The sequence below is a fragment of the Mucilaginibacter ximonensis genome, from assembly GCF_042686265.1.
Lineage (GTDB): Bacteria > Bacteroidota > Bacteroidia > Sphingobacteriales > Sphingobacteriaceae > Mucilaginibacter > Mucilaginibacter ximonensis.
This window is the reverse complement of record NZ_JBHUPD010000002.1, coordinates 57,672-115,342: the sequence shown is the minus strand read 5'-3', so window position 1 is coordinate 115,342 and position 57,671 is coordinate 57,672. Positions and strand designations below refer to the sequence as shown.

Sequence of the window (57,671 nt, the reverse complement as noted above, 5' to 3'; positions counted from 1 at the left end):
TGTTTTATCGGTACTGGTACCCGGCTGCATATGGTTTGAAAAACTTCGTTAAGCAGGTAAAATATAAAAAAGCTTAAGCAAAGCATTAATATGCCGCAGAAACTATATGCTGATAAGCCCAGTACGTTATTTACGTCAAAATTGATGTCTGAGTGTATTACCAGGCCATGAAATACGCGCATCAGGATAATTGACACACTGATAAGTACTGCGATACAGGATATAACTAATACATACCCGCCTGCTTTGCCGGGCTGGTATTTAAGAAGTTTGAAGCGTTGCCGGTAAATGTGAGCTACCAGCCAGCTAATCAGGAAAAGGTTGATACAAAGATCGCCTAATGATGGAAACAGTTTGCTGGTGCTGTAAACATGAGGATTAAAAATATCAAGCCGGTAAGTAAAGTTTGGCCAACCGTATTCAAGATTGAGGTACCGTATGCCGGCAATAAACACTGCGAGGAAAATGAACGACAGAAACAGTTGGCCTTTGTTAACAAGGTATGAGCAAATGTTTTGAACCAGTACGCAAATTACCAGCAGGGTTATTAACCAAAGCACCAGCTCGAAATAAAAGAAACGATAGTTAAGCTCGTTAGACTTTACCTTAACCCAAAACAGATTAACCTTTGTTATACTTTGAACGGGAAAGGCGTCTTTATCTGTAAAATCGGCAATATCTATATTGTTATCTTTTAGTAAATCGGGTGCAAATGTGTTTTTAAGGTATTGATTCTGTACCGCGTAATTGGTTTTTACGGGGATCAAGAATATTACCGAGAAATCCCCGTCGCTTTTTTTTACAGCCTCATAATAGCCGTTATCCCAACGGTGAAATGAATAACCTTCTTTGGCATAATCAGGCCCTGGAGGTATCATGCTGATATCGCTCCAATATTGTACACGGTTATTTTTATAGGTTATTACCAGTATGTTATGGTCATCTGTAAACTCCTGTATGCATTTTAAGCCGTCCTCGTAATTATTGGCTATGGCTTTAAAACGGTTAAGGCCATCAGGAGCGCTAAGGGCTTTATTAATAAACTCTTCTTTTTGATGCAGCCCGTTTTCGAGCATCCTGGCTGTTTGTGCCAGGTTAACGGCAGGCGTATACGTCGAGCGTACAATTATCGACGTCAATAATAAACTGGCACCAAGCAGTGCCAACATTAACCTGATTTTTCCAGCGTAACTCAAAAGCGGTATAAGGTGTTAAGACATTTGTAAACTTACAAATAAAAAAAAGCCGCTTTAGTTTGCGGCTTTAAAAAAAATTATTGCTTAACGTGCATTTTTATTAAGCTAAAGAAGCACTTGATGTTGGCATTGCGCGGTCAACTTTTTTAACCAGGCCCTGCAAAACATTCCCCGGGCCCACTTCTGTAAATGAAGTAGCGCCATCTTCGATCATGCGTACAACGGTTTGTGTCCATTTAACAGCGCCGGTTAACTGGGCTATAAGGTTCTTTTTGATGTGCTCAGGGTCAGTATATGGCCTGGCATCTATATTTTGATAGATAGGGCAAGACGGGGTGTTAATTGTAGTGTTCACGATTGCGTGCTCCAGCTCAACCCGGGCGGCTTCCATTAGCGGCGAATGGAAGGCACCGCCTACATTTAATTTCAAGGCACGTTTTGCGCCGGCCGCAGTCATCAGTTCGCAAGCTTTGTCAATGCCTGAAATGGTGCCTGAAATTACCAGTTGCCCGGGGCAGTTGTAATTTGCCGGAACTACCACGTCGCTGATGCGGTGACAAATATCTTCAACTGTAAAATCATCCAGACCCAAAATAGCAGCCATGGTTGATGGTTGTATTTCGCAGGCTTTTTGCATGGCATTGGCACGGGCCGCCACTAAACGTAAGCCATCCTCAAACGATAAAGCGCCTGCAGCAGTCAGCGCTGAAAACTCTCCAAGCGAGTGACCTGCAGCCATTTCCGGCGCAAAGTCAGGTAAAATTTTGGCTAAAATAACCGAGTGTAAAAATATAGCCGGCTGCGTTACTTTGGTTTGTTTAAGGTCCTCATCAGTACCGTTAAACATAATGTCAGTAATGCGGAAGCCCAATATTGCATTAGCTTGCTCAAATAGTTCACGCGCCTGCTCAGATTGCTCGTAAAGGTCTTTGCCCATACCTACAAACTGCGCGCCCTGTCCTGGAAAAATATATGCTTTCATTGGTTAGTTAATAGTTTATTAAGTTGATTGAGTGAGTGGTTGTTCATGTAAAATTAGAAATAAGTTTTTTTTTGATAGTTGATTAATAAATGGTGATAAACCATTCACTTAATCAACCACTCACCCAATCAACTCAATTTCTGTGATATCAAATTCAAAAACTCTGCCCTTGTTTTCTCCTGGAAAAAACCGCCTGAGAATGCCGAGGTGGTAGTAACTGAATTTTGTTTTTGCACGCCGCGCATACACATGCACAGATGCCGGCACTCCAGAACTACGCCTACCCCTACAGGTTGTAAGGCATCCTGTATACAGTCGCGTATTTCGTTGGTTAAACGTTCTTGTACCTGTAAGCGGCGCGAGTAAGCATCAACCACACGTGGTATTTTGCTCAGCCCCACCACATAGCCGTTGGGGATGTAAGCAATATGCGCTTTGCCAAAGAATGGCAGCATATGATGTTCGCACATGGAGTAAACCTCAATGTCTTTTACAATTACCATCTGGCTATACTCTTCTTTAAAAAGCGCCGAGTTTAATATCTCTTTGGGGTTTGCATCATAGCCCTGCGTTAAATATAACATGGCTTTAGCCACTCGCTCAGGGGTTTTTAACAAACCCTCGCGACCGGGGTGTTCGCCCAGCAGGCTCAGAACCTCTTTGTAATGGCCAGAAAGGCTCTCGATCAATTCAGGGTTATAACGGTCAATTTTTTCGTAACCGTAAATGTCGTCATCCCTGTCGGGAATGTTGTTGTCGTTGATCATGTTGTGGGTTTATTCGCCAAAATACTCGGCCGAGTTATTCTCGGTCTCATATAATTTCACAGAATGTAAAAACACACCCTCGTAGGCTTCAATAGGTGCTTTAAGCTGGTTAAATATCTCGATACAAAGCAACTCGGTCGATGCCATTTTGCCTTTCATAAAATCAACATCCAGGTTAATGTTTTTATGGTCGAGCTTTTCAATAACATATTCATGTATGATAGTTTTAAGCTCTTTTAAATCTATCAGGTAACCTGTTTGGTGGGTAACCTGGCCTTTAACCGTTACAAATAAATTGTAATTGTGCCCGTGCCAGTTGGGGTTGGCGCATTTGCCAAACATCTCAAAGTTTTTCTCTGCAGTCCATTCATCACGGTACATGCGGTGTGCTGCATTAAAATGTTCTTTGCGCGTTATATGTATCATCATAATAATTACGGCGGCAAATATACAAAAGTTTTAAACAGGCAATTTTATTTCGGGCGCCGGCGTTTGTGTTTAGTATAACAAATGACGCCGCCATGAGGTTTGGCCATAACCCGTTGCCTATTAAAATTTAATTATATTAGCATAAAACTAAGCCGCCTATGCGCATACTTATTGTTGTAGCTACCCAGCCCGAGGTTGAACCTTTAATGCAGGCCCTGGGCATGCAAAAATCAGACGAGGCAGATAATCTTTTTGTGCCCAGACATACTTCAGTGGCCAACTGTTCGGTTTTAGTTACCGGCGCGGGCATGGTGCCTACGGCTTTTGCTTTAGGAAGGCATTTGCCGCATAACGTTTACAACCTGGTGATAAACCTTGGGATTGCAGGCAGCTTTGACCGTAATATTCAATTAGGGAGTGTTGCCGAGATCACCAAAGATACCTTTGCCGAATTAGGCGCCGAGGATGACACTCGTTTCATCAGTATTGAGCAACTGGGTTTTGGCGCCAGTATTTTTGCGCCAACCAGCAGTTTAGATCATTTTACCAAAAAGCTGACGGCGCCGAAGGTGTCGGCCATTACGGTAAACACCGTTCATGGTAATGATGCCAGCATAGCTAAAATAGTGGAACGTATAAATCCACAACTGGAAAGTATGGAAGGGGCGGCATTCTTTTATGCCTGCCATGCTTTGAAGGTGCCCTGTGTACAAATCAGGGCAGTGTCAAATTATGTCGAAAAACGTAACCGCGACAACTGGCAGATAGGGCTTGCTGTTAAAAATCTGAATACATTTGCGCTGGATTTGATCAGAGAGCTTTAATAAGTTTTACGTGAGACGTTTGACGTCGTACGTGTTTTCTTAGATAGTTCTTACATATAACGTCCAACGTAAAACGTACAACATGAAACTAACACTCGGCTTTTCGCCTTGCCCTAATGATACCTTTATTTTCGACGCGCTAATACATCATAAAATTGATACCGAAGGCCTGGACTTCGAGGTTTTTTATGACGATGTGGAAACGCTTAACCAAAAAGCCTTTCGCGGCGAACTGGATATTACCAAACTAAGCTACCATGCCTTTGCTTATATTGTAGATAAATATGTGTTGCTGGATGCGGGCAGCGCATTGGGTTTTGGCGTTGGACCGATGTTGATTTCGGATTTCGAAATTTCGATATCGGATTTAAAAAATAACAAAATCTTAAATCGTAAATCTGAAATCGTAAATCCACTGATCGGTATCCCCGGAAAATATACAACCGCTAACTTTTTGTTGGGACTGGCATTTCCTGAAGCTACCAACAAAGTAGAGCTGGTATTCTCGGACATAGAAAATGCCGTACTGGAAGGCCGTGTTGATGCCGGACTCATCATCCATGAAAATCGCTTTACCTACCAGGACAAAGGCCTGAAAAAGATCATTGACCTGGGCGATTACTGGGAAAAGGAAACCGGCTGTGCCATTCCGCTGGGTGGCATTGTGGCTAACCGCAATTTACCTGCAGATGTTCAGCACAAAATCAATCGCGTGTTGCGTAAATCTGTCGAATTTGCTTTTGCTAACCCGAAATCGGGTTTGGAATATATCCGCGAGCACGCACAGGAAATGAGCGAGGAGGTGATGTATAAGCATATCGAACTGTACGTGAATAAATATTCAGTTGATCTGGGTGAAGAAGGGCGTAAGGCTATTCAGCTGATGTTTGATACAGCGCTGGAGAAAGGTATTATTCCGGCGATTGGGAAAGATGTTTTCTTAACCTAAATTCTCTTTTATTATTCTGAGCATAGCGAAGAATTTTATCGCTTATACAAGATTCTTCGCTATGCTCAGAATGACAAGTTTATTTAAACAAGAAAGGGTGCAGCAACGCTGCACCCTTTCTTGTTTAAGTGATCAGGCTTAATACAACAAATGATCATACGGATATCTATCCACATGCAACTGCTTGATGTAATCATAAAGCACTGATCTGAACTCGTCGATATTCTCCTTGTTTGTAGCCGATATAAATACAGCCGGGCTGCTGTTTTTAGCCATCCAGCTGTGTTTAAAGTCTTCCAGTGTTACCGGTTTAACCTCTTCGTCAGGCGTCATCTGCATGGGCTTAAATGCATCTATTTTGTTGAAGACGGTGATGGTCTGTTTGTCTGATGCACCCAGGTCTTTCAGCGTTTCATTTACCGCGCGGATATGATCCTCAAAGCTTGGGTGCGAAACGTCTACCACGTGTACAAGTAAGTCGGCTTCGCGCACTTCATCAAGTGTCGATTTAAAACACTCAACCAGGTCATGCGGTAATTTGCGGATAAAACCAACCGTGTCCGACAACAGAAACGGTACATTCTCGATCACTACTTTACGTACAGTCGTATCCAGCGTTGCAAATAATTTGTTCTCCGCAAACACGTCCGACTTCGATATCATGTTCATGATGGTGGATTTGCCAACGTTGGTATAGCCTACCAGCGCTACACGTACCATTTGTTTACGGTTTTTGCGCTGGGTTTCGTTCTGGCGGTCTATCAGTTTCAGGCGCTCTTTAAGCAATGATATCTTGTCCAAAATCAAACGGCGGTCGGTTTCAATCTGGCTCTCACCCGGGCCACGCATACCGATACCACCTTTTTGGCGCTCTAAGTGCGTCCACATACGGGTTAGGCGCGGTAACAGGTATTGCAGCTGCGCCAGCTCAACCTGCGTTTTAGCCTGAGCCGTTTGTGCGCGATTGGCAAAGATGTCCAGGATCAGGTTATTGCGATCAAGGATCTTTACCTGCAGCTCATTCTCGATGTTACGAAGCTGCGATGGTGACAACTCATCGTCAAAAACCACCATGTCTATTTCTTCTGACTTTACATAAGCTTTGATGTCCTCCAAACGGCCCGAGCCCACAAACGTAGCACGATCAGGTTTAGACAATTTTTGGGTGAAGACTTTCTCCGTTTTTGCACCGGCAGTTTCCACCAGGAATTCAAGTTCTTCTAAATATTCTTTTGCGCGTTCATCGCTTTCATTGGCGGTAATAACGCCAACCAGCACGGCACGCTCCTGCTTGATAGCAGTGTCATAAAATTTTTGTCTCATTAATATTGATTTATCAATCAAAATGCCAAGTTACAAAAAGCAATAAGCTGTTGTAACAGGTCTGCCATTTAATTGCAGCAGCTTTAATTAACTCTAAAATGGATGGGGATGACTATGCCGGATTTTTCGGTTTGAATAAGCTATAGTCTATCTGTTAGAATCACATGGTGTGTGGTATTGAAGTATTTGTTGGGGCAAAGATAGAAAAAATAAACTAACTGCAGTAGGCACTGGCATTGTTCGATATATCTAAATTACTTAACTTTATATTATGACATTGTTAGAGCGCAAAATATCCCTTCACAAAAAAATTGATAATCTCAATGATGAAATGCTTTTGGAAAAGCTTGAATCTATGATAGATCATTCAGAAAAGGTGTTTGTTATACCGGAGCATATGAAGGAGGGTATACGAGAGGGTTTAGAGGATATCAAAAACGGAAATGTTATCACGATGGAGGAGTTGGAAAAGAAATATGAAAAATGGCTCAAAGAATAGTCTTTTCCAAGAAAGCCGAAATAGACTTAGAAAGAATTATCGAGTTTAATAACAGGAGAAATCAATCAGATACTTATTCAAAAAAGCTTTTCTCAAGATTAAATCGTCGATTAAAGCTACTGTTAAAGCAACCTTTTAGCGGAATTAGAACTGATTTCGATCAAGATTATTTAGGTGATCCATTCTTACTTGTTTGGGATGCTTATTATATATTTTACACCTACAATGGTATTATATTAGAGGTTGCCCGTATATATCATCAAAAAGAAAACATCCATCGCTAATTATTCTATAAACAAAAAGAGCGACAGGTAATCCCATCGCTCTAATTCCGAAATCGAAAATTCGATATCCGATTAACCTATATCAGCAGCCTTACCGGCTCTTCTAATAATTGTTTTAAGGTTTGCAGGAATGCCGCAGCGCTTGCGCCGTCAACCACGCGGTGATCTGAGCTTAGCGTTACTTTCATTACGTTGCCCGGAACAACCGCGCCATTTTTAACTACCGGAACAGCCTGGATACCGCTAACTGCCAGGATACAAGCGTTTGGCGTGTTAATGATAGCTGTAAACTCGTCAACACCAAACATACCTAAGTTTGATATGGTGAAGGTTGAGCCTTCCATTTCGTTTGGCTGCAGTTTTTTAGCTTTTGATTTCTGTGCAAACTCCTTAACCTCAACCGACAAGTGGCTCAATGATTTGTTATCGGCAAATTTGATCACCGGTACCAGCAACCCTTCGTCAACCGCAACAGCTACACCGATGTGTACGTGCTCATTGGTGCGGATCTTGTCGCCCAGGAAAGATGAATTTATAGCCGGGTGCTGTCTTAAAGCAATCGCCGCAGCTTTAACTACAAAGTCATTAAATGATATTTTAACCGGTGCAACCTCATTGATCTTGTTACGTGCGGCGATAGCCTGATCCATATCGATAGACATAGTTACGTAGAAGTGAGGGGCGGTAAACAAGCTGTCAGACAAACGACGTGAAATAGCCTTACGCATTTGTGTAACCGGGCGTTCCGTAAATTTCTCTTCGCCGGTAAAGCTTGGTAACACAATAGGAGCAGCAGCCGGTTTTGCCGGAGCGCTACCTTGCGCAGGAGCACTTTCAGCAGCCGGAGTGGCAGCTGGTGTAGCTCCTGGTTTAAAGTCCTCTATGTCCTTTTTAACAATGCGGCCACCTTCTGCAGTACCTTTAACTGCATTCAGGTCTATGCCTTTTTCTTTAGCTATTTTACGAGCCAATGGCGATGCTTTTACGCGGCCGTCGCTATGTGAAGTTTCTTTTTCTTCTTCGGCAGCAGGAGCTGTTGCAGCAGCGGCAGGAGCGCTTTCAGCAGCCGGAGCGGCAGCAGGTGCAGCAGCGCCGCCATTGTCTTGCAAGAGCGGGGTAATGTCTGTACCTTCTTTACCTACAATAGCAATAATGCCATTAACAGGTGCAGCTTCGCCTTCTTTTACACCTATATATAATAGTGTGCCGGCTTCGTAACCAACAACTTCCATGGTGGCCTTGTCGGTTTCAACGTCAGCTAACGAGTCGTCAGCCCTTACTTTATCGCCAACTTTGAAGTTCCACTTATTAATTACGCCTTCAGTCATGGTGTCACTTAGCAACGGCATACGGATAACGGTGGCCGGTATGCTTGACAGATCAACTTTAGGAGCAGCAGGTGCGCTTTCAGCGGCCGGAGCAGTAGCAGCGGCCGGTTTTTCTTCGGCAGCAGGAGCGGCGGCAGGCGCAGAGCCGGCGCCATCTAAGGCAGCTTTATAATCTTCGCCCTCTTTGCCTAAAACGGCAATTACAGCGTCAACAGGTGCAGCTTTACCTTCTTCTATACCGATGTACAGTAAAACGCCGTCCTGGTATGATTCAAAATCCATGGTGGCTTTATCGGTTTCGATCTCGGCCAATACATCGCCCGATTTTACCTTGTCACCAACTTTTTTATGCCATTTTGCAATGACACCTTCAGTCATGGTGTCACTCATCTTAGGCATTTTAACTACTTCGGCCATATTATATTAGGATGAATAGGATATTTTAATTTTTGTATTAAGTTTTTAGTCTAAAGTCTCCCGACTAAAAACTAGTCCATAATGTATGGATAATCTTTTTGCACGTAAACATCAGTATATAACTCTGATGCTTCAGGCCATGGCGATTCTTCGGCAAATTTTACTGATTCATCAACCTCGGCTTTTACCTTGGCTTCAATTTCTTCAAACCATTTCTCATCAGCATACTTATTTTGTTCAATAGTAGCTTTTACCGCCTCAATAGGGTCTTTTGCTTTGTAGCTTTCCAACTCTTCTTTGGTACGATATTTTTGAGGGTCAGACATTGAATGGCCCTTGTAGCGGTAAGTGCGCATTTCCAGGAAGGTTGGGCCTTCGCCGGCACGTGCACGTTGTACAGCTTCGTCCATGGCGTTATGTACGGCAACCGGGTCCATACCGTCAACCGGCGATGAGGGAATACCGTAAGGCAAGCCTAATTTATAAATATCGGTTTGTATGGTGGTACGTTGTACCGAGGTGCCCATAGCGTAACCGTTGTTTTCGCAAATAAATATTACGGGCAGTTTCCACAAGGCCGCCATATTAAAGGTTTCATTTAAAGCACCCTGACGTACGGCGCCATCGCCCATGTAGGCAACGTTAACAAAATCAGTGCCCTTATATTTTTCGGCGAAAGCAATACCGGCACCCAGTGGAATCTGTCCACCAACGATGCCATGACCACCGTAAAAATGATGCTCTTTGCTAAACATGTGCATTGAACCGCCTTTGCCTTTTGAGCAGCCTGTAGCCTTGCCATAAAGCTCGGCCATAACCTCCTTGGCGCTTACGCCTTGTGCTAAAGCATGGGCGTGATCGCGGTAAGCGGTTATCAGACTGTCGCCTTTTTTCAATACCGACATCGCGCCGGCTAGTACTGCTTCCTGACCAATATATAAGTGGCAAAAGCCCCTGATTTTTTGCTGCCCGTACAGCTGTCCTGCTTTCTCTTCGAATTTACGCATCAAAAGCATAGACTCGTACCACATTAAGTAGGTGTCTTTATTTATTTCGATTGAACTCATTTGTTATTACAATCTGGATTTGTAGAATGCGCAAATCTAATACTATCTTACAAATAATGGAAACCCCAACGTATTTGTTGCGAAGTTTTATCAAGAAATGTGAGCTTAAGTTGCTTTGAACAAGCTTGTATGCCTGTAAGCTCAGCAAAAGCCCCCATGTAGTTTTAAATAATATTATAAAGTGATGACACTGGCAGTTAATTGTTCAAGGCCCTAATCCATTTAACTCACGATTAAGTTTATTGACAAATGTGGAAAATTAATAAATGTGAATAAAATGTAAATTTTGTTTGCCTTTTACATAAAAATGGATAGTTTTGTATGCAACCTGATCGAAAGTGTGTAACAAAGAGGACGATGTGTCCGTAAAAGAGAACGAAAACTAGCGATTAATGAAGAAAACAGTACTGGCAATAGCCCTATTATTCAGCGTGTTAGCAGCTCAGGCTCAAACAAAAAGTGTTCCAACCCCTGCGCAAGACAAGTCTGACGACCAGGAAAGTTTAGCAAAAGATTATCTTTCACAAATTATGCATGTTGCGGTATCTGCAACATCAAACATGAAACTTTTTGATTTTGTGTACGAGTGGATTGGTACGCCTTACCGTTTCGGTGGTGGTACTAAAAAAGGTATTGACTGCTCGGGTTTCACCAAAACATTATATAGCCAGGTTTTTAATGTAGATATTAAACGTAACTCGCGCGACATTTTTAGCATGGTTAGCCCGGTTAAAAAAGACGAGTTAAAAGAAGGCGATCTGGTTTTCTTTAAAATACACAGCCGCAGCATTTCGCATGTGGGTATTTATTTAGGCAATAACCGTTTTGCGCACGCTTCATCACGTGGTGTGGCCGTGAGCAGCCTTGACGACGATTATTATAGCCGTTACTTTTACAAAGGCGGCCGCGTATTGTCGGCCTTCAGAAAAGAATTGTTGGGCACTGACGCCGGCGCTGAAAGCATGGGTGAAGAAAACCCGGGACAATAATTGACGTCGAAATAAAAAGATATTTAAAAATCCTTTCGTTAATTAGCGAAAGGATTTTTTTTGCGCCTATGAGAAACCTTATCTGTTTAATTGCGCTTGCATTTTTGTTTTTTGCCGATGCCTGTGTACAGCGGCAAGAGGTCAAAATTAATTCAACATACCTTAATGTTGCCAAAGTTAAACATAATGCCGCCAGGCAGGTTAAAGATACCTTATGCATTGCTGCTGTAGGCGATATGATGCTGGGCACCTCGTTCCCTGATTCTACTTTTTTACCCGCGGATAGTGGCCGTAACAGTTTTATGCAGGTAAAGAAATACCTGCGCGATGCCGACTTTGCCTTTGGCAATTTAGAAGGTACCCTGGCCGACAAAGGCAGTCCCGGATTAAACAAACAAAAATTTACCACCCGGCAGTTTTATTTCAGAATGCCGGAAAGCTATGCCTGGATATTTAAAGATGCAGGTTTTAAATTGTTAAGCCTGGCCAACAACCACAGCGGCGATTTTGCAGATAGTGGCCGCAGGAGTACCATGCGCGTTTTAGACAGTGTGGGTATTAACTACGCAGGTTTGGTGGTATGCCCTGTTGCGCAGTTTCAGATCAATGGCGTAAAATATGGGTTTTGCTCGTTCGCACCTAACTCGGGCACAATGGCTTTGTACGACCTGAAAGGCGCGGCGCAAATCATAGCCGACTTGAAACAGCAATGTGATATTGTGATCGTGTCATTTCATGGCGGAGGCGAGGGGCCAGAATTTGAACACGTACCACCCGGGGACGAAATTTATCATGGCGAACCTCGCGGAAACGTACGTGCCTTTGCACATACCGTTATTGATGCCGGGGCCGACGTGGTTTTTGGTAACGGCCCGCACGTTAGCCGAGGCATGGAACTTTATAACCAGCGACTGATTGCCTATAGCCTGGGTAATTTTTGTACGTATAAAAGTGTAAGCATCAGCGGCGTATGTGGCATAGCGCCCTTGCTAAAGGTAAACCTTAACAAAAAAGGTGAGTTCTTGAATGCACGGATCATATCAACCCAACAATCGCGCTTAAATGGTTTGTCGGTTGATACTTTAAATCGCGCAGCAAAAAAAATTAAATGGCTTACTGAAACTGATTTCCCGCAGGGCGGCTTACAGCTTACTGATGACGGTGCAATTACTTCAACAGCTAATGACGCTGAACTGGCACAGCTTTAATGGCCTAATAGTCGTCGGGGTGTTTTTTGTATAGTTGGCCCACGCCTACAAAGGTTATTACTATTGACGATAGCAGCACACCGGCAGCAGCATTTCTATTCATCCCTTCGCCAAACTGGCACAATGCTGCGTAAATTATACCAGCCACGCCCAATAGGGTTAATATGATGCCCACAAGCTTTGATTTGTTATTGGTTTTGGTTTGCGTCATAATTAAATAAAGTTTTTTTAAAATGGTTATGATCGGCAAAAATCGATAAGGATTAACTAAAAGGCAATACCGTTTACAGGGTATTTTTCAACATGTCGCAGGCATATTTACGAAAGCAAACAACCTGTGGTTTTAATATTTTAAGGGAAGGGGTATAATAGGGTATTAACGCCGCGTTTGAATGTGCAGATCTGTGATGTCTTTACCTGATTAATGATCGGCGCGATGCGAAAGCTGATCGCGAAGCAGAGACACGCCGGCAAAAAACAAAATACACGACAGCAGTACCGCGCCTGCAAAAAAACCACGGGTGATATACACCATAAAGAAACCGTATAATGACAAGGTGATGCCGTTAATACCTATTAACGTTAATATCATTCCTAAATTTGATTTTGATCGCATGGCTTATCTGTTTAATTGTGTAACAGATAATTCAAAATGTGCACCAATGCAATACTTTAGCTAAAGTAGCTTCAAAACACCCGGTTTGATTAAAAATGAATGGTTTTTTATGGGATAAAACGCCCCGCATTTCCACAAAAAGCGGGGCGTTGTTGTAACAAAGGGCAGTCGCTTTAGTCTACTATGCAGCTTCGTCTTTGGTATTACGCACCAAACTTATGCCGGTGAAAAAGAAAATGATAGCAATAATGCCAATCACCGTAAGGTTGGTGTAATTACCGCTTCGTTGAATAATGCTAACGCCAGTGTAAATAAGGCCTATAATGCCTAAGATTGTAAGGATGGTACCAAAAGTTCTTTTTACGTTCATAGTTCCGTTTATTTTAAAACAAGCAATAAATAACACTATATTTATTTCCAACTAAATCTTAAAAGTCATGAATGGCCAAATAGTTTCGTTAATTATTATTTTTATTTTGCTGGTAGTTGTTTTTTCGTCGTTTGTTACGGTTAAGCAAGGTACCATTGTGGTGATAACTGTATTTGGTAAATACCGCCGCATATTAACTCCGGGCTTAAATTTCAAACTGCCACTTATTGAGGCCGTTTACTCAAAAATATCTATCCAGAACCGCTCTGTCGAACTGGAGTTTCAGGCGGTAACTTTTGACCAGGCCAATGTTTATTTTAAGGCGATGCTGTTGTTCTCTGTACTTGACCAGCAGGAAGAAACCATTAAAAACGTAGCTTTTAAATTTGTTGACGAACGTAACCTGATGCAAGCCCTGATTCGTACGGTTGAAGGTTCAATCCGTGCCTTTGTGGCTACCAAGCGCCAAAGCGAAGTGTTGATTTTGCGCCGCGATATAGTAGAGCACGTGAAAGAGCAATTAGACCACACGTTGGAAAGCTGGGGCTATCATCTGCAGGATCTGCAATTAAACGATATTACTTTTGACGAGGTAATTATGAAATCAATGAGCCAGGTTGTGGCCTCAAACAACCTGAAAGCTGCAGCCGAGAACGAAGGTCAGGCTTTATTGATCACTAAGACCAAGGCTGCCGAAGCTGAGGGTAACGCCATCAAGATTTCGGCCGAGGCCGAGCGCCAGGCGTCGCAGTTAAGGGGGCAGGGTGTGGCCTTGTTCCGCGAGGAAGTTGCTAAAGGTATGACCGCGGCTGCCAAAGAAATGGACGCGGCTCACATGGACACCTCGGTAATTTTATTTACCATGTGGACTGAATCGATCAAGCACTTTGCCGAAAATTCAAAAGGTAACGTAATCTTCCTTGACGGCTCGACCGATGCTATGCAGAAAACTATGAAAGAAGTAATGGCCATTAACACATTACAAGCGGCAGAAAAGGGTAAAAAATAAATTGCTCGTTAAATTAATAATAGGATAAACCTTTGCATTTTGGCCTAGTCCAAAAGGGCAAATATTTAAACTATTAATTTAATGAGATTGATTTTTGTGGGGATGATCTGCATTTTAGGCCTGACTTTGTGCGTTGTTGATTCTGCCTTTGCGCAATCCGGCTACAGGCAATTAACAGCAAACGATTTTAGAGGCGTCCCGCAGGTTACCGGCGATAATACCGTTGCTCACACCAAATGCACTATTGATTTTAAATACAACCTTGCCGGCGTGCAAGACGGCGCGTACGTGCTCAATTTTGATGTCAGGTTGCTTTTGCGCCCCGATAAATCCTGGATTGACTTTCGGCGCGTGAATTCGCAAGCCATGCTGCGGCGGGTGCTTAACCATGAACAAGGGCATTATAATATATCATGCCTTGAACAACAGGAAATTTTACGCGAATGTAATCGTATGCGTTTTAGTGAGAATTACCGCTACGAAGCCAGCACACTTTTTAACCGTATCCATAATAAATATGCGGTGCTCAATGAAAATTATGATGAAGATACCCGCCACATGCTTGACGATAAACAGCAGCACAGCTGGGATGTGTACTTTCAGCGCCGTTTGATGTATGAACCACCGGTTGCGAAAGCGGGATACTAACCAGATTGCTAAGCTGTCATCCTGAGCAATAGCGAAGGATCTTGTATAAGCGACTAGAGAATCGTATAAGATCCTTCGCTCTCGCTCAGGATGACAGCTTTTTTATATTAAAAGCCTTTTTTACGCACCACTCCCGGTTTGCGCTCTTTCTTTTTACCTTCAGTAACAGCAACGCCCTCGGCGCCGTATTGTCGGGCCATTTTTGCTATGCGGTCCTCCAAACTTTCGGTGGTGAATTTTTCGCGGCCCAGGCTGTCAACCATAATAGGGAAAGCAAACGGAGTAGGGCGCTCCACGGTTTTAAGGATGATATTTTGGGTTTGTATGCGCTGCAACGCAGCGCGAAGCCTGAACTCTTCTAACTGGAATGCCAAAGCCTCGTTATAAGCTTGTCGCACCAGTAAATTATCGGGTTCATACTCGCTGAAAACATCAAACAGCAATGACGACGAGGCCTGCAAATGTTTATTCTTAACCTGCTGACCCGGATAGCCGGTAAATACCAGTCCGCCGATGTGAGCGATATCTCTGAAACGACGGCGCGCCATTTCGTTGGCATTTAAGCTGTGCTGGATATCCTCTATCAGGTTATCGATGCTGAAAAACTCAGTATCTTCTAAAACTTCTTCTATCGGTACGTCATCATCGGTCAATAACTCAAAACCATAATCGTTCATAGCAATGGAAAAGCTTGCCGGCCTGATACGTGAAATACGATAAGCCAGCAGTGAGGCCATGCCCTCATGCACCAGCCGCCCCTCAAAAGGATAAAAAAGTAAGTGATGCCCCTCGCGCGATTTGAATGATTCGATCAAAAACTCGTGGCTCTGAGGCAGGTGCGACAGCGACTTTTGTAAATCAAATAAAGGTCTGAGCTCTTTAACCTCAATGTCTTTCTCGATGCCATGCGCCACTTCGTCAAGCTTATCCCTGAAAACAGCGGCCAGTTGCGATGAAAGCGGCATGCGTCCGCCGTTCCAGCTGGGTATCAGTCCTTTGTTTTTGGTCGATTTTTTAACGTAGGCAGTCATTTCCTTTATCCGTACAAATTCCAGGCTGCGGCCTGCAAACCAAAAGGTATTGCCTGGTTTAAGTTTGGAAATGAACGATTCTTCAACCGTCCCTAAACTGCCGCCGCTAAGCCATTTCACGCGGATGTTCATATCGCTGGTAATGGTGCCTATGCTTAGCCGGTGGCGCATGGCCACCCGCCGGCTAAATACTTTATAAACGCCATTCTCAATCTCCACCTTTAAAAACTCATCATATTGTGCCAGCGTTTTACCGCCGTTGGTAATAAAATCAAGTAACTGGTTAAACTCCCCTCTGCTCATATCGGCAAAAGCGTAGGTGGTTTTCACTTCATCAAAAAGCTCATTGGCCGTAAAACCGTCAGACACGGCCAGCGTAACCATGTATTGAATGAGCACATCCATAGCCAATAACAGCGGGTCGCGACTTTCAAATATTTTGCGTTTAATGGCTTCTTTCAAGGCGGCGCCTTCCAGCAGCTCTAGCGAGTGCGTAGGTACAAAATAAGCTTTTGATACAGCGCCCGGATGGTGCCCGCTGCGCCCGGCGCGTTGCATAAACCGGGCTACACCTTTAGGGCTGCCCACCTGGATCACCGTATCCACCGGGCGAAAGTCGACTCCCAGATCCAAACTCGACGTGCATACTACTACCTTCAAAGCTTCGGCATGCAGGGCTTGTTCCACCCAATTGCGCAGCTCATTATCCAACGAGCCATGGTGCATGGCCATAACCCCGGCATATTCCGGGTAGTTATCTAAGATAGCATGATACCAAATCTCAGACTGCGAGCGGGTATTGGTAAAGATCAAGGTGGTTTTACTCATGGCGACAATCTCCATCACCTGAGGCAGCAGCTTCAACCCAATATGACCCGCCCACGAGTAGTTCTCAATGTTTTCGGGAATTATAGATTGGATATCCAGCTTCTTATCTACATTGGCGCGCACCATCTTGATCTGGTTGGCAGGGAAGTCAACGCCCAGCAACACTTCGGCAGCTTGTTCAAGGTTACCAATGGTAGCGCTGATTCCCCAGATTTTTAGTCTTGAGTCTCCAGTTCTGAGTCCCAAGTCTTTTTTTAATTTCTGGCTTAAGGCTTTAGCCCCCCGACTCTCGACATCAGACTCAGGACTCAAGCCTCCAGACTCAAGACTCAGCCCTTTCAACCTGCTCACCCCCAGTTCTACCTGCACGCCGCGTTTTGTGCCCAATAGTTCATGCCATTCGTCAACCACCAAAACCTGCAGGCTTTGAAATATTTTAGGGTACTCTTTTTGCGCCAGCATCAGGTGCAGGCTTTCGGGAGTAGTAAGCAACACTTCGGGCAGTTTTTTCTTGAGCGATGCTTTTTCGGCGGCGGGGGTGTCGCCGGTGCGGGTGGCAATTTTCCAGGGAATCTCCATGTCGTCGCAAACCTCTTGCATCGCTTTGCGGATGTCGTTGGTGAGCGCGCGCAGCGGCGTTATCCAGAGCATTTGCAGGCCGTTATTCTGGCGCGTTTTGTAGTCGGGATGTTTATTAATGAAATCGGCCAGAAAAGGAAGAAAAAGTGCAAAGGTTTTACCGCTGCCCGTGGGTGCGTTAAGCAAGCCCGAGTAACCGGACAGGTAAACCTCTTCCATTTCGCGCTGAAACGGAAACTGCTCCCAGTTTTTACGCTGGTACCAATCCTGTATAACCTGTTGCCCGGGGCTCATCATCATTTAGCTAACAAAATACTAATTCTTTTGTGATGTAAATAAAAAGTCCCGCCCATACCGGGCAGGACTTTTTATTTCACCGGCCAACGCGGCTTATTTCTTTTCAGGCAATAATATCAGTTTAATCAGGTTATTGCCCAAATACTTATTGGCTGCATCTTTTAATGCAGCTGCATCAATTTTTTCCAGGCCCTGCATTCGCGACAACAATTTATCCGGATCTTCCTGGTTCTGGGCAGCGCTTGTCAGGGCAGCCTGCCAAAAGGCGTTTTGTTTATATTGGGCCTGTAAGTTACGTGCTTCGCGCTCCACAAAAACCTGAGTTTCTTTGGCCGTCGGTCCGCTTTGTTTTAGTTTGTTTATTTCGCCCAGCGTGTAAGCTATAGCTTTGTCGGTATTACCGGCATCGGCCAGGAAAGCAATAGTCACTTTATAACGTCCTTCGGGTATTTTAACATAGCTGGCACGCACGCTTGGCGAGTAAATGCCGTTGCCGTCTTTTAGCGAGTCAACCAAACGCATATTAAGTGTTTCTTCCAGGCCATCCATTGTCAAATTGTTGGCATCATTATAATCATAAGCGCCATCAAATACCAGTTGCACCGTCGATTTATCGCTCACGCCTTTAGTTACCGTCTTGGTGATTTGGCCTGCCGGCGGATGAATGCCCAGATTTTTAAACGTCTCATGGGTATTGCCTGATGGCAGGCTGGCTATATAAGTAGCCACAAACGGAATGATGTCTTTTACGGTAAAGTCGCCGGTAATGGTAAAAGTAAAGTTGCTGGCGTCGGCAAAACGGGCCTTGTAAAAATCAAAAGCTTTGTCAAGGCTGGCAGCGTTTAGTTTTTCGGTAGTTGCAGGCATAACGCGCGGGTTATAGCCGCCTAAAACAGCCTGTACAGTGTCCTGGTAAACAACCCCTGGTGTATTCGCATTTCTGGTAAGCGCCGCTTTGGCCTGCTCTATATAATTCTGCCAAACGGCAGGGTCTTTACGCGGATTGGTAAAATACAAGTAAAGCAACTGCATGGCCGGCCCAAAGTTATCAGCCTGCGCAAACCCGGTTACGCCTTGCGAAATATCACTGATATACGGGGTAAGGCTAAACCCTTTATCGCCAATCATTTTGTTAACCTGGGTTTGATTGAATGTGGCCACCCCGCTTGAGCCTATTATCTGCGCAGCAATATTAGCCGACGTAAAGTCGGCATCCGGAGCTAAGGAGGTGCCCCCCAATGCGTACGCTGATATCAATACCTGATTAGGCTCAAAAGTGGTAGGCTTCAAAATTACTCTTGCTCCGTTTGATAATTTAAGGTTGATGACCGATAGCGTGCTGTCAACCTTAATGTCATTAACTTTCCCCGGGGTAGGTAATGTTGCCATAAAAGGTATGGCGCTGTCATCAACGTACGCGGTTAGGCTGTTGCCCGCGTCGGCTTCCCATTTAAGCAAGGTTTGCTCATTGGGCAGCTTGTCTTTATCAGAATCGTCGGCCTCAACTAAAATTACCCGGTTTTGGCTTGATATTAATTTGCCTGCCAGTGCATTCAGGTCGGCCACTGACACCTTGCCAATATTGTTTACGTAATAATCATACTCATAGTCAATACCCGGTATGCCTTGTTTAACAATAAAGGCGTGCTCATATTCAGAAGCATAACTTGCCGAGGGCGAGTTGTCTTTGGCCGAATAAGAAGCAGATACCTGTTGCAGGACATTTTGCTTAGCACGTTCAACTTCGGTTATAGTAAAACCAAACTTTTTGGCACGTTCAAGCTCGGCCGCAACAGCTTTAAAACCTGTTTCCAGATCAGCTGCCGATTTTGCTAATGCCAGCGTTGAAAATGCATCTTGTTTGCCAATAAACTCAGCGTAGCCCGACTGCCCGTAACGTATAGGTGGCGATGGGATTTTAGTAAGGTCTGTTATACGATTATTCAATAACTGATTGAATAATGATATGCGCATATTCTGCAGCATATCGCCCGGCGTCTTTACAATTAACGACGGATGCTTGGACACAATCTGAACAAACGTATACGGGAAACCTTTTTCGGTAACAAACTTTACAGAAGTGCCCGCTGTAGCAGGAGATGCATATTGCGGCAGCGGCTTTTCAGGTACAGGGTTTCTGAGTGATGCAAAGCTGAATTTGATCATTTCCAAAACCTTTTTCGGGTCAAAATCGCCGACTGCAACTACAGCCTGCATATCGGGGCGGTACCAGTCGTTATAAAACCCTTTTATAGCGGCCAGGTCGATGTTTTTTAATGTGGCCTCAGTTCCAATTGGCGAACGGGCACCGTAGCGGGAATTGTTGAGCAGCAGAGGCAGGGCAGCCTGCTGCAATTTGCTCTGTGGATTTTTACCACCCTCGGCTGCTTGAGCCGCCAGCAAATTTTTTTGTGCAGCCAGCGCGGTCGGATCAAAAGTGATACGTGCGGCCCAATTAGCCAGTATGTTAAATCCGTCGGCAAATGTTTTGGCTGTATCCGTTGGTACAGATAGTTGATAAGTGGTTTCGTCGTATGATGTAAAGGCGCTGGTATCGGCGCCAAACCGATCGCCTGTTTTTCTTAAAAAACCAGTCAGATCTTGTTTTGAGAAATCGCGCGTGCCCTCAAAGGCCATGTGCTGCACCAGCATAGCCATGCCGCGTTGTGCGTCGGTTTCTAAAACAGAGCCTGCCTTGGTTACCAGCATTAATTGGGCCCTGCCTTTCGGCTGGTTGTTGGGTTTAATATAATAGGTTAAACCGTTGGGCAATTTACCGGTAAGTACGTTTGGGTCCACCGGTAATACTTCCGGATTTCCCGGTTTAACTGATGATCTTGCTGTGTTAGTGGCTTTATTCGCGGGGGTAGTAGTTTTCTTTTTAACCTGTGCAATAACACTGCTGGTAGTTAAAAGCAGTGCCGATGCACCTAAAAAGGCGGTTTGTTTAAAATTCATCTCAAAATAGTGGAATATATTTCTGCTAAGATGCAAAAACGCTAATAATAGGCAAAAATTATGACGATGTTTTATACCTGCGATGTTTTTATTCCGGCTTGATAGCCAGGTTTTTGCCATTATACGACGACAGAGCTTAAACTTTAATAAAAATACGCCGCTTGTATAGTATCCACATCACCACCCAAATCAACAACGTCATTATAATGGCGTAGGCCGCCGATGCATTTTTGGGCGATAGGTAAGGCTGGAAAAGTATCTGGTATAAGGTTGAACTGCCAAGTTTGATTTTATTGATATAGTGCGGAATAAAATCTGACAATACATAGGCCGTAATAGCATTCATCCCGAAAGGTAAAAAGAAAGTAGTAAAGCGTGTACGGCCCTGCACATCAATTAACCAGTAAGAAGCTGCTAACGCGATGGTTGACCAGCCGCCTGCATACAGCACAAATGAACTTGTCCATAATGCTTTATTGATGGGGAAGAACATATCCCATATTAAACCCGATACTACGGCCAATATGCCATAAAAAAACATCCAGCTAACTTTGGTGGCGTCGTCGCGGTCTTTACGTTTTAACCAGGTGCCCACCCGTATGCCAAACAGGCCTGTCGCGATAGCGGGGAGCGTGCCCAATAAGCCTTCGGGGTCCCAGGTATGCGATTCGCTCCAAAGGTGATTGGTGGTAAACACCAGCCTGTCCAGCCAGGCGCCCATATTGGTTTCTGGGTCCAGGCTGGCTACATGTGTGTCAGGCACGGGTACAAAACTCATCAGCATATAATAGCCAATAAGCAGGATGGCAAATAGCCAGTCGCGAACCTTTTGCGATGTTTTGATAAACAACAGGGCGCAAATTATGAAGACCAGGCCAATACGCTGTAACACTCCCGGGAACCGAAGATGCTCAAACCCGGGATGCAGAATAAGTTGAATCCCCAAACTTATGGCAATTAAAATAAGCCCGCGGCGCAAAGCTCCCCACAACATTGCGGCATGGTTAGCAGGCTCTGCAGCCTTGCGTTCCATCGAGTAGACTATTGATACACCGACGATAAACAGAAATGTCGGGAAGATCAGATCGGTAGGTGTACAGCCGTTCCATTTAGAATGTTCAAGCGGGGCATAGATATTGCCCCAGTCGCCCGGGTCATTAACCAGCACCATAGCGGCAACTGTAATGCCGCGAAAGACATCGAGGGAAAGCAGGCGTTTGGTCATTTAAGTTTTACGTTGGACGTATTACGTAATACGTTTTCTTTTATTTCCTTACTTTTTCAATCAGGTTTATATTCATCGCTCTAATTTTATTTACTACTTCGTGAAGACTATCAAAGGTATTATTTGATAGATAGCTTAAATCTTTAGCCAATAGTAGCAAATAATCAGTTTCATTTGTTGAACCTAATGCAATTTGTAGAAAGTTAGCAAAATCTTTTGAAGAATAACGTCCGCATCCCTCAGCTATATTGCACGGAATAGAAACTGCAGCCCGGCGTAATTGAGAAGTGATTCCAAAAGTTTCATCTTTCGGAAAGGATTTGCTAACCTCATAGACTTGTAACGTAAATCTGTGCGCTTCTTGCCATAGCATAAGGTCTTTAAAATTTTGCATGATGTCGAGTTTAAGTGTTGTTTGTTATGAAAAGCAAGTTTATATTGCTTTTCATAACAAACAACACCTGCACATAACAGCTAAAAAAACGTATTACGTAATACGTCCAACGTCTAACTTAAAAATAGTATCGCTTAAAGGCTTCCATAGCCGCGTATTCTGCAAAGCCTAACTTGTCATAGCTTTCGGCAGTTTCGCGGTTGCGGTCTTCAGCACGTACCCAAAACTCGCGCGCGTCTTCGCCGGGAAACACTGCCGGGTCTTTTTGCGATTGGTGCTTAAAGATAGCATAGCGCTTACGTAAAACCTCGTCAGGCGATAAGGGTATAGCCATTTCAATTTCGTGCGTCGCAAATTCAAACCATGCGCCGCGGTACATCCACAGCCAGCAATCGTTAACCCACTCTTCTTTACCTTTTAACTGGTTTAAAGCTGCCAGAATAATGTTAAAGCAAACAATGTGTGTACCATGCGGATCGGCAAAATCTCCTGCGGCAAAAATTTGATGTGGTTTAACCTGCTGCAGCAAATCTACAGTCATTTGCACGTCTATCTGGCTTACCGAGTTTTTAGTAACCTTACCGGTTTCATAAAAAGGCAGCGCCATAAAGTGAATATGGTCATCGTGCAGGCCGGCGTACCGTGCGCCCGCTATAGCCTCGCTTTTACGGATGAAACCCTTTACCGAACGTACCTCGGGTGTATCGATCTGGTTGGGCTGCTTGGTGGCAAAAAATGAGCGCATGTCGCTATGGATATGTTGAAGCTTGGCGGTGTCGTCGCCGATACTTTTGGTAAAGTCGATAGCAAACTCCATGTAGCGCAGCACATCATCATCCCAAACTGCCGTATTGCCTGATGTTTGGTAGGCCACATGCACGTCATGCCCCTGGTCAACCAAACGAATGAAGGTACCACCCATCGAGATCACATCATCGTCAGGATGCGGCGAGAAAATGATAGAACGTTTTTTCGCCGGCTGGGCACGTTCAGGGCGCTGGCGGTCGTCAGAGTCGGGCTTGCCGCCCGGCCAGCCGGTAATGGTATGTTGTATCTGGCTAAATATATCAATGTTAATATTGTAAACCGGCCCTTGCTCGGTAGCCAGTTGAGCCATGCCGTTGTTGTTGTAATCTTCCTCAATTAACTTTAGGATCGGCTTGCCAACTTTTTGCGCCAGCCAAATCACGGCTTTCTTTTTCAGCTCATTGTCCCAAACACAGTCTTTCACCAGCCACGGCGTATCAAAGCGTGTGAGTTCAGATGCTGCCGGGTCGTCCAATATAAATTCAACGTTGTCCGAAAGTTGCAGGTAAGTAGCCGGCACCTCGCCTGAAAGTTCGCCTTCGACCGCTTTTTTGATGATAGGCGCCTTCTTTTTGCTCCAGGCCATCAGGATGATTTCGCGGGCCTTGAAGATAGTACCTACGCCCATGGTGATAGCTTTAGTAGGAACAGCTTCTTTACCGCCAAAGTCGCGGGCCGCATCGGTACGGGTCAGGTCATCTAAAGTAACCAGTCGTGTGCCTGAGTTAGGTGCCGAGCCGGGCTCGTTAAAACCAATGTGGCCGGTACGGCCTATACCCAGAATCTGCAGGTCTAAACCACCCAGCTCTTCGATCTTTTTTTCATAATTGAGGCAAAATGCCGCTATATCGCTTTCAGCTAAAGTACCGTCGGGTATATGAATGTTGGCCTTCTCGATATCTACATGGTTAAACAAATGCTGATTCATGAAACGTACATAGCTTTGCGCCGACGAAGGCTGCATGGGGTAGTACTCGTCCAGATTAAAAGTGATAACGTTTTTGAAGCTCAATGATTCATCCTTATGTAAGCGTATCAGCTCATCATAAACAGCAACCGGGGTAACCCCTGTAGCTAAACCTAATACTGCTTTTTCGCCTTTAGCTTGCTTGTCGCGTATTAGTTTGGCTATGCGTTGTGCTACAGCAATGGCACCAGCTGCAGGTGTAGGGAAAACGGTTACAGGCAGCTTTTCGTACCTGGTTTCTTCTAATAAATTTAGTCTGGCCATAGTAAAATAGGTTGGTATGGAGCCGTAAATATCGCGAATAATTAATGTAAGTTTTGCGCTTATTAGGTAAATTAGTGGCATCGGCACATATCTTAATTTTTGACTATGAAAGCACTCAATACCAATCTGCAGCATTTAACCGGCATTGCTCAAAAGACGCAGCGCATAGGCATCGGGCTTATGTCGGGTACTTCATTAGATGGCCTTGATATTGCCTTATGCAGGATAGCCGGTACCGGTTTGCAGACCCAATTTGAGTTGCTGAATTTTACTACAATACCATATCCCGACCGCTTTAAAGCCGAAGTGCGCTCCGTGTTTTCTAAGCGGCAGGTTGATTTGGAAAAAGTTTGTTTGTTAAATGATTTTATCGGCGCTTATCATGCTGAACTGATATTGAAGTCGCTAAAAGATTGGAGCACCAAACCATCTGATGTTGATTTCATCGCCAGCCATGGGCAAACTATTTACCATGCGCCTAAACGCCTGCACCGGCAGGAGGAATACCCAAATGCCACGCTGCAAATTGGCGACGGCGACCATGTTGCTGTTAAAACCGGCATTCTTACCATTAGTGATTTTCGACAGAAACACATAGCAGCAGGCGGTGAAGGCGCCCCTTTAGCTTTGTATGGGGATGTATTGCTTGGGCGCAAGGACGGCGAAGATAGAATATTGCTGAATATCGGCGGCATAGCTAATCTTACCTACCTGCCCGGCGATGGCGACATGACCAAAGTGCTTTGCTCAGACATAGGCCCCGGCAATACCTTAATTGACACGTTTAGTCGTACGCTTTTTAACAGGGCTTATGACGAAGATTCTATTATTGCATTTTCAGGAGCCGTCAATGAAGATCTGCTGAACTCGTTATTAAGGCATCCTTTCTTCGGCGAGCCATCGCCAAAAACCACCGGACCAGAGCTGTTTAGTGAAGAATACGTGCGTAAGGCGCAGGAACGCTCTGGCACCAGCCATATTGAAGCAAAAGACCTTATTGCGACTATCAGCGCATTTACAGGCAGGGCTATCGTTGATTTTATAAATGCTTATATACCTGCAGCTGCTAAAATATTTGTTAGCGGCGGCGGCGCACGAAACCCTTTTGTGGTCCAATACCTTCAAAAGCATTTGCCGCAATCGCATATAGCTGATACTGCTCAGTTAGGCATTAATCCCGATGCTAAAGAAGCTATTTTGTTTGCTTTATTAGGTAATGAAGCCATAGCCGGCGAGCCGTTGGCCATCGGAAATAATCCAGCTGTGCTGATGGGTAAATTTAGTTTTGCAGGATAATAACCACTGTCCGTTATCTCTTTAGTCTGTACCGCTACGCAAAAATCCCTGCTCAGCCGTTTTAGAATCAGCATCTAAAAATTCGGCCGCGCCAATTTCTAAAACCTCTGCAATCTGAAATAGTCTTTCAACGGTTATTTTTGTATAACCCAGCTCTATTTTACTGTACGCGTTCTGAGAAATATTCAATTTGTAAGCCAGATATTCCTGAGTGTAATTTTTTTCTTCTCGTCTCTTTCTAATAACGGCCGCTATGGCCTTAATTTTCGCATTTAACTTATTACTCATTTGTGCTTAGGGGTTGTTACCCCTAAATACGAAAATTTTGAGCGGTTGGATTTATTTTTTTAACAAAAAAATAAATTTTACTGATTCAGATCATAATTTATACTCACGGCAGGCAATAAAGTTGCCTCATCAAGCGGAACCTGGTCATACGCTATCACCGGCTTGCGGTGAATATGGTAATTATAAACCGCTTTGGTGAGCCCGCTGACAGGAGCAGTCGGGGGATTGAAATTTATATTGAAGGGAAGAATAAAATCATGCACTTTTTCATGGTTTGGGATCACCCATTTTTTGTTGGAGCGTTTCAATGCTTCAATTAAGGGCTCAGTTAATGAAATATCATCGGCATAGTAAATGATAATTTTTTTTATAACACCGCCTTCATCCGCAGTAAACTTAAAAATGGCAGTGCCGGTGGCCCTGCTTTTAACCAATGGCTGCGATACAATTACACTATCTTTAAAAAATATTTTCATGGCGTCTTTACCACCCTGAAAAGGGAACGCCAACGTCTCTTGCGCCCTAACAAAACCCGCGGTTAACAATAGGGCAGCAATTAATATTATCTTTTTCATTTTAATCTTCTTTAGGGTCGCGCTTTGTGCCCTGGTATAATTCATACTCTAGTAAACGACAATCAAGCTTGCCGTTGTAAAATTCAATACGTCGTGAAGCCCGCAAGCCTATCTTTTTAGCCAGATCGGGGTTGCCGGTAAATATATAACCACGATAGCCCAGGCATTTTTGCTTCATAAAATCGCCCATGCGTTTGTAGGTCGCCTCCAGTTTTGAATGCACACCCAGACGCTCGCCGTATTCGGGGTTAAACATAATCACACCGGGCTCTTCGGGTACCGGTGTTTCAGCAAAGTCACAAACGCTAAAATCAATTAAATGTTCTACGCCGGCCGTACGGGCATTCTTTTGCGAGATATCAACAGCGTCTTTTGACAGGTCTGTTGCGATAATTTTGAAGCCAATTTCTTTTTTAGCCTTATCTTTCAGCGCACGGCGCTCAACAAAAAATACTTGTTCGTCATACCCCAAAATGTGCATAAAACCATAGTTCATACGAAACAACCCCGGGCGTTTATCAGTAGCCAACAAAGCGGCCTCAATAGCTAAAGTGCCCGAGCCACACATTGGGTTTATAAAGGTACTATTGCGGTCCCAGTTGGTAGCCATTATGGTTGATGTGGCTAAAGCTTCCAGCATAGGCGCCTTGCCCGGTATTTTACGATAGCTGTGTTTAGCCAGCGTTTCGCCTGAAGTATCCAGGAATATTTCGGCTTTATCGTCCTGCCAGTACAAATGCACAACTGTTTTATTAACGTCCGGACCAGAATTAGGCCTGACACCCTTTACTGACTTAATGCGGTCAACAATTGCATCTTTAACTTTTACGTTGGCAAACAGCGGCGTCAAAATATGCTCATTGTTTACGTTGGATGTCACCGAGAAGTATCCGCTAAAATCAATCAGCGTTTCCCATTCAATCTTAACCAACTCCTCATAAAGCTCTTGTGGCGTGGCAGCCGTAAAGCTTTTAAGCGAATATAAAATCTGGCTTGCGCAGCGCAGGTTTAAATTAAAGTTGATGGTTTCAGTAACGGTTCCCTGTAGCTCCACGCCGGTTTGAAAAACGCGGGTAGGGGTAAAGCCCAGGTCCTCTACCTCTTGTTGCAGGTAAGGCGACAGCCTTTTATTACAGGTGATGATAATTTTACTCTCGGTTTGGAAAACTGACATTATATAGCTTTAAACAAGTTAAGGTTAACTTAACCCGTTTGTTTTTAAATTTTTAGAACGGATTGCAAAGTTAACCTTAAAAAACGTAGCCGCAATATTTATCGTACCACAGGGCAGTTAAGTGTGGAAAACTTGATGAATATTGTGTCCCTACTGACACTTTTATATATTAACTTTACATTCTTAATTTTTTGAATTTTATGGAAATTAAAGGTAAAGTACACGAGATATTCCCAACAATGCAGGTTACAGACGCATTGAAAAAAAGAGAACTGATCATTGAATATGTAGAGAATCCGCAGTACCCTGAGTACTTGAAATTTGAAGCTATACAAGACCGCTGCAACCTGATCGACCCACTTAAAGTTGGCGACGATGTTGAAGTATTCTTTAATCTGAGGGGCCGCCCATGGACCGACAAAACCGGCAAAAAAAGCTACTTTAACTCTATGCAGTTATGGCGCGTAAACGTGCTTAGCGGAGCCGGCAGCGCTGCTGCTCCTGAATATGCGGCACCCGCCGATATCAGCTCAACACCTGATGATGACGATTTGCCATTTTAATTAATAAGGCAATTGTCTTTAAAAACATTGAAACCTCGCTTTGGCGGGGTTTTGTTGTTTATAACCTTTTTTACGATTTGTCATCCTGAGCATCGCGAAGGATCTTATGCGCTTTAATAAGATTCTTCGCGATGCTCAGGATGACAAATTGGTTTATTTGACTATTCACTGCCCCTTTCATCGCATTTCACAGATGTTAAAAATTGTTAAATGCCCCCTATGTACCTATATTTAAGATATTTTTGTTATTACTAAAATTTAAAGCGATTTGAAAAAAAGCAGTATTCGTATCATCATTGGCTTAATGGGCTTTGGCCTGTTGGGGGTGATAGGTATGCAATTGTATTTTTTGGTACAATCGTACAACATGCAGTCAAGCTTGTTCGACCGCTCGGTTAATGAGGCTTTGAATAACGTGGTTGAAAAGTTAAAACGTAAAGACGCCAACAACTTTTTGATGACCAAAGCCAGCCATCTGGCGGGCACTTATAAGCCTTATAATGAGAAGCAAACCATCGAGATATCTGATAAAGAAAATACCGTTCGTTTTACATCGACCAATAAAGACTCTATCAGAAAACAAAAGCGCCGCCAGCATAAATTAGCTATGCTGCGCGATAGTTTGACGCACCTGCTCATGAGCCAGCGCCTGGACGAGCTGGAAAGTCATCTTCAATTGGATATTGAAACTTATACTGATGAGAATGGTGTCATTCAGGGACGGTTCACCCCGGTAATCCGCATACCCGACCCGGCATCTGCCAAGCATCAAAAAATTGAAAAATATATTGTTTGGCGCACCGTTTACATGGACCCTCAATTGGGGCAGCAAACCATTTCTGTTCGAAAAATAAACCCGCTTTGGGTAGCCGAACAGGAGCGCAAACAGAAGGCAGAGCAGGTTAATCGCTTTAAAAAATTATTGGCTGCCGACTCGCTGCAAAATCTGCAACCTAAAAATGGCAACGTTATCCAGAATGTAGTTAATGAATACCAACGCTCAAACGAACCGCTGCGCAAACGTATCGAGGACCCGCTTTTTGTAGATACCCTGTTACGTGCCGAGCTGCAAAACCAGGGCATTAACCAGCCATTTAGCTATGAAATATCTACGGCTAAAAACGACTCGGTGATCTACTCGACCGCATTGGACAAAACCGGCGCGCGCCCTACTTTCAATCCGTCAGACAGTTACAGCACCCAGATATTTAAAGAAGAGGTGATCAATGACCCGGGTATCATCAAACTGGCCTTCCCCAAAAAAAACTCGCTGATATTGAGCAAAATGACCGCCACTATGGGTGTTACGGGCGGCCTGTTGGTGGTATTGTTGTTTTGCTTCGGTTTTACACTGTTTGCCATCATCCGCCAGAAAAAAATATCCGAGATGAAGACCGACTTCATCAACAACATGACCCACGAGTTTAAAACTCCGGTTTCTACAATTATGATAGCTGCCGAGGCTTTGAAAGACAGCGAAGTGGCTATCGACCGCTCACGCATTGCCCGCCTGGCTAATATCATTTATGAAGAAAATGAGCGCTTGGGAAGCCATATCGAGCGGGTGCTGAACATCGCCAAAATTGATAAAAACGACTTTAAGCTGGAGAAAAAACCGGTTGATGTAAATGAGATGATCAGCGTTGTAGTTGATAGCATGGCCCTTAAACTGCAAAAACATGAGGCTGAAGTAGTACTGGAGCTTGACGCCGATAATGCCATTATTAATGCTGATGAACTGCATTTTTCAAACGTGTTATATAATTTGATAGATAACGCCATTAAATACAGTACCGGCAGGCCGCATATCACCATAAGCAGCTCTAACAAAAACGGGCAGGTGGTTATTAAGGTGGCCGATAAAGGGATTGGCATGAGCCGTGATCAGCAGGCTAAGATATTTGAACAATTTTATCGGATACCTACCGGTAACGTACATAATGTGAAGGGTTTTGGATTGGGCTTGAGCTACGTAAACACCATAGTTAAACGATTAAATGGTACTATAAACGTGCGATCTGAAAAGGACAAAGGGTCTGAGTTTGAGTTGAAATTTCAGGGCGCATAACATATAAATCTGCGTTAACCGTTAAAAATCATAAACCACCACAAAACCTGCTTCCGATGAAAAAAATATTACTGGTTGAAGATGACCCCAACCTGGGTTTGTTGCTCCAGGATTACCTGCAATTAAAAGGAAAATTTGAAGTAGTGTTGTGTACAGACGGCGAAGAGGGCTTGCACGCCTTTACCAAGCAAAGTTATGACTTACTGATATTGGACGTAATGATGCCCAAAAAAGACGGCTTCACCTTGGGGAAAGACATCCGTAAGATAAACCCCCAGGTGCCTATTATTTTCGCCACGGCTAAAGGCATGATTGAGGATAAAACGGAAGCATTTACCCTGGGAGGCGACGACTATATTACCAAGCCCTTTCGCATTGAAGAACTGCTGCTGCGCATTAACGCCCTGTTAAAACGAACTGAAAATACCGGAAAAAAAGAGGAGGCCCTGCCTACCCGCTTTAAAATAGGCAGATATGATTTTGACTATTCTACCCAGGTTATAGCCATTGACGGTACGCAGCAAAAGCTTTCAACCAAAGAAGCCGAGCTGCTGCGCCTGCTTTGCCTTAAAAAAAATGAAGTGTTAACCCGCGAAGAAGCCCTGTTGCACATCTGGCATGACGACAATTATTTTAACGGGCGAAGCATGGATGTTTTTCTGAGCAAAATCCGCAAGTATTTGAAAGATGATCCGTCTGTGGAAATTATCAATGTACATGGTAAGGGATATAAGTTGCTGGTGAATTAATCTTTGACACCAGACTTTTAATGGTGTTTCGCTCTGTTTCAATCCATTTGTTAATGTGTTGTTTTCTAGTTAATTAACAAAAAAAGTGTTTCAAAGTGTTTCACTATTTTAGCGAAACACTTTGCCTTTGTTTTGTACTGATAAATGGATAAGTTTGTTATACAACTGACTTATTCTCACAAACATGAAGAAACAATTACTTTACACATTACTGCTCTCTGCGGCCACTTCGCTATCGGCATTTGCGCAAACCGACCAGCAAATGTTGGAACGCATTAAAGAAGAGGGCCTCAACAAATCAGAGGTGATGAACACCGCCTTTTATCTGACCGACGTATCGGGCCCGCGCCTGGCAAATTCGCCGGGGTTAAAACGTGCGCAGAACTGGGCCGTGAATCAGCTTAAAACCTGGGGCATGGTAAACGCCACCCGCGAGCCCTGGGGCAAATTTGGCAAAGGCTGGGAAGTACAAAAAAATTATGCGGCCATCACGGCACCTTACTATCACGCCATCATCGCCATCCCTAAAGCATGGACGCCGGGCACTAACGGGCCAATTAAAGGCGACGTAGTAGTGATTAAAGCCGACAGCGTGTCTGACCTGGACAAATACAAAGGCACCCTAAAAGGCAAGATTGTAATGACCGATGTTAAAGGCAACCTCGAAGATACCTTTAAACCCGATGCCACCCGCCTTACAGATTCGGCCTTAACTGCTATGGCAAACTCGACAGGTGCTCCGGCAGCACAGCAACGTCGTCCGCAGGCTACAGGTCGCGGCTCATTGGCTGCCCTGCTGGCTTTGCGCCAGGCTATCAGCAAGTTTTATGTAGATGAAGGGGTGGCCCTGGTACTAAGCCAGGCCCGTGGCACCGATGGTACCGTATTTACCACCAACGGCGCCTCATTTGCCGATACGGCTCATGCCGTGGTACCTGAATTGGAAACCAGTGGCGAAGATTATCAACGTATCCTGCGGCTAAGCAAGGCTGGTATAAAAGTTGAAATGGAAGCTGATATCAAAACCGAGTTCCTGACCAACGACCTGCAAGGTTATGACGTAGTTGGTGAGATACCCGGAACCGACAAAAAATTAAAAGATCAGCTGGTGATCATCGGCGGCCATCTTGATTCTTGGCATGCCGCCACCGGCGCTACCGACAACGCTGCCGGCAGCGCTGTCATGCTGGAAACTATGCGTATTCTTAAACGGGTTGGATTTAAACCACGACGTACCATTCGTATTGTACTCTGGAGTTCGGAAGAACAGGGCCTTTATGGTTCAAAATACTACGTTCTAAACCACTTCGGCGACCCAAAAACAATGGTGTTAAAACCTGAACAAGCTAAAGTATCGGCTTATTATAATTTAGATAACGGTACCGGCAAAATTCGCGGTGTATATCTGCAGGGCAATCAGGCGGTCGGCCCTATATTTAAGCAATGGCTGGCGCCGTTTAACGATATGGGTGCAAGCACCGTTACCATCAACAACACCGGTGGCACCGACCACTTATCGTTTGACGCCGTTGGGATCCCGGGGTTCCAGTTTATACAGGATAGCATGGATTATGGCACCCGTACTCATCACAGTAACCAGGACACCTACGACAAATTAAGCGAGGCCGACCTGAAACAAGCGGCTACCATTACCGCGTGGTTTGTATATAATACCTCACAGCGTGATGAGATGATGCCGAGAAAAGAGTTGCCGGCCCCGGTTAAGAATTAAAACCTTGAAGGTCATTCATTTCAATTGATGACGGGAAATCTATACACATGCTATAGCAATGCAGCGGCATGTGTATGGATATCTCGCTATGCCCGATTTCTATATATTTGCAGCTCATAAAGCAAAATATGGATCACCAAGCGATCATCAACAGCACTATACTATTTGTTAGAGACACGCTGAAAAACGCCGAAGGCGGTCACGACTGGTGGCACATTCACCGTGTTTGGACCAATACTAAACATATAGCCCAAACTGAAGCGGTTGACATGCTTACAGTAGAGCTTGCCGCCTTACTTCATGATATAGCTGACAGTAAATTTCATAATGGTGATGAAGAAATAGGCCCCAAAACGGCCGGCGATTATTTAACAAGCATTGGTATTGATCCTGCCGTGACCCTGCATATTCAAAACATCATCAGGTATATGTCCTTTAAAGCCGGTTTTGACGCTCCTGCTTTTTATTCGCCTGAACTTGCAGTGGTGCAGGATGCCGATCGCCTCGATGCTATTGGCGCCATAGGCATTGCCCGGGCATTTAGCTATGGAGGGCATAAGGGGCGAGAACTATACAACCCCGGGATCAAACCTGATATGAATATGAGCAAGGAGGCTTACAAAAATTCTACAGCACCGACAATCAACCATTTTTACGAAAAACTACTATTGCTGAAAGATAAAATGAATACCGAAACAGGAAAGCGTTTGGCTACTCAACGACATGAATTTATGGAGCAATTCCTGCAACAGTTGTACGCCGAATGCGATTTGAATAATATTTAGACAAGTCTAAAAAAAATGTTAGCTTTGTCTAATTAATTATCTGTTATGAAAAAATATCTACTATCAGCCTTAATATTACTGGTCACGAAACAATTCGTGGCAGCACAAGACTCGGTGAAACGCGAGCGCTTTAATCTCCATTTCCAACAAACGGTTATTACACAGTATAAACCTGCATTCTCAGCCAAGTATACAGGATCTAACAGCTTGTTAACCCATACAGAAACACAAAGCTCGCTAACGTCGACATTATTTGGTGGCGCACGATTGTGGAAAGGTGCCGAAGGTTATTTTAATCCCGAAGTTTCGGGCGGTTCTGGTTTAAGTTCAGCGCTGGGTGTGGCGGGTTCGCCAAACGGCGAGACTTTTAGAGTAGGTAGCTCTGCCCCGGCTATTTACATTGCCCGTTTGTACTTGAGGCAATATTTTGAGTGGGGTAGTGGTATGGATACCATTGCACCGGATATTAACCAGTTGGGTGGATTACGTAGCAAGCATTACTTTTCAATCACCGCCGGTAAATTTGGTATGGCCGATTTTTTTGACGGTAATGAATTTAGCCATGATCCGCGCAGTCAATTCATGAACTGGTCATTGATGGATAACGGCGCCTGGGACTATCCCGCTAATACCCGGGGCTATGTCTTAGGTGCTATGGCCGAGCTGGGTATGCCTGACTGGACACTGCGCTTTGCCTTTACGGCCTCAACTACGCAGGCTAACCAATCAGTATGGGATCAAAAAGTGGGTAAGGCCAACACCCAGACGTTAGAGTTTGAAAAACGCTATACTATTAACGGTTTGAAGGGTACTACCCGTGTGCTGGGTTTTCTGAACAATGGCAAAATGGGCAATTATAATGAGGCGTTGGCATTAAGCCCGGCAGCGCCTGATGTGGATGCTACCCAGGCTTACGGTCGGCATAAGTATGGGTTTGGTATCAGTGCAGACCAGTACCTAACCAATAACTTCGGTGTATTTGCTAAATTAAGTTATAACGACGGACATACAGAAACCTGGTATTTTACAGAGATTGATCGTTCAATAAGCTTGGGTGCCACCTTGCGCGGTGCCGGCTGGCACCGTAAAGATGATGAGTTGGGTTTAGCTTTTGTAGGCAATGGTATCTCTGTGCCGCACCGCAATTATATAGCGGCGGGCGGTTACGGTTTTATTATTGGCGACGGCAAGCTGAACTACGGTACTGAGATGATCGCAGAGTTGTACTACAAGCTGAATGCTTATCAAAATAAACTTTTCTTGTCACCAGATTACCAGTTTATTGTCAACCCGGCCTATAATAAAGATCGTGGACCCGTAAATGTGCTTTCTATCCGCGCGCATGTTGAGTTTTAGGCCGATATCGACACAAACAACGTAACAATTAGCAAGATAAAATACCATAACAGCCCGAAACATCGTTAATTCGCAATATGAAACGCACTTTCTTACTGCTGCTGCCTTTATTAGTGTTAGTCAATATCGCGTTAGCACAAAAAAGCAATATTTTAAAAACCGATATCAAATTTCAACTTAAAAACCTGGGTGTTAAAACCGGTGGTTCTTTCAGTGCGCTGCAGGCCAATATTAATTTTGACCCTAACAAGCCCGAAACAAGCTCTATTGAGGCCACATTAGACGTAAAATCGATTAATACGGATAACGACCTGCGCGATAGCCATCTGCGCAGCGACGAATATTTTGATGCTGATAAATATCCGACTATCACCATGAAGTCTATCTCGTTAAAACATAAAAGCGGTAGCAACTACGTGGGGCAGTTTAACCTGACAATAAAAAACCAAACCAAGCAGTTTGAGGTGCCATTCACCTATACCGCTGATGGCAATTCGGCCACTTTTAAAGGTGGGCTCAAACTGAACCGACTTGATTTTAATATCGGCAGTAAAAGTTTGGTAATGAGTAATGATGTATCGGTGAGTATTGAGGTGCAGGTAGCAAAATAACTGAGGGGGGTACGGTTTATTGTTTATTAAAAAATTAATCTTCTCATTAAAAACGATTTAAATCCATAATGGCGTTAATCCATTAATCGTGTTATATTTGGTTATGAAGCGTTTCATATTATTCGCCGCCCTGTTTTTTACTATTAATCGGGCTTTCTCACAAACCAATCCGCCTGCCGATCTGGCAACCATTCAGCAAAGTTTAGATAAGTTAAATGTATTGGGCAGCGTATTGTATGTAGCCGCTCATCCTGACGACGAGAATACCAAGTTGCTGGCCTATCTGGCGCAGGAGAAACATTACCGCACCGGGTATCTTGCATTAACCCGTGGCGATGGTGGCCAGAATCTGATTGGAAATGAACAGGGCGACTTATTGGGTTTAATACGTACACAGGAGCTTTTGGCTGCACGCAGAGTTGATGGAGCCGAACAGTTTTTTACGCGTGCAAATGACTTCGGTTTTTCAAAGGGCCCTGAAGAAACTTTGAAAATATGGGATCATGAAAAGATACTCGGCGATGTGGTTTGGGTAATACGCCGGTTTAGGCCCGATGTGATTATTTGCCGTTTCCCCACAACAGGCGAAGGCGGTCATGGGCATCATACCTCATCGGCTATCATAGCACAGGAAGCTTTTACTGCCGCAGCTGATCCTAAACGTTTTCCTGAGCAGTTAAAGTATGTACAAACCTGGCAAGCCCGACGCTTACTTTGGAACACCTTTAGTTTTGGCTCAGTAAATACCACGGCGCCTAACCAGTTTAAAATTGATATCGGCGTTTATAACGCTACGTTAGGCAAGGGTTATGGTGAGATTGCTGCCGATAGCCGCTCAAATCATAAGACGCAAGGCTTCGGTACGGCTAAAACCCGGGGCGTTTCTTACGAATATTTTAAAACTATTTTGGGAGATACGCCAAAAGATAGCCTGACATCGGGCATCAACACCACATGGACACGTGTAGAAGGCGGCGCACCCATTGCTGAACAGATAAATTTTATTAAAAAGAATTTTGACCGCGAAAACCCGCAAAGCTCTGTACCGGCATTAATTGATGTTTTGGCCCGGGTTGGCGCTATCAAAGACGCATACTGGCGCGACCAGAAATCAAAAGAACTTAAAGACCTGATTACCGCTTGCGCGGGATTGTGGTTTGAGGCCTACGCCATGCAGCCTGCTTACGCCGTGGGCGACAGCATTAGCATAACCTCTCAGGTATACACACCTTATTTGCTGCCTATCCCGGAAATGGAGATCAGAACCACCCCTAAGTATGCTAACACCTACGAGGACAGGCGCGGGCACGTTTTGGTTCCAGGCCAATTGCTTAAAGACACTATAAACAGAGGAGCGGGCAAGATTGCAGCCAGACTAAGCCAACCCTATTGGCTGGAGAGTCCGCATAGTTTGGGTACTTATACTTTGCCTGACGATACCCTGGCCGGTAATCCTGAAAATATGGACTATCCGAGAGCCTGGTTCTCATTCAACATGGGTGGCAAAAAAGTGACTTATGAGCGCAAGATCATGTATAAATATGTCGACCCGGCTAAGGGCGAGATCTATGCGCCGGTTGTTGTGGCGCCGCCGGTAACAGCCAATATTTTAAGCAAAGACTATATTTTTAACAGCCGCCAGCCGCAAACTGTGCAGGTAAAACTGCAAAGCTTTACTAACGCCAGCGGAAGCATCAAACTGCATGCGCCGTCGGGCTGGAAAATAAGTCCGCAAGAAATAAAGTTTGAAAATAAACCAAAAGGCGCCGAATGGGTAGAGAGCTTTACTTTGGAGCCTACCGGCAGTAAACAGCAAACAGACATTTTAAAAGCTGTAGTTACCACCAAAGGTAAAGACTGGTCGTTAGGTATACAGCGTATTAGTTATGATCATATACCGGCTATAACATTATTCCCGCCGGCTGAAGCCAAGCTTATCAATATTGACTTAAAAACTGCAGGTAAACATATAGGCTACATAGCCGGCGCCGGCGATCTGGTGCCTGAGGCGTTAACCCAGGTGGGTTATGATGTACACCAGTTGACGGAGAACGATGTGATGAATACTGATCTTTCAGTTTATGATGCTATTGTGGTGGGCGTACGTGCTTACAATGTTAATCCGCGGCTGGTAGTTGAGCAGCCTAAGCTGTTGGCCTATGTAAATAATGGCGGTAATATGGTAGTTCAATACAATGTATATCAGGGCTTGGTAATGAAAGATCTGGGTCCGTATTCGTTTAAGGTAGTTAATGAACGTGTTACCGACGAAAATGCCAGGGTTACCTTTCTTGACCCGGATCATAGTGTGTTGAACTATCCCAATAAGATCAACAATGCCGATTTTGACGGCTGGATACAGGAACGCGGATTGTACTTTACCAGTAACATTGACAGCCATTATCATAAAATACTTAGCATGGGCGACCCAGGCGAAGCACAAAATCCCGGTTCATTAATAGTGGCCGATTATGGTAAGGGCCGGTATGTTTATACCTCCCTGGATTTCTTCCGCGAGTTGCCTGCCGGTGTTCCGGGAGCATATCGGTTGTTTGTGAATTTATTAAGCAGGCCGAAATAACACTACTTGTCATCAACGGTTTACCGCCCTGTCATTCTGAGCGCTAGCGAAGAATCTTGTATAAGCGATCAAGCAAAGCGTATAAGATCCTTCGCTTTCGCTCCGGATGACAACTATGTTAAATCTCAATTTAATAACCCTCTCTTAACATCACCTCAATATTGCCCATACCGTAATCAGTTACAAAACTGTAACTTTACTTTATGAAATTACGTGTATTGGTTTTCATCAACGCGCTGGCGGTGGCTATCACCATATCAGCTGTTAACTTTTACTTTCAGCATAAGTTTTACGACATGGCCATTACGTTTGTGGCCACCATTATATCAAGTTTTATAGTTTTTTACTGGCTGATAGAAAAGTATGTCTACTCTAAGATTAAGCTTATATACAAGTTGATCCATAACCTGAAACTGGGTCGCGATCTGCGCGAGGCCCTGGGTGAGCACATGAGCTCAGACCCGATCAATGATGTGCAACAGGAAGTAGAGGAGTGGGCGCGAGAGAAGAAAATTGAGATTGATATGTTGCGTACGCAAGAGAAATTCAGACGCGATTTTCTGTCAAATATTTCGCACGAGTTCAAGACTCCGCTTTTTGCCATCCAGGGTTATATTGAAGCTTTGCAGGATGACGATTTCGAGGATAAAGACATGGCTCGTCAGTTTTTAGATAAAGCTTCAAAAAACGTAGACCGCCTAAGCTATTTGATTCAGGATTTGGATGAGATATCAAAGCTGGAGTCGGGCGAGTTGCCGATCAACTATACAAAGTTTAAGATCAACGACTTGATCAAAGAGGTCATGGAATCATTAGAACTGAAAGGTAAGCAGCATAATATTAAGTTAATATTTAAACAAAAATATGATGAACCTATACTGGTAACTGCCGATCGTCAGAAAATTACGCAAGTGCTGACTAATCTTATTGATAACTCATTTAAATATGGCAAAGAAGGCGGTAACACCTGGATAACACTGTTTGATTTGCACGACCAAGTATTGATTGAAGTAACTGACGATGGTATCGGCATTGAAGAAAAGTACCTGCCAAGGTTGTTTGAGCGTTTTTTTCGCACAGATACCAGCCGTTCGCGGCAAATTGGGGGTTCAGGCCTCGGTTTGGCCATTGTTAAACATATTGTTGAAGCGCATCAACAAACTATTAACGTACGCAGCACAGAAGGCGTGGGCTCAACCTTTGGCTTTACGCTGCAAAAGGCCAAGCAAAACATGCCGTTTCCCCATATTCCGATACTAAAAAGTTAACATTAACTTAACATTGCAAACGTACCTTTGAAGCACATTGTATAATTATGTCGTTAAATAGCATTTTCCAATATTTCGTTCCTAAAGACAAAAAGGTATTTTTCCCGCTGTTCGAGCAGGCATCAGCCAACGTGGTAGCTATGGCTACTATTTTGGTAGAGACCGTAAACAGCAATAACCCGGCTACCCGCGAAGAGTTATTTAAACAAATTGACAAGCTGGAAAATCGTGGCGACGAGATTACACACCAGGTTTATCTGGAGCTGAGCAAAAACTTTATCACTCCGTTTGATCGCGAAGATATTCACGCTCTGACCAGTGCTATTGACGACGTTGCCGATTATATACAAGGCGCTGCTAACCGCATGAACCTGTATCGTATTGAGGATTACAATGAACATATCCGCAAATTGTCTGAATTGGTATTGCAGGCCAGCGGCGATCTGGAAAAAGCCGTGCGCGAACTGAAGGACCTTAAAAACGTTCGTGCCATTGCCGATTCATGCATCCGCATTAACAGTGTTGAAAACCAGGCCGACTATGTATTTGACCGCGCCGTTGCCGACTTGTTCCTTTACGAAAAAGACGCTATCCGTTTAATAAAATATAAAGAAATATACTCTGCGCTTGAAACCGCTACTGATATGTGCGAGGATGCGGCAGACGTTATGGAATCTATTTTAGTTAAAAACGCCTAAGTAAAATGGTTACTACCCTTTTAGTATTTGTAGTTGCGCTGGGGCTGATATTTGACTATACCAACGGTTTTCATGACGCGGCCAACTCTGTGGCTACCATTGTGTCAACCAAAGTGTTAACACCGTTTCAGGCTGTTTTGTGGGCGGCAGCCTTTAACTTCCTGGCTTATTTTGTGGTTAAAGATCATAAGGTTGCCAACTTTATATCCAAGATAGTTTTTGCCGATTTTGTGGACATGCATGTGATATTGGCCGGTTTATTAGCCGCTATCACCTGGAACCTGACCACCTGGTGGTTTGGTATCCCGTCAAGCTCTTCGCACACTTTGATTGGCGGTTTTGCCGGAGCCGGCATGACTAAAGCCATTTACATGGGTACCAATGCTTTTTTAGCGGTCAACATGCATTACATTATCCCTATTGTCCTTTATATCGTGCTGGCGCCTTTTATAGGTTTGATTATTGCCTACATCATTACCATTATCATTCTGCATATCTGTAAAAACGCCCGCCCTGCGGCGGCCGAGCGATGGTTCAAAGCCTTGCAGCTGATATCGTCGGCTTTATTAAGTTTTGCTCATGGTACCAACGATGCGCAAAAGGTAATGGGTATTTTGTACCTGTCGCTTATTGCGTCAAAAATTATTGGCGCTGGCGCGGCTATGCCCGAGTGGATACCGCTTGCATGTTATTCGGCAATTGCCCTGGGTACTATGTCCGGCGGCTGGAAGATTGTGAAAACAATGGGCAGCAAGATTACCAAGATCACGCCGCTTGAAGGTGTGAGCGCTGAGACTGCTGCTGCCGTAACACTGGGCTTTACAGAGCATTTTGGTATCCCGGTATCAACTACGCACACTATTACCGGTTCAATTATCGGTGTTGGTTTAACCAAGCGTGTATCGGCGGTTCGGTGGGGTGTTACCATTAATCTGGTTTGGGCCTGGATTATCACCATCCCTATTTCTGCACTTATTGCAGGTTTATTATTTGCCTTATTGCGCACGGTAGGCGCATAATCAATTTTGATTTTACTAATTTGCAGCCATGAAAAAATCATTGCTGTTGTTGCCTGTATTGGTTATCGGTTTGACATTGTCAGGCCTGGCCCAGATCATTCCTTCTAATCTCGAAATCGGTAATGCTTTAAAACAGGCCTTGCAGCAAGGCGCTGTTAAAAGTGCAACTAAATTGTCAGCCGTCAACGGTTTTTTTGGCGACGCTGCAGTAAAAATCCTGCTTCCGCCCGAGGCTGCAAAGGCTGAGCGTACGCTACGCAAAATGGGTCTTAACAAAGTTTGTGATGACGCCATTTTATCGCTAAACCGGGCTGCCGAAGATGCCGCTAAACAAGCCGCGCCGATCTTTGTAGATGCTATCAAAAAAATGACGTTAAAAGACGTGACAGACATTTTGCTCGCGCAACAGCAGGATGCGGCTACACAATATTTTAAACGGAGTACTACCAATGATCTTACAGCCAAATTTCAACACGTTATTAAGGTGAGTTTAGATAAAGTAAATGCTACCCGATACTACGGCACTTTGGCCGATACTTACAATAAGATTCCATTTGTTCGGAAAGTTAATCCGGATATTGCCAATTATACTACCCAAAAAGCTATCGAGGGCCTGTTCATTGAGATTGCTGCCCAGGAAGTCGAGATTCGAAAAAATCTGGGTGGTACCCGTACTACGCCGCTGTTGAAAAAGGTATTTGATTTTGCCGATAAGAATATACAGCAATAAGGTTAAACAATTTTCAGATTATACTTATAGAGCAAACCTTCGAGTCCATGAGCCGGGAAGATGGCTTTGTTCATGGTATTCAGTTCGGGGTCGATGATGTAGTTTAGGGCCGTCGAGAAGTTTACCGCGGTCAGGTCAGTCTGCCTGAAAACAGTATCAGCCAGGTTACACTCGTCAAACACAGAACCTGTAAGAGTAGCTTGGGTAAAAGTGGTTTCTTTAAGTGATGTTTTAGCGAAACGCGTCTTAGGCATCTTTTTACCCATAAACGAGGCATAGTCTAAAATACAGGATTCAAACCTGACAGTGAATAAAAAGTCCTCGCAACGGCTAAAGTTAACGCCCAGCAATTTGCAATGTTTAAAGGCGACGTCATTAAGTGTGCAACGCTCCAGCTTAAGCATAGATAAGTTGCAGTTTTCGAACACACAATCAATAAATTTGGTTACCGCAAATTCGCATTCGCTCAGGTCGCATTTTTTAAAGATACAGTTGTTGTATTCGGCATTGCGAATGGCCCCTTTGTCGAAGGTGATATCTTCAAAAACTTTATCGTCGTGAATTTGCGCGCTCATAGCATTTTGGTTATATCAAAGATAGATAAAAGGCGAGACTCCTCTGGAGTCAAAAATCTCATGTGATTGATGCTATAAACAGGATGCTCCTACGGAGCTATCTTATGGGTCAGGTTTATATTGGTATTCAATCTAACGAATGATCCGCCAATCAGGCTCCGTAGGAGCCCCGTGTTTATAGAAATCAAACCAACAAAAAAGGCTCCATTAGGAGCCTCCTGTAAATTATATCGAAGCAAATCTTACAGCGCTTTCACAAACTCAGCCATCGCCGCACCCGGGTCTGCCTGCTTCATAAAATTCTCGCCAATTAAAAATCCGTTAAATCCGGCTTGTTTCAATCCTTTAATCGTCTCGGGATTGCTAATGGCGCTTTCAGATATCTTCATAAACTCAGCCGGAATATGTTCAGCCAGTTGGTATGAGGTTTCTACAGATACGGTAAAATCGGCCAGGTTACGATTATTTACACCAATGGCGTCAAGATTTGGATTAATGCTGCGCTCCAGCTCTTCCAGGTTATGCACCTCCAACAATACATTTAGCCCAAGGCTTTTTGCCTGTTTTGCCAGTGCATCTATTTCTTTTGGAGTCAAAATAGCGGCTATCAGCAAAATGATGTCTGCACCTAATGATTTTGCCTCGATGATCTGAAACTCATCGATCATAAAATCCTTACGCAAGATTGGGATTTGGTTAGCTTGCCGGGCCTTGTGCAAATCGGCTTGGGTGCCCATAAAGAAATCTTTATCGGTCAAAACAGACAAGGCAGAAGCTCCTGCCGCAGCATAAGCGGTAGTTACAGCCTCAACCCCTGCCTGGTCATTAATAATGCCTTTTGAGGGCGAACGGCGCTTAAACTCAGCTATAATACCAGTGCGGTTGGGCGCAGTTAAAAACTCTTTAAAAGAGTAACTGTCGCGGCCGAATAAAGCCGATGACTCTAACTCTTTAATGCTGGTATTTTTTTTGGCTTCGGCAACCTCAGCCTTTTTGTTCAGTACAATTTTATCGAGGATATTCATAGATCCCAGCCCACTTGCGGGGCCGTGTGCTTAGTTGTAAACGATGTTATTAGCGCCGGCTAAATTACCATTTTTTGATTGATCGACACCTAACCAATTTTTCATCATCTCCTTACCAAACTCTGTTAATATCGACTCAGGGTGAAACTGCACGCCACGCACGTCATATTGGGTGTGGCGCAAAGCCATTACAGAATTATCGGTTTCATCAACAGCGGTCACGGTTAGTACCTCGGGCATGCTTTTGCCATCAACTACCCATGAATGGTAGCGACCTACTTTAAACTCGTGCGGCAGGCCGTTGAATAAGCGCTCGCTGTTGTCAGTTACTACAATTGGGGTGGCAATGCCGTGCATGGGTTGCTTCAGGTTATATAAAGTCCCGCCAAATACCTCTGCAATGGCCTGTTGGCCCAGGCATACACCGAAAATACTTTTTGTGGGAGCATATCTTTCAATCACTTTCAATAATAATCCAGCCTCAGAAGGGATACCCGGGCCGGGTGAAAGTATAATCTTGTCGTAGGCGTCAACGTCTTCCAGTTTAAACTGATCGTTTCTCCAAACGTCGCATTGCAGGCCAATTTCATTTACCAGGTGTACAAGGTTGTACGTGAACGAGTCGTAGTTGTCGATAATTAATATTTTGTTTGCCATATTTCACCTCGCCTTCTCTTTAATTAACAGGGGGAGCAGTTATTACGTTGTTATAGATTTATTTGTTACAAGTTTGTTACAAAGGGTTTTACAATTCTTCGGCCAATTCAAGCGCACGGCGCAGTGCCGCTATTTTGTTGTTCACCTCATTAAGTTCGCTTTCAGGTACAGAGCCCGCCACAATGCCCGCACCGGCCTGATAGTGCAGGGTATTGTTTTTACTTAAAAACGAGCGGATCATGATGGCATGGTTAAAATCGCCGTTAAAACCCAGATAGCCAATGGCGCCGCTGTAAAAGCTGCGTTTAATATTCTCATTCTCGTCAATAATTTCCATAGCGCGATATTTTGGTGCGCCGCTTAGCGTACCTGCCGGGAAGGTGTCTGCCACAACTTTAAACGTAGGTACATCAGGCAGCAGCTGACCGCTTACCATAGATACCAGGTGGATCAAGTGCGAGTAGTATTGAACTTCTTTAAAAGCTTTTACTTCGACATGATCGCAATGGCGGCTTAAATCGTTACGGGCCAAGTCAACCAGCATCACGTGTTCGGCAGACTCTTTCGGGTCGTTTTTTAAGCTGTAAGCCAGTTCGGCATCCTTCTCATCATCCCCGGTACGTTTAAATGTACCCGCAATAGGGTAAATGGTAGCACGACGGTCTTTAATAGTGATCTGTGCCTCAGGTGATGAGCCGAAAATCCTGAAATTGCCGTAGTCGAAATAAAACAAATAGGGCGATGGATTAATGGAGCGCAGTGCACGATAAACATTAAACTCGTCGCCGGTAAACTGTTTTGAAAAAGCTCTTGAAGGAACAATCTGAAAAACATCACCACGATAAATGTGCTGTTTCATTTTCTCAACTATCGCAATAAAATCCTCGTTGGTGATGTTTGACTTTTCCTCGAATTTGCTTTGGAAACTATATTCCGGGAAGTTTTTATTCTTGATCAGGTCATGAATTTTGTCCAAGCCTGTTGTGTCGGTATCGTTTTCAGGCTGATTATGGAAGATGTATAGTTCATTTTTAAAGTGATCTATCGCAATGATATAGCGGTAGATGTTGTATTGCATCGTCGGGATTTTGCGCTCGGTATTATCGCTTTGCTTTAACTTAATGGTCTCAAAATGCTCAACGGCCTCGTGTGTAAAATAACCAAACAAACCGTTGGCGGCTATCTTTACCGGTGCAGTAGCTGTTTCAAAGCTGTTTAAAAATTCGTTAATCTGCCCAATCAGCTCAAACTTTCCGGCTTCAAGGGTTTCTTGTGTTCCGTCAGGATAGCTTTTAGTTAAACGGCCGTCTTCCAATATCAGTCCGGCTATAGGGTCGCAACATACGTAGCTGGTGCTGTTTTCGCGACTGTGATAGTCAGAACTCTCTAACAACAATGAATTAGGGAAGACATCTCTTAACCGAAGGTATACGCTTACCGGCGTAGTGGTGTCGGCAAGTTGTTGTTTGTAGGTGGTATTAATTTTATACTTTTTCATTTGTTGTTATTTCAAATGTGTGTTTTAAAAATGTGCTGTAAAACAAAAGACCCGGCAAATGAGGGTTGCCGGGTCTTTGTATTAGGTTTACAATTGATTAGTTTGCTTTGATCAAAACATCGTCCGGCTGCCTTTTACAAGGTGCCACCAGCTTTTGTTATTTGTTTTTTTGATCATCGTGGACGCAAATTTAGAAAGAAAATTGAAACCGCAAATTTTTTTTATATTTTTTTCAAACTTATTTTAAGATAGAAATTTTGCCCGCAGCCAAAGCGCCAATTATAATTAGCAGTGCTAAGGTGTAAAACAGCGCAATAATTTTGTGCTTATCCTGGGCTTTTGTCAGCTTTTTAGATTTGCTGTGGCCAACGGTAATTATGGCTATGGCAATAACCATCATTACCCAGTGCTCAACGGTGAAGTAACGGGTTATCGGGTCTTTCATGGTGGTACTGTTAAACGCCACCAGCGGACTTAAAAAGTATAATACAATACCAATTAACAATTGTGTATGTGCCGATATCATGGCAAACAAATTGGTTAACCTGTTGCCGTTTGTATACGGCCTGTTACCCAGCCAGCCAATAAAAGCCGAAATTATAGCATAAATAAATAATACCAGGACAATGTACCTGAAACCCGAGTGCAGGTGTTGTACGAAGCTATATGCGTTCATGATAATGATAGTTTTTTGACGAAGATACGAAGCCCCCTCTAAATCTCCCCCAGTAGGGGAGACTTTTAAAATATAATTTTTAAAGACCTCCCTCCCGGGGAGGGTCTGGGTGGGGCTATAGTCCAATCTTTTGATGCTGATAGGGTATCTCTACGTTATGATAGCCCTGATCTTTTAAGCGTTGTGCAAAGTTTTTTTGTACCTCATACTCACCATGTACCAGGAAAATCTTTTTCACTTTCTCCGGGTCCTGGCATTGCAGAAAGTGCAGCAGATCCTCATAATCGCCGTGGGCGCTCATAGATTTGATGGAGCGAACTTCGGCTTTAACATCATACCTTTCACCAAAAATATAAACCTCTTTATCGCCATGCACCAAATGGCCGCCTAATGAACTCGGTTCGCAATAACCTACAATAAGTATGGTAGTTTTTGGATTGTCGATGTTGTTTTTAATATGGTGTTTTACCCGGCCGGCCTCGGCCATGCCTGATGATGAAATGATTACGCAAGGCCGCGGGTCATCATTTAAAGCGATAGATTCTTCGGTTGATTGTACAAAACGCAAGCCTTTAAAAGCAAACGGGTCTTCGTCTATCTTTAAAACCTGTTTTACGCCGTTATTATATACCTCGGGGTGATCTTTTAACACCTGAGTTGCCTTGTCAGACAAGGGGCTGTCGACGTAATACGGTACATCTGGTAAAATGCCTTTTAGCTCCAGGCCATTTAGCGCATATAAAAGCTCCTGGGTGCGGCCCACGCTAAATGCGGGAATAATCACTTTGCCTTTTTTTGTTAAGCAGGTTTCTTTAATTACCTCAAGCAATGCATTTTCAATAGGCTCCAGCTCTTTGTGCAACGAGTCGCCATAGGTTGATTCAAGGATAATATAGTCTGCCTGCGTAAAGCGTTGCGGGCTTTTAAGTAATAAATCGCCATAACGGCCAACGTCACCGCTAAAAGTAATGTGGGTTTGTTTGCCGTTTTCTGTAATAGCCAGGTGCACGGCGCAACTGCCTACGATGTGCCCGGCATCAGTAAAGTGGAACTTAATATCAGGAGTAATGGCATATTCTTCATGATACTCCACAATTTTAAACAGGCGAAGCGCCTCCATGGCTTGCTCGTCAGTGTATAACGGCTCAAGCAGGGGCAGGCCTTTTCTTTGGCGATGCTTGTTGCTGTACTCCACGTCGCTCATCTGGATTTTGGCCGAGTCAAGCAGCAGGATACGGGCCAGGTCCATTGTGGCCGAAGTACAAAATATGGGCCCGTTAAAGCCTTCGGCTACCAGTCTCGGTATTAATCCGCAATGATCAATATGTGCGTGCGACAGGATCATATAATCCAGTTTTTTGGGGTTAAAGCCAAAATGCTCATTCAGGCTCTCGGTATTTTCGCCTAAACCTTGAAACATGCCGCAGTCCAGCAAAATGCTGGTGCCGTTTTGTGTATGTATTAAGTGTTTGCTGCCGGTAACGTTACGTGCAGCGCCATGAAAAGTAATATCCATTTAAGTTTATTCGTAGTAAAAGAATAGCAACGAATATGATGAAAATATGTTCAATTAAAAATTAACTAAAAAATTAGTTGCAGATATCAAATATAACTAATAACTTAGTTTAAAATTAAAAACAGCTGTACCCTTAAATATAATATCAATGGAAATAAAAGAGTTAACCCGCGCCGAAGAACAATTGATGCAAATACTTTGGCAACTTAAAAAAGGCTTTGTAAAAGATGTGATGGAGCACCTGCCCGAGCCCAAGCCGGCGTACAATACGGTATCAACCATTATACGCATTCTGGAGGCCAAGGGCTTTGTGGCTTATACGGCACATGGTAAAAGTCACGAGTATTACCCAATCATCAGCAAAGAGCAGTACCAGAGCTTTGCTACCGATAAATTGATGAGCGGATATTTTGATAATTCTGTAAAACACATGTTCTCGTATTTCGTGAAAAAGGAAAAGATAAACCTTAAAGAAGCTGATGAGATCATGAAACTGATTGAAAAACTTAAAAAACAATAGCTATGACCTGGTGGCATTATTTATTGCTGGTAAACTTTTACCTAATACTGTTTTTTGGCTTTTATGCCCTGCTGTTACGTAAGGAAACCTTTTTTCAGCTGAACAGGGTTTACCTGGTGGCGGCTTCATTATTATCGTTCCTGATCCCGCTTATTCAGGCAGATTGGGTGACTAACCTGTTTATTACCCAGCAGGTACAACGAACGGTTTACGGTGGCACACTCATGTTGACGCCCGGATTTGTGGTGTCGGCAAAACAGTCGGGAATTACATTTGGCCAAATAGTTAATGCCATTTACATTACGGTCACGTTATTCTTAATTATACGTTTGGGCTGGCAGTTGTTAGTTCTCAAAAAAGCCATTAATGAGCCGTCGCCATCTGCAGCTTACTCATTTTTTAAAAAGATAAGCCTGGGCGAAAACGTATCACAATCAGCAGTAATTGCCGAGCACGAAGCTGTGCACGCTACGCAATGGCATTCGGTAGATGTAATGATCATTGAAATGGTAATGATTGTTAACTGGTTCAACCCCGTGGTTTACCTGTATCGCTTTGCCATAAAATATATCCACGAGTTTATTGCCGACCGGCAGGTAATTGAGCGCGGTGCCGACAAAGTAGATTATGCCCTGCTGCTATTAAGCCAAACTTTTGAAACCGATACCCATAACCTGGTTATCCCATTTTATAATCACAGTTTATTAAAAAAACGTATTAAGATGTTACAAAAAAATAAATCGCACAGAATCATGCTGGCTAAGTATGGTCTGTCTGCCCCCTTGTTTGTTTTGATGATGATCCTGTCATCGGCAACCGTAAAAAACAGCAAAGCAGTTAATGTTATCAGCAAAAAAACAGAGAAAGTATTGCAAACGCCTGCTACAGATATGATTGGCGGTAATGATAACAACGGAGAGATCCCTGCCGAAAACAAGGTAGTTGCCGGAAAACCGTCAGCCATAAATACAGTTGTCAAGGCAAATACTGACACCTTGCCTGATAATAGAGTTTTCGCGGTAGTTGAACACATTCCTGAATTTCCGGGTGGTTTACAGGCATTCGGTAGGTTTTTAGCAGATAATATCACCTATCCTGCTATCGATAAGGCCAATAAAGTAGAAGGTAGAGTTTTTGCAAGTTTTATTGTTGAAAAAGATGGCAGCCTGTCTGATATCAAAGCTATACGCGGGCCAAGTGAAACGCTTAAACAAGCCGCAGTAAATGCACTTTTAAAATCTCCTAAATGGAAGCCGGGCGTTCAGAATGGCCATGTGGTAAGAGTATCATTCACTGTGCCGGTGAGCTTTACTTTGCCTGATGCCGATAATCAGGTTTACAGCACGGTATCGGGAAAAGCGCCAATGTTTCCGGGAGGATTAGAAGCCTTTGGTAAGTTTCTGTCTGAGAAAATTAAATATCCGAAGGAAGACCGGGAAAATGGTGTTTCAGGAAAGGTGTTTTGTACATTCATTGTTGAAAAAGACGGAACGCTATCGGATATTAAAGCTGTGAGGGGACCTTCAGCGACCATGAATGCAGAGGCGGTAAGAGTATTAATGCTGTCGCCTAAATGGACGCCGGGTATGGACAACAATAACAAACCGGTCAGAACATCGTACACTGTACCCATAAACTTCACCTTGGAAGAGCAGTATGACGGTACTGCTAAAGTTGAGATAAATAAATTATTGAAGCAAACAAACGACGCCAACAGGCCACTTTATGTAATTGATAATGTAAAATACCTGCCTGGCAAATCTATACCTAAAATTGCTCCGCAAGACATTGACGCGGTAAGCATTTTGAAAGATGAAAGTGCTAAAGCTTTATATGGCGATGCCGGTAAAAACGGCGTAATCATTATTACTACCAAGAAAAAGAAATAACCTATCTGAACCCTTCATAACTGGAAAGCCTGCGATTAATTGGTCGCAGGCTTTTTTGTTGGAGTGATTTGGAATTAATTTCTAAATTTAGGTCGATCATTAATTAAATCATCTACCTAAACCAAATCTACGATGCAAAAGAAAACCAATAGTTTATTAATGCCGCTTGCTAAATATACTTTAGTGTTGCCGTTCATTTTTTTAATGACGATGTCGTTATCGGCAAAGACAAAAGTTAATTGTACAGTTCACAAAGCATCGGCTACAGATACCATTTATACAACAGTTGACAAACAACCCGAATTTCCCGGCGGTATGGGTGCCTTTTACAAATTTATAGGTGGTATAGTGCATTATCCTGCGGTTGATATGGAGTCGCGGGTGCAAGGTAATGTAGTAGTAGTTTTTGTAGTTGAGCCGGATGGTTCTCTGTCAAATATCAAAGCCGTACGCGGCCCGAGCGAAACCTTAAAACGCGAAGCGTTACGTGTAGTGTCATTATCGCCTAAATGGAACCCCGGCATAAAAGACGGAAAGGCAGTAAGAACCTCGTACACCGCACCAGTAAGGTTTGTGATGACCAAAACGCTTTATTGATCAAATTTCCTCGCGGGCACTGTTCTTTTTTTATTTGCATAGCTTGATCAACCAAAATAGGTTATATTTAAGTACCCAAAATTAACCATGTTATGAACTGGAAACTCATTTTTCAATTATCGGTATTTGGCCTTATCATGGCTTTTGCTACCATCTCACTGGTGCCTGAGCGGGCCGAGCCGTTGTTTTGGATAGTGATATTTGTATTTTGCGCCATTGTGATTGCAAGGGCGGCGCCTGGTAAATATTTCTTACATGGGTTTTGCGTAAGCTTGATTAACTGCGTTTGGATAACAGCTGCGCATATTTATTTTTATGACAGCTATGCGGCCCATCACGCCGATATGGTAAATATGTACAGAGGCATCCATCCGCGTCGCATGATGTTGGTATACGGACCAGCATTTGGTGTGGCATTTGGGTTAGTATTAGGCCTGTTTGCATTTGTGGCCTCAAAATTGACCAATAAAAAACAGGCAGAAGCTTAGCGCGTCATTTTTTTAAATTAAACAATGATGTTATACATAAATTATTAATTTTGCCGCTAAGACAAACATTAACATCAACATATAATGAAACCTTTCATTTCAAAAACAGCTTTCGGAGTTTTAAACTATGTTATAGCTCTGGTGCTTATAGCATCGCCCTGGGCATTTGGATTTACGCATGCTACTAATGCAGGCGCTGTGTTATTGCCAATTTATTTAGGTTGGTTAACATTGATCATGGCTATATTTAGCCAAAACCCGCTTGGTTTCAGACAGCTTAATGTTTTGCCTGCACAAATGCACAATTTGGTTGACGTTTTAATGGGTTCATTCCTGATGTGTCTGCCTTTTACCTACGCTTTTTGCAATGAGGTTTTTTGGCCACACTTTTTGTTAGGATTGGCTTTATTAATAAAAGGTGTTTTTACACAAGAGTCGCCTTTTTTAACCCGCCCGCACCGCAGCTTGCCTGAAGCAGGTATCTCATCAATTGATGCCAGCGAAGGCAGATTGAATCATTAAGATTTACTCCCATACAAAATAAAAAAGCGGGTTTGACATCATGTCAAACCCGCTTTTGCGTTATATAGATGGTTCTAAAACACTTCGTTTAAGCCCAGGAATATCCCTTTCGAGCCATAATTGCCCATTCCGTAATCAATACATAAATTAGAGCGCGAGTATTTGTTAAACAGTATCCGCAATCCAACGCCGGCTCCTGGCTCAATAAATTCGCCCACTTTAATATTACGGGTATTGCTGGCCGTCTCGGCATTGGCAAAAAGCACACCTCCGAATAATTGGCTATTGCATAAGGGGAAACGATACTCGGCTTCTGAATAAGCAAATGAAGGACCTTTAAAGCGGCCTATCGTGTAAGCCCTGCCAATGCGGTTAGCAGCATCGCTGCCAGTGCCCGGCAGTTCAAGATAAGGCAGGGTGCCGTTTAACAGGTAACAACCCCAGTACCAAAAGGCTATCAAATGCTCCGGGCTTTTTTTTGAAAGAGTCCAATATTTACGTAGCTCAGTTTTTATTTGTACTGATTTATGCTCACTGCCCAGCCATCGCTCGTTGAGACGTAGTACCACATCGGCATACATACCGGTGTGCGGCTGATTTAAATGATCGCGAGAGTTGTACTCCATATTAAACAACAAACCATTGGCCGAATAACCAGAGGTAGGGAAGTGGTTCATGCGGCTATAGCGAAAGTTATGGGTGTCGGGTCGGGGACCCATTTGGCGTTCATCGTCAATATTACTATAATTATTGAATATGACTCCTGCTCCTGCGTACACATGCTCAAATAACTTTCGATAAATACGCTCTGTAATTTTCAAATAACTGAATTTAATCGGGAACACGTCAGGGTTGTTATCCAGCGGCAAATTATTGAACGAAAAGCTGCCGTCGCCCTGTGCCATGTGGCCCGTGCCTGCGCCATAATCTAATGCAACGGTTTTGCCAGCTTGTATACCGCCCTGTAAGTTATAGAGGTCGTCGTTGGTAAAAATGTTGTTCTTGGCTTCAAAGGTCATCAGGCCCTTTGTAGAAATGTAAGCATTGGCGTTTACTACAGAAAATGTGGTTGTTTTGGGGTTGCCGAACGTATGGCCACCGGTTGACGTTACACCTATGACAAAGCCAATGCTGGGATTATACCCTGCCGAAGGCAGTGTGGAAAAGTTAGAATGGGTCTTGACGTTGCCCGATGTATCCTGACGAGCTTTGCCTCTAAAAAAATTGCTGATGATCTCTTTGGCATCTGTCTGTTTGCTCACCACCTCGGGTGGGTCCTGTTTATCTTGTGCACACGATATCCCGGCGCAGAAAAGCGCCATGCATGTCATCAGGACATGCTTCAACACTGGTTTAATCACTAGCTAATTAGGGTTAACTCCCCTAATATAATTAAATGACCTGTAATTGGCAGAATTTTTAAAAGATACAAATAATTGCGCTGTTAAATTTAAGTTAGTATATTGACAATAAATTGTTAAAGCGCTATGTTTAAACCTTAAACGTGTTTAGCAGTCACATCAAAGCAACAACAAAAATTAAAAAGATATGAGGATTGTGAGAATATATCTGGATTATTACTTCGGCGGGCCGTCTAAAATAGACAATTTGGTGTGCCAGGCCGGCATCTACTAAAATGCCGGAAGCAAAAAGGGCTGAATATCAATTGATATTTAGCCCTTTTTTATTATACCGTTGGTGTGATTATTCAATCACGGTTACTTTCAGCATATTGGTTTTACCGTGGTTAACAATTGGTATAGCTGCCGTATTAATTACAACGTCACCAGTTTTAACCAGGCCTTCAGCTTTTAGCAGGTTGTTTACATCGGCAATGGTTTGGTCGGTGCTCTCTACTTTGTCGTAGTAGAAAGTACGCACACCCCAAACAAGGCTCAACGCATTTAACAAGTGTTTATTAGCGGTAAAGATAAAGGTAAGCGCTTTGGGGCGATAGCTTGATATTTCATAAGCAGTATAGCCCGAAGTAGTCATTGATACAATACCTGCAGCATTGGTATGGTCAGCTAAATAAGCGGCCGACTGGCAAACTGCGTCGCTTAAATGGCTGGCCGGGTTGGCTTCAGGGTTAGCATCTCTCTCCAAATGGTAAGGGTAGCCCAACTCTTCAACGTTACGCACAATTTTAGCCATTGTTTCAATAACAATCAGCGGGAACTCACCAACTGAGGTCTCGCCGCTCAGCATCACCGCGTCGGCACCGTCTAATACCGAGTTGGCAACATCATTCACCTCTGCACGGGTTGGGCGTGGGGTGGTAATCATTGATTCCAGCATCTGCGTAGCTACGATAACCGGTTTTCCGGCCGCACGGCTTTTGCGGGCAATCATTTTTTGCAACAGCGGAACTTCTTCTAAAGGTAATTCAACTCCCAGGTCACCACGGGCAACCATGATGCCGTCAGTAGCGGCAATGATCTCGTCGATATTTTCGATAGCCTCAGGCTTCTCAATTTTAGCAATTACTTTGGCTGCTTTACCGCTGCGGGCAATCACTTGTTTCAAATCTATGATGTCGCCGGCGTTACGCACGAAAGAAAGGCCGATCCAATCAAGATCCCACTCCAGTGCATACTGCAGGTTCTCTAAATCTTCTTCAGTTAAGCTCGGAATAGAAACTTTAGTGTTTGGAAGATTAACACCTTTGCGAGAGGTAAGGATACCACCATGTACAACCTCGCAAACTACAGTATCAACTTTGTTGGTTTCTAAAACGCGCATCTGTATCTTTCCGTCATCTAACAAAATGATCTCGTTAGCCTGTACATCCTGAGGGAAAGCCTCATAAGTAATGTAAATCCGGTTATCGTCGCCAACGCACTCTTGGGTAGTAATATTAATATGTGTACCGTTTATTAAGTGTATGCCACCATCTTTTACTAAACCAATACGAATTTTTGGTCCCTGCAAGTCGGCCAAAATGGCTACGTTGGTTTTGTGCTGCTCGTTGATTTCCCTGATCAGGTCGACAAATTTTTTGTGATCCTCAGGTTTTCCATGCGAAAAATTAAGACGGCAAACGTTTACGCCGGCCTTAATCATCGCCAACAAGGTTTCTTTCTTGGAGCTTGCAGGCCCCATCGTGGCAACAATCTTGGTACGGTTATAAGGTATGTTCATAGTTCTTTTTGGGGTTCTCTTTTTATTGGTGTACATCCTGTAAATCAGATGTGCAGAATGGTATTATTCAAATTTGGCGCTAAAATAAGAGATTTTCGCGTGATTTTATTTTTTTAGGGTCAATCTTTATAGCTGTTACAATTTCGGGTATCTTATTAAGGCCCGTAATAATGTTTTCAAGATCATTGTCATCGATATAATTTTTAATCATCAGAAAAAAATCGGCCTTTTTCATTTCAGGTATCAAATAGCCTTCGCTGCCTTTATTACCTATAAAAAAAAAGTCTGTTTCGCTTGATTCCCAGTGGTAAGTGTAAAACGAGAAGAATGACGGCTCTTCACCATGATGAATGTCAACCTCCAGGTCGTCGCCTTTAACAAAATTAAAGTTTAAACACTTGTTAATAAGGTAACAAATGCGATAATCTTTTAGCGATGTTGTAACTGCAATGAGTACAAAATCAAGATCAATCTCAAACTTTAAAAATTTCTTGTTCAATTATGATTACATTTGCGCCCAGCAAAAATACAAATTGAAACCTTTTGCTTTTAAAATTTGTTACCCATCAACAGTAAAAAGTTTTAGATTTGATATTTAACAGATTTTATTTTTCTTTGCACTGAAATTATTAATCATTAAACAATAAAACTATGTCTGATATCGCTTCAAGAGTAAAAGCTATTATCGTGGAAAAATTAGGTGTTGACGAAAGTGAAGTTACACCTGAGGCTAGCTTCACCAATGATCTTGGTGCTGACTCTTTAGACACCGTGGAACTTATCATGGAGTTTGAAAAAGAATTTAATGTGGCTATACCTGACGATCAAGCTGAAACTATCGGCACTGTAGGTCAAGCCGTAGCTTACCTTGAAAAAAACGTTAAATAAGCTCTCCTTAATTCAATTAGATGGAGTTTAAACGAGTTGTAGTAACCGGGCTAGGGGCACTTACTCCAATTGGCAATACAGTTTCAGAGTACTGGAACGGGTTGGTTAATGGAGTAAGTGGCGCTGCTTTGATCAAGAGTTTCGACACTACCTTGTTCAAAACTAAATTTGCGTGCGAAGTTAAAGGCTTTGATGCAGATGCATTTTTGGGCAGAAAAGATGCGCGTAAGCTTGATCCGTTTGTGCAATACGCCCTGTTTAGCACAGAAGAGGCAGTAAAAGACGCCGGTTTAGATTTTTCTAAGTTAGATGTGAGCCGCATTGGCGTTATCTGGGGTTCAGGCATCGGTGGTTTAAAGACGTTTTTAGATGAGGTTACCAATTTTGCCAAAGGCGATGGTACTCCGCGTTTCAATCCGTTCTTTATTCCTAAAATGATAGCTGATATTGCTCCCGGTCATATCTCTATAAAATATGGTCTGCGTGGACCAAACTTCTCTACAGTTTCGGCCTGTGCATCTTCAAACAATTCATTGATTGATTCATTTAACTATATCCGTTTGGGTAAAGCTAATATGTTTATCAGCGGTGGGTCTGAAGCAATTATTAATGAGGCCGGTATAGGCGGATTTAACGCTATGCACGCGCTTTCTGTACGTAACGATGACCCGGCAACGGCTTCACGTCCGTTTGACCTGGATCGCGATGGTTTTGTAGCTGGTGAAGGTGCTGGTACCATCATTCTGGAAGAACTGGAACATGCAAAAGCACGTGGCGCTAAAATATATGCCGAAATGATAGGCGGCGGGATGAGTGCTGATGCCTATCACATGACTGCTCCTCACCCTGAAGGTTTAGGTGCTGCTTTTGTAATGCGCGCCGCTCAGGAAGATGCAGGTATCACTCCGGCCGATATTGATTATGTAAATGTCCACGGCACATCAACTCCTATTGGCGACCCGCAGGAAATTAAGGCAATACAGGATGTATTTGGCGAACACGCTTATCGTATCAATATAAGCTCTACCAAATCAATGACGGGCCATTTATTAGGTGCCGCTGGCGCGGTTGAAGCTATTGCTTCAATTCTTGCACTCAACCACGGTATCATCCCACCAACCATTAACCATTTCACGGACGATCCAACCTTTGATCCAAAATTGAACTTTACATTTAATAAGGCTCAAAAACGCGACGTTAGCGTTGTGCAAAGCAATGGCTTCGGTTTCGGCGGCCACAATGCTTCGGTAATATTTAAAAAGTACGAAGAATAACTAGTGGATGCCTGTTGGTCGGATATATAAACTTTACTTTTCTCCAAACAGAAAATACGTTAAAGTATTAAAGAATTTGCTCGGCTTTGTGCCGGGCAATTTGTCTTTATACCGGTTGGCTTTTCGCCATAAGTCAGCCGCACAAAACGTAAAAAAGGGAGTTAAGAACAGTAATGAGCGTCTGGAATTTTTAGGCGATGCCGTTTTAGGCAGCGTTGTAGCTGAAGTGCTTTTTAAACTTTACCCTTACGAGGATGAGGGTTTTTTAACCGAACTGCGTTCAAAAATTGTAAGCCGCAATAACCTGAATCAGTTGGCCCGCAAGCTTGGTTTTGAACAGCTGATAGAATATGATAACCGGGCGCTGGGCCCAACCCGGCAGGGCTCGCTACTGGGCGATGCTTTCGAGGCCCTTATTGGCGCCGTGTATTTGGATAAAGGTTACGATTTTACCAAAAGTTTCCTGGTAAATAACATCATCAAAGCTCACGTGGATATCCATACCCTTGAGCAAACCGAAACCAATTTCAAAAGCAAACTTATTGAATGGTGCCAGCGCCATAGTAAAGACATTACATTCGATCTGGTTGAGAACGGAGACGGCGAGAATACTAAACTTTTCACCGTACAAGCCAGTGTTGATGGGCAGATTATGGG

General features: G+C 43.7%; 56 protein-coding genes (2 of these 56 cut by a window edge). 29 read left to right on the top strand and 27 right to left on the bottom strand.

Going from position 1 to position 57,671, the window contains the following annotated elements:
• The 4 genes from ACFS5N_RS08175 to ACFS5N_RS08160 all read right to left on the bottom strand — a co-directional run.
• A protein-coding gene (locus tag ACFS5N_RS08175) for a sensor histidine kinase (protein WP_377184124.1) crosses the window boundary here: on the bottom strand, nt 1-1,169 show its 5' end (the start). 2,545 nt of this gene lie to the left of the window's left edge; the window shows 1,169 of its 3,714 coding nt (coding positions 1-1,169); its start codon is at nt 1,167-1,169; its stop codon lies off the left edge, out of view.
• 127 nt (nt 1,170-1,296) lie between these two features.
• The gene (gene fabD / locus ACFS5N_RS08170; protein ID WP_377184122.1) at nt 1,297-2,178 is read right to left on the bottom strand and encodes an ACP S-malonyltransferase; all 882 of its coding nucleotides are present in this window, start codon (nt 2,176-2,178) and stop codon (nt 1,297-1,299) included.
• A 128-nt stretch (nt 2,179-2,306) separates the two neighbouring features.
• Nucleotides 2,307-2,945 carry a GTP cyclohydrolase I FolE gene (gene folE / locus ACFS5N_RS08165; protein WP_377184120.1) on the bottom strand — a complete coding sequence of 213 codons (639 nt, stop codon included), beginning with the start codon at nt 2,943-2,945 and terminating at the stop codon, nt 2,307-2,309.
• A 9-nt stretch (nt 2,946-2,954) separates the two neighbouring features.
• Nucleotides 2,955-3,371 carry a 6-pyruvoyl trahydropterin synthase family protein gene (locus tag ACFS5N_RS08160; protein ID WP_377186528.1) on the bottom strand — a complete coding sequence of 139 codons (417 nt, stop codon included), beginning with the start codon at nt 3,369-3,371 and terminating at the stop codon, nt 2,955-2,957.
• 161 nt (nt 3,372-3,532) lie between these two features.
• Here ACFS5N_RS08160 and mqnB point away from each other — a divergent pair, with 161 nt between their 5' ends.
• Nucleotides 3,533-4,198 carry a futalosine hydrolase gene (mqnB, locus tag ACFS5N_RS08155; RefSeq protein WP_377184118.1) on the top strand — a complete coding sequence of 222 codons (666 nt, stop codon included), beginning with the start codon at nt 3,533-3,535 and terminating at the stop codon, nt 4,196-4,198.
• Between the two features lie 82 nt (nt 4,199-4,280).
• A complete protein-coding gene (locus ACFS5N_RS08150; RefSeq protein WP_377184116.1) occupies nt 4,281-5,147 on the top strand; it encodes a menaquinone biosynthesis family protein in 867 nt (288 codons plus the stop codon).
• 138 nt (nt 5,148-5,285) lie between these two features.
• On the opposite strand, the gene hflX is transcribed toward ACFS5N_RS08150, so the two are convergent.
• Nucleotides 5,286-6,470 carry a GTPase HflX gene (hflX, locus tag ACFS5N_RS08145; RefSeq protein ID WP_377184114.1) on the bottom strand — a complete coding sequence of 395 codons (1,185 nt, stop codon included), beginning with the start codon at nt 6,468-6,470 and terminating at the stop codon, nt 5,286-5,288.
• Between the two features lie 355 nt (nt 6,471-6,825).
• Between hflX and ACFS5N_RS08140 the strand changes: the two genes are divergently transcribed.
• Together ACFS5N_RS08140 and ACFS5N_RS08135 are read left to right on the top strand one after the other, a co-directional pair.
• Nucleotides 6,826-6,969 carry a hypothetical protein gene (locus ACFS5N_RS08140; protein ID WP_377184112.1) on the top strand — a complete coding sequence of 48 codons (144 nt, stop codon included), beginning with the start codon at nt 6,826-6,828 and terminating at the stop codon, nt 6,967-6,969.
• Nucleotides 6,954-7,253, top strand: a complete 300-nt coding sequence (locus ACFS5N_RS08135) for a type II toxin-antitoxin system RelE/ParE family toxin (protein WP_377184110.1) — start codon at nt 6,954-6,956, stop codon at nt 7,251-7,253. Before ACFS5N_RS08140 ends, ACFS5N_RS08135 begins: the two co-directional genes overlap by 16 nt.
• Before the next feature lie 77 nt (nt 7,254-7,330).
• Here the strand turns inward: ACFS5N_RS08135 and ACFS5N_RS08130 are convergent, their stop codons facing one another.
• Nucleotides 7,331-8,998, bottom strand: coding sequence for a 2-oxo acid dehydrogenase subunit E2 (locus tag ACFS5N_RS08130; RefSeq protein WP_377184108.1), 1,668 nt, complete (start codon nt 8,996-8,998; stop codon nt 7,331-7,333).
• 71 nt (nt 8,999-9,069) lie between these two features.
• Complete coding sequence (pdhA, locus tag ACFS5N_RS08125; protein WP_377184106.1) at nt 9,070-10,065, bottom strand: pyruvate dehydrogenase (acetyl-transferring) E1 component subunit alpha; 996 nt, start codon at nt 10,063-10,065, stop codon at nt 9,070-9,072.
• Nucleotides 10,066-10,457: 392 nt separating this feature from the next.
• Between pdhA and ACFS5N_RS08120 the strand changes: the two genes are divergently transcribed.
• Nucleotides 10,458-11,054: a C40 family peptidase gene (locus ACFS5N_RS08120; protein ID WP_377184104.1), complete on the top strand. Its 597-nt coding sequence runs from the start codon at nt 10,458-10,460 to the stop codon at nt 11,052-11,054.
• 68 nt (nt 11,055-11,122) lie between these two features.
• On the top strand, nt 11,123-12,262 hold the full coding sequence (locus ACFS5N_RS08115) for a CapA family protein (protein WP_377184102.1): 1,140 nt from the start codon (nt 11,123-11,125) through the stop codon (nt 12,260-12,262).
• 4 nt (nt 12,263-12,266) lie between these two features.
• On the opposite strand, the gene ACFS5N_RS08110 is transcribed toward ACFS5N_RS08115, so the two are convergent.
• The 3 genes from ACFS5N_RS08110 to ACFS5N_RS08100 all read right to left on the bottom strand — a co-directional run bounded on the left by ACFS5N_RS08110 (nt 12,267) and on the right by ACFS5N_RS08100 (nt 13,248).
• Nucleotides 12,267-12,473: a hypothetical protein gene (locus ACFS5N_RS08110; RefSeq protein WP_377184100.1), complete on the bottom strand. Its 207-nt coding sequence runs from the start codon at nt 12,471-12,473 to the stop codon at nt 12,267-12,269.
• A gap of 210 nt (nt 12,474-12,683) precedes the next feature.
• Nucleotides 12,684-12,878 (bottom strand): hypothetical protein, encoded by a 195-nt coding sequence (locus ACFS5N_RS08105; RefSeq protein WP_377184098.1) that lies wholly within the window; start codon nt 12,876-12,878, stop codon nt 12,684-12,686.
• 181 nt (nt 12,879-13,059) lie between these two features.
• Nucleotides 13,060-13,248, bottom strand: coding sequence for a hypothetical protein (locus ACFS5N_RS08100; protein WP_377184096.1), 189 nt, complete (start codon nt 13,246-13,248; stop codon nt 13,060-13,062).
• A gap of 67 nt (nt 13,249-13,315) precedes the next feature.
• Between ACFS5N_RS08100 and ACFS5N_RS08095 the strand changes: the two genes are divergently transcribed.
• Entirely contained in the window at nt 13,316-14,257 is a 942-nt protein-coding gene (locus ACFS5N_RS08095) for an SPFH domain-containing protein (RefSeq protein ID WP_377184094.1), read from the top strand.
• 81 nt (nt 14,258-14,338) lie between these two features.
• Nucleotides 14,339-14,905, top strand: coding sequence for a DUF922 domain-containing protein (locus ACFS5N_RS08090; RefSeq protein WP_377184092.1), 567 nt, complete (start codon nt 14,339-14,341; stop codon nt 14,903-14,905).
• Between the two features lie 107 nt (nt 14,906-15,012).
• Here the strand turns inward: ACFS5N_RS08090 and ACFS5N_RS08085 are convergent, their stop codons facing one another.
• The 5 genes from ACFS5N_RS08085 to nagB form a co-directional block, all read right to left on the bottom strand.
• Nucleotides 15,013-17,643: a ligase-associated DNA damage response DEXH box helicase gene (locus ACFS5N_RS08085; RefSeq protein ID WP_377184090.1), complete on the bottom strand. Its 2,631-nt coding sequence runs from the start codon at nt 17,641-17,643 to the stop codon at nt 15,013-15,015.
• Between the two features lie 90 nt (nt 17,644-17,733).
• Nucleotides 17,734-20,598, bottom strand: a complete 2,865-nt coding sequence (locus ACFS5N_RS08080; RefSeq protein ID WP_377184088.1) for a M16 family metallopeptidase — start codon at nt 20,596-20,598, stop codon at nt 17,734-17,736.
• A gap of 136 nt (nt 20,599-20,734) precedes the next feature.
• Nucleotides 20,735-21,823, bottom strand: coding sequence for an acyltransferase family protein (locus tag ACFS5N_RS08075; protein ID WP_377184086.1), 1,089 nt, complete (start codon nt 21,821-21,823; stop codon nt 20,735-20,737).
• Between the two features lie 40 nt (nt 21,824-21,863).
• Nucleotides 21,864-22,217, bottom strand: coding sequence for a four helix bundle protein (locus ACFS5N_RS08070; RefSeq protein WP_377184084.1), 354 nt, complete (start codon nt 22,215-22,217; stop codon nt 21,864-21,866).
• 118 nt (nt 22,218-22,335) lie between these two features.
• Nucleotides 22,336-24,255: a glucosamine-6-phosphate deaminase gene (gene nagB / locus ACFS5N_RS08065; RefSeq protein ID WP_377184082.1), complete on the bottom strand. Its 1,920-nt coding sequence runs from the start codon at nt 24,253-24,255 to the stop codon at nt 22,336-22,338.
• A gap of 105 nt (nt 24,256-24,360) precedes the next feature.
• On the opposite strand from nagB, the gene ACFS5N_RS08060 reads away from it, so the two are divergent.
• A complete protein-coding gene (locus tag ACFS5N_RS08060) occupies nt 24,361-25,551 on the top strand; it encodes an anhydro-N-acetylmuramic acid kinase (RefSeq protein WP_377184080.1) in 1,191 nt (396 codons plus the stop codon).
• 21 nt (nt 25,552-25,572) lie between these two features.
• On the opposite strand, the gene ACFS5N_RS08055 is transcribed toward ACFS5N_RS08060, so the two are convergent.
• From ACFS5N_RS08055 to ACFS5N_RS08045, 3 genes are all read right to left on the bottom strand, one after another.
• Nucleotides 25,573-25,839: a helix-turn-helix domain-containing protein gene (locus ACFS5N_RS08055; protein ID WP_377184078.1), complete on the bottom strand. Its 267-nt coding sequence runs from the start codon at nt 25,837-25,839 to the stop codon at nt 25,573-25,575.
• 77 nt (nt 25,840-25,916) lie between these two features.
• Nucleotides 25,917-26,414: a hypothetical protein gene (locus ACFS5N_RS08050; RefSeq protein ID WP_377184076.1), complete on the bottom strand. Its 498-nt coding sequence runs from the start codon at nt 26,412-26,414 to the stop codon at nt 25,917-25,919.
• 1 nt (nt 26,415) lies between these two features.
• Nucleotides 26,416-27,588: a THUMP domain-containing class I SAM-dependent RNA methyltransferase gene (locus tag ACFS5N_RS08045; protein WP_377184074.1), complete on the bottom strand. Its 1,173-nt coding sequence runs from the start codon at nt 27,586-27,588 to the stop codon at nt 26,416-26,418.
• A gap of 200 nt (nt 27,589-27,788) precedes the next feature.
• Between ACFS5N_RS08045 and ACFS5N_RS08040 the strand changes: the two genes are divergently transcribed.
• The 12 genes from ACFS5N_RS08040 (at nt 27,789) to ACFS5N_RS07985 (ending at nt 41,748) form a co-directional block, all read left to right on the top strand.
• Entirely contained in the window at nt 27,789-28,151 is a 363-nt protein-coding gene (locus ACFS5N_RS08040) for a DUF3127 domain-containing protein (protein WP_377184072.1), read from the top strand.
• 268 nt (nt 28,152-28,419) lie between these two features.
• Nucleotides 28,420-30,219 carry a sensor histidine kinase gene (locus ACFS5N_RS08035; RefSeq protein ID WP_377184070.1) on the top strand — a complete coding sequence of 600 codons (1,800 nt, stop codon included), beginning with the start codon at nt 28,420-28,422 and terminating at the stop codon, nt 30,217-30,219.
• A gap of 56 nt (nt 30,220-30,275) precedes the next feature.
• The gene (locus ACFS5N_RS08030; protein WP_377184068.1) at nt 30,276-30,968 is read left to right on the top strand and encodes a response regulator transcription factor; all 693 of its coding nucleotides are present in this window, start codon (nt 30,276-30,278) and stop codon (nt 30,966-30,968) included.
• Between the two features lie 184 nt (nt 30,969-31,152).
• A complete protein-coding gene (locus ACFS5N_RS08025; RefSeq protein ID WP_377184066.1) occupies nt 31,153-32,700 on the top strand; it encodes a M20/M25/M40 family metallo-hydrolase in 1,548 nt (515 codons plus the stop codon).
• Nucleotides 32,701-32,828: 128 nt separating this feature from the next.
• Nucleotides 32,829-33,485: an HD domain-containing protein gene (locus ACFS5N_RS08020; protein WP_377184064.1), complete on the top strand. Its 657-nt coding sequence runs from the start codon at nt 32,829-32,831 to the stop codon at nt 33,483-33,485.
• Nucleotides 33,486-33,530: 45 nt separating this feature from the next.
• Entirely contained in the window at nt 33,531-34,841 is a 1,311-nt protein-coding gene (locus ACFS5N_RS08015; protein ID WP_377184062.1) for a carbohydrate porin, read from the top strand.
• Between the two features lie 77 nt (nt 34,842-34,918).
• Nucleotides 34,919-35,452, top strand: a complete 534-nt coding sequence (locus ACFS5N_RS08010) for a YceI family protein (protein ID WP_377184060.1) — start codon at nt 34,919-34,921, stop codon at nt 35,450-35,452.
• Between the two features lie 103 nt (nt 35,453-35,555).
• On the top strand, nt 35,556-38,033 hold the full coding sequence (locus tag ACFS5N_RS08005; protein ID WP_377184057.1) for a PIG-L family deacetylase: 2,478 nt from the start codon (nt 35,556-35,558) through the stop codon (nt 38,031-38,033).
• A 203-nt stretch (nt 38,034-38,236) separates the two neighbouring features.
• A complete protein-coding gene (locus tag ACFS5N_RS08000; RefSeq protein WP_377184054.1) occupies nt 38,237-39,301 on the top strand; it encodes a sensor histidine kinase in 1,065 nt (354 codons plus the stop codon).
• 47 nt (nt 39,302-39,348) lie between these two features.
• Nucleotides 39,349-39,999 carry a DUF47 domain-containing protein gene (locus ACFS5N_RS07995; protein ID WP_377184052.1) on the top strand — a complete coding sequence of 217 codons (651 nt, stop codon included), beginning with the start codon at nt 39,349-39,351 and terminating at the stop codon, nt 39,997-39,999.
• A 5-nt stretch (nt 40,000-40,004) separates the two neighbouring features.
• Nucleotides 40,005-41,018: an inorganic phosphate transporter gene (locus ACFS5N_RS07990; RefSeq protein ID WP_377184050.1), complete on the top strand. Its 1,014-nt coding sequence runs from the start codon at nt 40,005-40,007 to the stop codon at nt 41,016-41,018.
• 28 nt (nt 41,019-41,046) lie between these two features.
• Nucleotides 41,047-41,748 (top strand): DUF4197 domain-containing protein, encoded by a 702-nt coding sequence (locus tag ACFS5N_RS07985; RefSeq protein WP_377184047.1) that lies wholly within the window; start codon nt 41,047-41,049, stop codon nt 41,746-41,748.
• A 2-nt stretch (nt 41,749-41,750) separates the two neighbouring features.
• Here the strand turns inward: ACFS5N_RS07985 and ACFS5N_RS07980 are convergent, their stop codons facing one another.
• The 6 genes from ACFS5N_RS07980 to ACFS5N_RS07955 all read right to left on the bottom strand — a co-directional run bounded on the left by ACFS5N_RS07980 (nt 41,751) and on the right by ACFS5N_RS07955 (nt 47,695).
• Nucleotides 41,751-42,323 carry a pentapeptide repeat-containing protein gene (locus tag ACFS5N_RS07980; RefSeq protein ID WP_377184044.1) on the bottom strand — a complete coding sequence of 191 codons (573 nt, stop codon included), beginning with the start codon at nt 42,321-42,323 and terminating at the stop codon, nt 41,751-41,753.
• A 242-nt stretch (nt 42,324-42,565) separates the two neighbouring features.
• The gene (gene trpC, locus ACFS5N_RS07975; RefSeq protein ID WP_377184042.1) at nt 42,566-43,348 is read right to left on the bottom strand and encodes an indole-3-glycerol phosphate synthase TrpC; all 783 of its coding nucleotides are present in this window, start codon (nt 43,346-43,348) and stop codon (nt 42,566-42,568) included.
• A gap of 30 nt (nt 43,349-43,378) precedes the next feature.
• Nucleotides 43,379-44,005 carry an anthranilate synthase component II gene (locus tag ACFS5N_RS07970; protein WP_377184040.1) on the bottom strand — a complete coding sequence of 209 codons (627 nt, stop codon included), beginning with the start codon at nt 44,003-44,005 and terminating at the stop codon, nt 43,379-43,381.
• 88 nt (nt 44,006-44,093) lie between these two features.
• The gene (locus ACFS5N_RS07965; protein WP_377184038.1) at nt 44,094-45,503 is read right to left on the bottom strand and encodes an anthranilate synthase component I family protein; all 1,410 of its coding nucleotides are present in this window, start codon (nt 45,501-45,503) and stop codon (nt 44,094-44,096) included.
• Between the two features lie 238 nt (nt 45,504-45,741).
• Nucleotides 45,742-46,179 (bottom strand): cytochrome B, encoded by a 438-nt coding sequence (locus tag ACFS5N_RS07960; RefSeq protein WP_377184036.1) that lies wholly within the window; start codon nt 46,177-46,179, stop codon nt 45,742-45,744.
• Between the two features lie 115 nt (nt 46,180-46,294).
• Nucleotides 46,295-47,695 (bottom strand): MBL fold metallo-hydrolase RNA specificity domain-containing protein, encoded by a 1,401-nt coding sequence (locus ACFS5N_RS07955; RefSeq protein WP_377184034.1) that lies wholly within the window; start codon nt 47,693-47,695, stop codon nt 46,295-46,297.
• 148 nt (nt 47,696-47,843) lie between these two features.
• Between ACFS5N_RS07955 and ACFS5N_RS07950 the strand changes: the two genes are divergently transcribed.
• The 5 genes from ACFS5N_RS07950 (at nt 47,844) to ACFS5N_RS07930 (ending at nt 51,711) form a co-directional block, all read left to right on the top strand.
• The gene (locus tag ACFS5N_RS07950) at nt 47,844-48,215 is read left to right on the top strand and encodes a BlaI/MecI/CopY family transcriptional regulator (RefSeq protein ID WP_377184032.1); all 372 of its coding nucleotides are present in this window, start codon (nt 47,844-47,846) and stop codon (nt 48,213-48,215) included.
• A gap of 2 nt (nt 48,216-48,217) precedes the next feature.
• Entirely contained in the window at nt 48,218-50,104 is a 1,887-nt protein-coding gene (locus tag ACFS5N_RS07945; protein ID WP_377184030.1) for a TonB family protein, read from the top strand.
• Between the two features lie 132 nt (nt 50,105-50,236).
• Nucleotides 50,237-50,701 (top strand): energy transducer TonB, encoded by a 465-nt coding sequence (locus ACFS5N_RS07940; protein WP_377184027.1) that lies wholly within the window; start codon nt 50,237-50,239, stop codon nt 50,699-50,701.
• 92 nt (nt 50,702-50,793) lie between these two features.
• A complete protein-coding gene (locus ACFS5N_RS07935; protein ID WP_377184024.1) occupies nt 50,794-51,189 on the top strand; it encodes a hypothetical protein in 396 nt (131 codons plus the stop codon).
• Between the two features lie 84 nt (nt 51,190-51,273).
• On the top strand, nt 51,274-51,711 hold the full coding sequence (locus tag ACFS5N_RS07930; protein ID WP_377184022.1) for an SPW repeat domain-containing protein: 438 nt from the start codon (nt 51,274-51,276) through the stop codon (nt 51,709-51,711).
• A gap of 74 nt (nt 51,712-51,785) precedes the next feature.
• Here the strand turns inward: ACFS5N_RS07930 and ACFS5N_RS07925 are convergent, their stop codons facing one another.
• From ACFS5N_RS07925 to ACFS5N_RS07915, 3 genes are all read right to left on the bottom strand, one after another.
• Nucleotides 51,786-53,033 carry a BamA/TamA family outer membrane protein gene (locus ACFS5N_RS07925; RefSeq protein WP_377184020.1) on the bottom strand — a complete coding sequence of 416 codons (1,248 nt, stop codon included), beginning with the start codon at nt 53,031-53,033 and terminating at the stop codon, nt 51,786-51,788.
• Nucleotides 53,034-53,415: 382 nt separating this feature from the next.
• Nucleotides 53,416-54,852, bottom strand: a complete 1,437-nt coding sequence (pyk, locus tag ACFS5N_RS07920; protein WP_377184018.1) for a pyruvate kinase — start codon at nt 54,850-54,852, stop codon at nt 53,416-53,418.
• A 79-nt stretch (nt 54,853-54,931) separates the two neighbouring features.
• A complete protein-coding gene (locus tag ACFS5N_RS07915; protein ID WP_377184016.1) occupies nt 54,932-55,351 on the bottom strand; it encodes an IPExxxVDY family protein in 420 nt (139 codons plus the stop codon).
• A gap of 152 nt (nt 55,352-55,503) precedes the next feature.
• Here ACFS5N_RS07915 and ACFS5N_RS07910 point away from each other — a divergent pair, with 152 nt between their 5' ends.
• The 3 genes in view from ACFS5N_RS07910 to rnc are tightly spaced (at most 20 nt apart) and all read left to right on the top strand, a layout consistent with a single transcriptional unit that may run on beyond the window.
• Entirely contained in the window at nt 55,504-55,740 is a 237-nt protein-coding gene (locus ACFS5N_RS07910; RefSeq protein WP_031266521.1) for an acyl carrier protein, read from the top strand.
• Between the two features lie 20 nt (nt 55,741-55,760).
• Nucleotides 55,761-57,014: a beta-ketoacyl-ACP synthase II gene (fabF, locus tag ACFS5N_RS07905; protein ID WP_377184013.1), complete on the top strand. Its 1,254-nt coding sequence runs from the start codon at nt 55,761-55,763 to the stop codon at nt 57,012-57,014.
• 7 nt (nt 57,015-57,021) lie between these two features.
• On the top strand, nt 57,022-57,671 hold the 5' portion of the coding sequence (gene rnc, locus ACFS5N_RS07900; protein WP_377184011.1) for a ribonuclease III. Its footprint extends 76 nt past the window's final position; only the first 650 of its 726 coding nucleotides appear in the window; it begins with the start codon at nt 57,022-57,024; its stop codon lies off the right edge, out of view.

Coding starts and splice junctions, on each gene's coding strand:
- fabD (WP_377184122.1), bottom strand. CDS start 2,178: ATGAAAGCATATATTTTTCCAGGACAGGGCGCGCAGTTTGTAGGTATG.
- ACFS5N_RS08070 (WP_377184084.1), bottom strand. CDS start 22,217: ATGCAAAATTTTAAAGACCTTATGCTATGGCAAGAAGCGCACAGATTT.
- ACFS5N_RS07985 (WP_377184047.1), top strand. CDS start 41,047: ATGAAAAAATCATTGCTGTTGTTGCCTGTATTGGTTATCGGTTTGACA.
- ACFS5N_RS08110 (WP_377184100.1), bottom strand. CDS start 12,473: ATGACGCAAACCAAAACCAATAACAAATCAAAGCTTGTGGGCATCATA.
- ACFS5N_RS08060 (WP_377184080.1), top strand. CDS start 24,361: ATGAAAGCACTCAATACCAATCTGCAGCATTTAACCGGCATTGCTCAA.
- ACFS5N_RS08030 (WP_377184068.1), top strand. CDS start 30,276: ATGAAAAAAATATTACTGGTTGAAGATGACCCCAACCTGGGTTTGTTG.
- ACFS5N_RS08075 (WP_377184086.1), bottom strand. CDS start 21,823: ATGACCAAACGCCTGCTTTCCCTCGATGTCTTTCGCGGCATTACAGTT.
- ACFS5N_RS08050 (WP_377184076.1), bottom strand. CDS start 26,414: ATGAAAAAGATAATATTAATTGCTGCCCTATTGTTAACCGCGGGTTTT.
- fabF (WP_377184013.1), top strand. CDS start 55,761: ATGGAGTTTAAACGAGTTGTAGTAACCGGGCTAGGGGCACTTACTCCA.
- pyk (WP_377184018.1), bottom strand. CDS start 54,852: ATGAACATACCTTATAACCGTACCAAGATTGTTGCCACGATGGGGCCT.
- ACFS5N_RS07910 (WP_031266521.1), top strand. CDS start 55,504: ATGTCTGATATCGCTTCAAGAGTAAAAGCTATTATCGTGGAAAAATTA.
- nagB (WP_377184082.1), bottom strand. CDS start 24,255: ATGGCCAGACTAAATTTATTAGAAGAAACCAGGTACGAAAAGCTGCCT.
- ACFS5N_RS08080 (WP_377184088.1), bottom strand. CDS start 20,598: ATGAATTTTAAACAAACCGCCTTTTTAGGTGCATCGGCACTGCTTTTA.
- ACFS5N_RS07950 (WP_377184032.1), top strand. CDS start 47,844: ATGGAAATAAAAGAGTTAACCCGCGCCGAAGAACAATTGATGCAAATA.
- ACFS5N_RS08015 (WP_377184062.1), top strand. CDS start 33,531: ATGAAAAAATATCTACTATCAGCCTTAATATTACTGGTCACGAAACAA.
- ACFS5N_RS08120 (WP_377184104.1), top strand. CDS start 10,458: ATGAAGAAAACAGTACTGGCAATAGCCCTATTATTCAGCGTGTTAGCA.
- ACFS5N_RS08025 (WP_377184066.1), top strand. CDS start 31,153: ATGAAGAAACAATTACTTTACACATTACTGCTCTCTGCGGCCACTTCG.
- ACFS5N_RS07960 (WP_377184036.1), bottom strand. CDS start 46,179: ATGAACGCATATAGCTTCGTACAACACCTGCACTCGGGTTTCAGGTAC.
- hflX (WP_377184114.1), bottom strand. CDS start 6,470: ATGAGACAAAAATTTTATGACACTGCTATCAAGCAGGAGCGTGCCGTG.
- ACFS5N_RS08020 (WP_377184064.1), top strand. CDS start 32,829: ATGGATCACCAAGCGATCATCAACAGCACTATACTATTTGTTAGAGAC.
- ACFS5N_RS08010 (WP_377184060.1), top strand. CDS start 34,919: ATGAAACGCACTTTCTTACTGCTGCTGCCTTTATTAGTGTTAGTCAAT.
- ACFS5N_RS08005 (WP_377184057.1), top strand. CDS start 35,556: ATGAAGCGTTTCATATTATTCGCCGCCCTGTTTTTTACTATTAATCGG.
- ACFS5N_RS07955 (WP_377184034.1), bottom strand. CDS start 47,695: ATGGATATTACTTTTCATGGCGCTGCACGTAACGTTACCGGCAGCAAA.
- ACFS5N_RS08160 (WP_377186528.1), bottom strand. CDS start 3,371: ATGATACATATAACGCGCAAAGAACATTTTAATGCAGCACACCGCATG.
- pdhA (WP_377184106.1), bottom strand. CDS start 10,065: ATGAGTTCAATCGAAATAAATAAAGACACCTACTTAATGTGGTACGAG.
- ACFS5N_RS08085 (WP_377184090.1), bottom strand. CDS start 17,643: ATGATGATGAGCCCCGGGCAACAGGTTATACAGGATTGGTACCAGCGT.
- ACFS5N_RS08135 (WP_377184110.1), top strand. CDS start 6,954: ATGGCTCAAAGAATAGTCTTTTCCAAGAAAGCCGAAATAGACTTAGAA.
- ACFS5N_RS08045 (WP_377184074.1), bottom strand. CDS start 27,588: ATGTCAGTTTTCCAAACCGAGAGTAAAATTATCATCACCTGTAATAAA.
- ACFS5N_RS07930 (WP_377184022.1), top strand. CDS start 51,274: ATGAAACCTTTCATTTCAAAAACAGCTTTCGGAGTTTTAAACTATGTT.
- ACFS5N_RS08090 (WP_377184092.1), top strand. CDS start 14,339: ATGAGATTGATTTTTGTGGGGATGATCTGCATTTTAGGCCTGACTTTG.
- ACFS5N_RS08055 (WP_377184078.1), bottom strand. CDS start 25,839: ATGAGTAATAAGTTAAATGCGAAAATTAAGGCCATAGCGGCCGTTATT.
- ACFS5N_RS07995 (WP_377184052.1), top strand. CDS start 39,349: ATGTCGTTAAATAGCATTTTCCAATATTTCGTTCCTAAAGACAAAAAG.
- ACFS5N_RS08140 (WP_377184112.1), top strand. CDS start 6,826: ATGATAGATCATTCAGAAAAGGTGTTTGTTATACCGGAGCATATGAAG.
- ACFS5N_RS07935 (WP_377184024.1), top strand. CDS start 50,794: ATGAACTGGAAACTCATTTTTCAATTATCGGTATTTGGCCTTATCATG.
- ACFS5N_RS07990 (WP_377184050.1), top strand. CDS start 40,005: ATGGTTACTACCCTTTTAGTATTTGTAGTTGCGCTGGGGCTGATATTT.
- ACFS5N_RS08130 (WP_377184108.1), bottom strand. CDS start 8,998: ATGGCCGAAGTAGTTAAAATGCCTAAGATGAGTGACACCATGACTGAA.
- ACFS5N_RS08000 (WP_377184054.1), top strand. CDS start 38,237: ATGAAATTACGTGTATTGGTTTTCATCAACGCGCTGGCGGTGGCTATC.
- ACFS5N_RS08115 (WP_377184102.1), top strand. CDS start 11,123: ATGAGAAACCTTATCTGTTTAATTGCGCTTGCATTTTTGTTTTTTGCC.
- ACFS5N_RS07945 (WP_377184030.1), top strand. CDS start 48,218: ATGACCTGGTGGCATTATTTATTGCTGGTAAACTTTTACCTAATACTG.
- folE (WP_377184120.1), bottom strand. CDS start 2,945: ATGATCAACGACAACAACATTCCCGACAGGGATGACGACATTTACGGT.
- ACFS5N_RS07965 (WP_377184038.1), bottom strand. CDS start 45,503: ATGAAAAAGTATAAAATTAATACCACCTACAAACAACAACTTGCCGAC.
- ACFS5N_RS08100 (WP_377184096.1), bottom strand. CDS start 13,248: ATGAACGTAAAAAGAACTTTTGGTACCATCCTTACAATCTTAGGCATT.
- mqnB (WP_377184118.1), top strand. CDS start 3,533: ATGCGCATACTTATTGTTGTAGCTACCCAGCCCGAGGTTGAACCTTTA.
- trpC (WP_377184042.1), bottom strand. CDS start 43,348: ATGAATATCCTCGATAAAATTGTACTGAACAAAAAGGCTGAGGTTGCC.
- ACFS5N_RS08095 (WP_377184094.1), top strand. CDS start 13,316: ATGAATGGCCAAATAGTTTCGTTAATTATTATTTTTATTTTGCTGGTA.
- ACFS5N_RS07970 (WP_377184040.1), bottom strand. CDS start 44,005: ATGGCAAACAAAATATTAATTATCGACAACTACGACTCGTTCACGTAC.
- ACFS5N_RS07925 (WP_377184020.1), bottom strand. CDS start 53,033: ATGGCGCTTTTCTGCGCCGGGATATCGTGTGCACAAGATAAACAGGAC.
- ACFS5N_RS08040 (WP_377184072.1), top strand. CDS start 27,789: ATGGAAATTAAAGGTAAAGTACACGAGATATTCCCAACAATGCAGGTT.
- ACFS5N_RS08105 (WP_377184098.1), bottom strand. CDS start 12,878: ATGCGATCAAAATCAAATTTAGGAATGATATTAACGTTAATAGGTATT.
- ACFS5N_RS08150 (WP_377184116.1), top strand. CDS start 4,281: ATGAAACTAACACTCGGCTTTTCGCCTTGCCCTAATGATACCTTTATT.
- ACFS5N_RS07940 (WP_377184027.1), top strand. CDS start 50,237: ATGCAAAAGAAAACCAATAGTTTATTAATGCCGCTTGCTAAATATACT.
- ACFS5N_RS07980 (WP_377184044.1), bottom strand. CDS start 42,323: ATGAGCGCGCAAATTCACGACGATAAAGTTTTTGAAGATATCACCTTC.